This window comes from Bacillus sp. FSL M8-0277, from assembly GCF_037975305.1.
GTDB lineage: Bacteria > Bacillota > Bacilli > Bacillales > Bacillaceae > Bacillus > Bacillus pumilus.
The window spans coordinates 2,415,725-2,473,395 of sequence record NZ_CP150255.1; the positions used below are offsets into that span (position 1 = coordinate 2,415,725).

Here is a 57,671-nt window from a genome sequence, read left to right on the forward strand (position 1 = left end):
TTTTGACGGATGTCTTTTTGCTTACATCATTCTCATAACGCGTTTTCTTAGCTTTTTCATATCCCGCTTTGATGGCATATCATATCGGCTTGCAAAGTGATATGCGAGTGCACCTGCACCAAGCGTTAATAGTGAAGAAGTCATTTTGCCCATTCGAAATTCCCCCTTAACACTTATAGTTGAATTGAACGTTCATCATCACTAAACAGATCATCTAAGCTGCTTAGTGTTCCGTCTTCTTCCACTTGGTGTGTAGATATTTTGCCTTTTGACAGCGTCAATTCAATAAAACAGCCCCAGCAATAATATTGATTGACCCCAATTTTTCCGATGTCTTTACATTTGCAATTTGGGCAAATGAGCATAATCAGCACCTCTTTACGTTCGGTTTAGAACAAGTGCTTCCTTTTGAACGTTGATCAAGGTTCCGGCAGCCTGAAGCTGTTTTCGAATCCCTGATAGCTCTGTAAAGAAGCCGTCCGAGAGTTCATATGCTACGATTGTGCCCGAATTTGTGCAAAAGTATACATCTTCCAAAATGCCTAAATTTTCACCATCAGGCGACTGCATCATTTTCTTTTTCAATTTCGAAAATAAGAAGGATGGGGCGGAGGAATCCATGCCTATTCCCTCCTGGCAGCTCACATATAAGCCTTTGTCTGTCAGCTGATCCCCAGCCGAGAATGGAACGAGTGCACAGTCTTTCTTTTTCCCATCTAACACATATCCTCCGCAGCTGCCTCCGGCTAATAAGTAAATATCTTTTATCGAACCAAGTGAATGAGACGTTTCACCTGTATAGATTGACATTCCTTCAAGCTCTCGACATGTTCTCAAAATGTGCTCAACCACCTTTTGCGGAACAGTCTTATCGTGTGCGTTTACTGCAAGACTCATACGAAGAAATGGCTTCCATGAACGAAATATGAGGATTTCTTTTCATGCTAAAAAAGGCTCCCATCTGGAAGCCTTTTATTCATGCATAAAATCAAATGGAGTGATTCCCTCCATACCGATATTTGCATCATGCACGCTAAACGGCAGTTCTTTTTGAAGTGCTGCAAGCTCCGCATCCATAACCTCTTCGGTTTGCACGAGCCGCATCGTTAAGGACGTTTGTCTGAGCGAATCCTCATTGTTTTTCACGCCCCACTCCAGTGCTGATTCCTCGCCGCACAGAATTAAAAACTTTTTACTTCGTGTAATGGCTGTGTACAGCAGATTTCGCCGAAGCATTCTGTAGTAGCTTCTCACGACTGGAAGCACAACGATGGGGAATTCACTGCCTTGTGATTTGTGGATGGAGCAGCAATAGGCATGTGTAAATTGATGAAAATCCTTTTTTGTAAAGGTAATTTCATTCCCATCAAAGGAGATCACAGCCATGTCTTCTTTTTCCGTGTTTTCTTTCGCATAAAAAATCGAGACAATTTCGCCAATATCACCGTTAAAAATATTGTTCTCCGGCTGATTCACAAGCTGAAGCACTTTATCACCGGTCCGGTACACCACATCACCAAACGGGATTTCTCTGCCTTTTGGTTTTTTAGGATTTAAAATGTGCTGCAGCATTTTATTGAGCTCATTAATGCCTGCTTTTCCTTTATACATGGGCGCAAGCACTTGAATGTCTTTAGCTGAATAGCCTTTTTGAGCAGCATTGCTGACGACTTTCTCAATCACTTCTTTCATTTGATCAACTGAGCATTTTATGAAAGATCGATCCTTTGAACGTGCGGTAATATCCTTTGGCAGGACGCCATTTTTCATATCATGTGCAAGCTCAACAATGCTGGAGCCGTCTGCCTGACGGTAAATATCTGTCAGGGTAACAGCTGGCACAGCTTGTGATGCAAGCAAGTCTCTTAACACTTGGCCTGGTCCGACAGACGGAAGCTGATGTTCATCCCCCACCATGATCACTTGGATATGATCAGGAATGGCCTTAAACAAGTGATTCGCAAGCCAAATATCTAGCATGCTTGATTCATCAATAATGACAAGCTTTCCTTCAATCGGCTGTTCTTCATCATGCGAGAATCCCTCTGACCCATTCCAACCAAGCAGCCGGTGAATCGTCACAGCTGGAAGCCCTGTTGATTCTGTCATTCGTTTAGCTGCTCGTCCAGTTGGCGCCGCAAGCACAAATGGAAAGGATTCATCTTTTTTGTAATCACTCGGATCAAGAGATACACCGTGAAGATCGCTGTAAAGCTCAACAATCCCTTTAATGACTGTTGTCTTCCCAGTCCCAGGTCCGCCTGTTAAAAGCAGCATTGGGGACATGAGCGCCTTTTGAATCGCTTCTTTTTGTGTCGGTGCATACTGGACGCCCAGCCGTTCCTCTAGCTCACCAAGGGCTAGAAGGAATTCTGATTCAGGGAATTGGTCTGCATATTCCGTTTGGGAGACGATTTTTTGTATACGTTTGGCGACACTTTGCTCGGCATAAAATAAGGACGGATGATAGCAGCGCTCATCTTCAATGATCATCTCTTTCCCTTCGCCAAGTGCAATGATCTGATTGGCGACGTCCATTTCCGTCACTTTGTACTCATTGCCTGTCTGATTGAGCAGTTTTCGGGTTTCGACGATCAAATCCTTTGTTTGTATGTACGTATGACCGTCCTGAAGGCTGGCTGTCTCCACTGTATAAAGCAAGGCTGCACGGATTCGCTCTGGGTCATTTCCTGAGATACCGGTTCTAGCGCCAAGTTCATCCGCCTTAATAAATCCGATTCCTTCGACATCCTTGACGAGCTGATAAGGGTTTTCTTCAATCTTCTGCAGCGTCTCACTCTCGTACACTTGATATATCTTCATGCTGAGCTGTGGACCAAAGCCATATTGATTCAGGCTGATCATAATTTGTTCCAATCCTTGATGCTCCTGGAGCGCTGCGGCCAGCTTATCTGCCTTCTTTTTTGATAAACGCGGAACGTCATACAAAACCGCTGGGTCACGCATAATTTTATGAAGCGTCTGATTGCCAAGCTGCCCCACAATTTCTTCCGCCGTCTTTTTCCCTATCCCTTCGAATAAATCACTTGAGAGATAATGAATGATTCCTTGCTTTGTTGTCGGTACTTCCTTTTGAAAATGAGTCGCCTGAAACTGTTCACCAAATTTCGGGTGGCTTGTGACTTTGCCATAGAAGGTGTAAGTTTCTTCCTCATGAAGTGCTGGGAAGTAGCCTGTGACAGATGCTGTTTTTTCCTCTAAGTTTTCCGATGTTTCAATGACTTTCACCTTTAACACCGAGTATAAATTACTTTCATTATGGAAAATAACGGCTTGAACTGTCCCCTTTAAAAACGGTTCGTCCTCAAGCTTCATTTGATCTGGATGTTCCTGCACAGGTCTTCCCTCCTTCCGTCTATTCTGCCTCTTGAATTAGCTTTTGTGCATGTAGTGCCAGCATATGGTCAGGCTGCACGTCAATCGCTTTTCCTAGCATCTCAAGTGCTTCGTCTTTTTTCTCTAAGTATGCATACGCAACCCCTAAATTATAAAAGGCATCTGCATGCTGCGGATCACGCGCGATCACCTCGGTAAAGGTCGTCACCGCTTCTTCCAGCAATTGTTCATTGGCTAAGCACATGCCAAATTGGAACCTTGCTTCATTATCATCTTCATTCAGTTCGATGGCACGCTGAAGATAAGGCATCGCAAGCTTCGGCTGCTCTAATTTGATGAGCGTTTGCCCCAGCATATAAAATAAATCACTATTTTCCATCCCAGCTTGAAGTGCTTGTTCAAAATAGTCTTTTGCTTTCATAAAGTCTTCTTTTAATGTGTAGACATTTCCTGCCCCGTAATAGGCTGCAGCTGCGGCGTGATCAAGTTCTATTGCTTTTTGAAAGAAGTTTAACGCACGTTCAAATTCATTGATGCTTGAAAGCAAGTTCGCAAAGTTAATATATGGAACCGGGTCTTTCGGGCTTTCTTCAATGGCTTTCGTAAAAGCTTCTGCTGCTTTTTCGATGTTCCCTTGATTTAAGGCTTCTATGCCGATTTCGTTATGATTCATTCGCTCTCTCATCCTTTCATTAAAAAACCTCAACAGCGACGTTGAGGTTTTGAAAACATGTTACACATACGACAGCTTTTGGCCGTCCTTAAAGACATCGTCAATTGTTCCGCCACCGAGACATTCGTCGCCATCATAAAAGACAACCGCTTGTCCTGGTGTGACAGCACGAACAGGTTCATCAAAGATGACCATCGCTTCTTGCTCACCAGTCATTTTCACCTTCACATGGTGATCTTCTTGACGGTATCTGAATTTAGCTGTGCAGATTAATTCACCGTTTTCACCGACAATATGAGGACGAGTCCAGCTAATATTGACGGCTGAAATGCTTTCAGAATATAAAAGTGGATTGTGGAAACCTTGTTCGACAAACAGAATATTTTGTTCCAAGTCTTTTCCAACGACAAACCAAGGATCACCGCTGCCGCCAATGCCTAGACCTTGGCGCTGACCGATCGTGTAATACATCAGTCCATCGTGCTCCCCTTTGACTTCTCCGTCCATCGTCTGCATCACGCCAGGCTGTGCAGGCAAATATTGACTGAGGAACGTTTTAAAGTTTCTTTCTCCAATAAAGCAAATACCCGTTGAATCTTTTTTCGTTGCTGTTGCGAGCTCTGCTTCTTTTGCCAATTCACGAACCCTTTTTTTCTCTAGATCACCGATTGGGAACATGACTTTATCAAGCTGTTCCTGAGTCAGCTGATTTAAGAAATACGTTTGGTCTTTGTTGGCATCAAGACCTCTTAGCATTTTGACTTCATCGCCAGTTCTGTCGACGCGCGCATAGTGACCTGTTGCTAAATAATCCGCACCGAGTGACAATGCGTGCTCAAGGAACGCTTTGAACTTAATTTCTTTGTTGCACATGACATCAGGGTTTGGCGTTCTGCCCGCTTTATATTCATCAAGGAAATATTGAAACACTTTGTCCCAATATTGCTTCTCGAAATTCACTGCATAATAAGGGATTCCAATTTGGTTGCATACGCGGATGACATCCTCATAGTCCTCCGTTGCTGTACATACACCATTTTCATCTGTGTCATCCCAGTTTTTCATAAATATGCCGATTACATCATAGCCTTGCTCCTTTAACATAAGAGCAGCAACTGATGAATCGACTCCTCCGGACATACCGACCACAACTCTTGTGTCTTCTGGTCTTTTTGTCATCTTCATCAACTCCATTTTCAATGAAACAGCATGTGCGTTTCGTTCTTCAGGTGCCTGGCTGTTTCATTTTTCACACACGAACAAAAGAGGAACGTTTATTTGGCTAAGCGTTTGACAACAGCTACTATCTTGCGCGCCGCCTGCTTCACATGATCCTCTTCATTCCCAAGACCGAAGCTTATTCTGACTGAGGACGTCAGCTTGTCTGCTTCTTCGCCATACATGGCGCTTAACACGTGTGAAGGAAGGACGGATCCAGCCGTACATGCAGACCCACTTGAAACAGCAATTCCTTCCATATCTAAATTCACAAGTAACGATTCGATAGAAACGCCCGGGAAATGAACATTTAAAATGTGCGGCAATGTCTCTTCCGGGTGCCCATTGATAGAGAAGTCGAGTGATTCCTCTTCGAATACTTGTAGCATGATTTCTTTGAGCTTACCATAATGCATGGCTTTTTCTCTTCTATTTTGCTTCGTTAATTGAACAGCTTCTGCAAGTCCGACGATCCCTGCCACATTTTCAGTGCCAGCACGGCGTTTTCTTTCTTGTTCTCCTCCGAAAATTTGCGGAGAAAGTTTCACGCCTTCATTTACATATAAAAAGCCCGTTCCCATTGGACCATTTAGCTTATGGCCAGAAGCAGATAAGAGATCAATATGAAGGTCTGCTACATCGATTGGCATTGTTCCAAACGCCTGCACGGCGTCTGTATGAAAATGAGCAGTGTGATTGTGTAAAAGCTCGCCAATGTCTTTGATTGGCTGAATCACACCTGTTTCATTATTGCCGTACATGATGGTCACAAGAATCGTATCATCTCTTAGTGCTTGTTTTAGTTGTTCAAGATGAATCAATCCAGTTTCATCCACATCTAAATATGTCACGTCAAATCCTAGCTTCTCTAGGCGTTCACATGTGTGCAGCACCGCATGATGCTCTGTTTTTGCTGTGATGATATGTTTTCCTTCATGCTGTCTTGCCATTGCCACACCTGTAATCGCCAGGTTGTCCGCCTCTGTTCCTCCACTTGTTAGGATGATCTCCTGTGGTTTACAGTGTAATTCTCCTGCAATCACTTCTCTTGCTTCATCGAGCCACTTTCTTGCCTCGCGCCCATATGAATGAATGCTAGAGGGATTGCCAAATATCTCTGTAAAGTAAGGCATCATCTTGTCCACAATACGCTGATCCATCGGCGTTGTGGCTGCATGATCTAAATAGATACGTTCCATTCCCGGTACACCTCTGATCTAAATATAGAACATATACGCCTCTTGATCCTCGTCATCTTTATAGCTTGCCAAGTCTTCAAGAGTTGTATTGTCCAGTACGTCTTTTACTGCATCACGAATCCGAATCCAAAGTGCACGCTTTGCTGGTTCTTCGTTTTCAATGACTTCGACAGGACTAATCGGTCCTTCTAATACACGAATAATATCACCGGCTGTGATCTCGTTTGGTTCATGTGCAAGAACATAGCCGCCATATGCACCGCGAATACTTTTCACCAGACGGGCATTCCGAAGTGGTGATACAAGCTGCTCTAAATAATGCTCAGACAAATTATTGTTTTGAGCGATTGATTTTAATGATGTAGGGCCTTCGCCATGTTTTTTGGCTAATTCGATCATGATCGTCAGACCATATCTGCCTTTAGTAGAAATTTTCAAGTTAAACACCTCTGCGTTTTCTATTTCTATGTCATCAATTATTTTTCTGATTTCATATACGCTTATATAGACCAAAAGCAATTATATCATACTTTTAGCCAACTTTCATTTGCCGGTTCTGAGCGCTTTAGGAGGACGCATCCCTTTTCTATTTGAAGAAATTTCGGTACTCTATACAAACAAGACATTGCTTTAGGAGAGATAATCATGAAACCTTTAGCGTACCGGATGCGCCCAAGTCATATTGAAGACATCATTGGGCAGGAGCATCTCGTTGGAGAAGGTCAAATTATTAGACGAATGGTCGAGGCAAAACATTTATCCTCGATGATTTTATACGGACCGCCGGGCATCGGAAAAACATCGATTGCGACGGCGATCGCTGGCAGTACAAGCATTGCGTTTCGGACGTTGAATGCGGTCATTCATAACAAAAAGGATATGGAAGCTGTCGCTGCTGAAGCGAAAATGAGCGGCCAGGTCATCCTCATTTTAGATGAGGTTCACAGGCTTGATAAAGGAAAGCAGGATTTTCTTCTTCCTTATTTAGAAAATGGCATGATCATTTTAATTGGCGCAACGACAGCTAACCCCTATCATGCGATCAACCCTGCCATCCGAAGCCGGGCACAAATATTTGAGCTAAAACCGCTTGAAACAGAGCAAATCAAGGCTGCATTAACAAGAGCGTTACAGGATGAACATCGCGGACTTGGCGGTTATGAGGTGACAGTGGACGATGAAGCGATGAATCATTTTGCCAATGGATGCGGCGGGGACGTACGCTCTGCTTTAAATGCGTTAGAACTAGCTGTTTTATCGACAAAAGCAGATGATGCTGGGCATATTATGATCACTCTTGCCGCAGCAGAAGAATGTTTACAAAAAAAGAGCTTCTCACATGATAAGAATGGTGATGCTCATTATGATGTCCTCTCGGCTTTTCAAAAATCCATTAGAGGCTCTGACGCAGATGCGGCACTGCATTACCTTGCCAGACTGATTGAAGCAGGGGACCTCGAAAGCATTTCAAGGAGATTACTCGTGATGGCTTACGAAGATATTGGCTTAGCTAGTCCGCAGGCAGGCCCTCGTGTGTTAAGCGCTGTTCAAACAGCAGAAAGAATCGGCTTCCCGGAAGCACGAATTCCGCTGGCTAACGCAGTCATTGAACTGTGTCTTTCTCCTAAATCCAACTCAGCATATAAGGCGATCGATGCGGCACTTGGTGACATTCGTTCAGGGAAAATTGGTGAAATCCCTGTTCATTTAAAGGATGCTCACTACAAAGGAGCCACAGCACTTGGCAGAGGCGTCGATTACTTATACCCACACGATTATGAAAACGGCTGGGTGAAGCAGCAATACTTACCTGATCCGCTGAAAAACAAGCAATACTATGAACCAAAGCAAACAGGTAAATTTGAAGGCGCACTAAAACAGGTATATGAGAATTTAAAACGCCAAAAATAAAAAAGCCCACCTGCCTATTAGCAGGTGGGCTGTCAGATTGTTGACAAAGGGCTAAAATGATCTTGATTTTAGCCCTTTGTCTTCTTTTCAGCGTAATAGAAAACCTTTGCAGTCTAGGAAGGACGAGCATCGGAGCGGAGCGAATTTAACATTCGTGAGCACCGAAGCGCAGATCTGACACCGAATGCAAGGGTTTGTCTACACGCTGGCCCCTGCCTATTAGCAGGTGGGCTGTTTATTTATCCTTCACACGTGTAATTGGAATATCTTTTAAAAGCTGCATAATGACATGACCACCCATGATCAGTCCTGCAACAGATGGGACAAATGCGTTGGATGATGGCGGCATTTGTGCCTTGCGAATCTTCGCTTCATCATTTCCAACTTCTTTTCTAACATCTTCGCGGATGACAATCGGACTTTCATCAGAGAAGATGACTTCAATCCCTTTACGAATCCCTTCTTTGCGTAGACGCGTTCTCACGACTTTTGCAATTGGGTCGGTATGTGTTTTTGAAATGTCATCAATTTTGAAGCGGGTCGGATCTGTTTTGTTTGCAGCTCCCATACTCGAAATGATGTTCACATTGCGTTTCAGACACTCTTTCATTAAATGAATTTTATAGTGAATCGTATCTGACGCATCGATGACATAATCAAGTGGATATTCAAAAAATTGTTCATATGTTTCCTCTGTATAAAACATTTTGAGTGCAACAACTTCACATTCTGGATTAATATCAGCGATTCTCGCCTGCATTAAGTCAACCTTTGGCTGACCAACTGTTGAAAGCAATGCTGGTAGCTGACGATTTACATTTGTAATATCAATATCATCTTTATCAACAAGAACAATACGGCCAACGCCTGAACGAGCGAGTGCCTCAACTGCAAATGAACCAACGCCGCCCACACCAAGCACTGCAACTGTACTGTTTTTTAATATATCTAAGCCTTCCTTGCCAATGGCAAGCTCGTTTCTTGAAAACTGATGTAACAAGTGCCTCACTCCACCTTTATTTAAAATGAATCGAAAGAATCATATCATATTCAGACTTCTTCGTCATCCTTCTGAAAAAGAAAAAAACACAAAAAAGTCCCGACAACGCCGCCAGCTTTTCCTTCGTTTTGAACCCCGCACCATGCAGGTGGGTGCTTTCTTCCTGACTTTATAAGTCCTCTAAAGAGGCATTTATGCAGAAAGGAAAGGCAAGCTCCCGTATAAAAAAATGTTCGGTCAAAACTAGGTAACCACCGTACGTATCAGGACTTTATTTATTGATTGAAGAAAGCATATCATAGGCATGCCGCTTTTTCAAGCGTTTACATGCCTATATCCATGCGTCTATTTTACTGTTTTGCTTTTGTTTTAATCGCTAAACTTAACTCATCCAGCTGCGCTTCGCTCACATGACCTGGAGCATCTGTTAGCACGCAGCTCGCGCTTGCCGTTTTCGGGAATGCAATCGTGTCTCTTAGGTTAGAGCGGCCGGCAAGCAGCATTACTAAGCGGTCAAGACCAAGCGCAATTCCGCCGTGCGGAGGAACACCGTGCTCAAAAGCATCTAGAAGGAAGCCGAATTGTTCATAAGCCTCTTCTTTTGAAAACCCAAGTAAGCTAAACATTTTTTCTTGAATGTCCTTTTCAAAAATACGAATCGAACCTCCGCCAAGCTCATAGCCATTCAGGACAAGATCGTATGCCTGTGCCTTCATGTCTTCTGGGCTTGTCTCAATTAATTCAAGATCGTCGCGTACTGGCATTGTGAAAGGATGATGGGCAGCATAGAAGCGTCCTTCTTCTTCATCTTTTTCAAGCAGCGGCCAATCAACGACCCATAAGAAGTTGAATACAGACTCATCGATGAGTTCAAGCTCTTTGCCGAGTTTTAAGCGAAGGGCACCAAGTGCGTCATGGACAACAGACGTCTTATCTGCAACAAAGAGTAAAAGGTCGCCTTCTTCGACTTGAAGCTGCTCTTTTAATTCTGCTTGCTTTGCTTCGTCAAAGAATTTAGCAATCGGCCCTTTTAATTCTGTGCCTTCTGCTTTAAGCCAAGCTAGACCTTTTGCACCGTAGTTCGCAGCAAATGCACCAAGGGCATCAATGTCTTTTCTTGAGTAATTCGCTGCAGCCCCTTTGACATTGATGGCTTTCACAGCTCCACCATTTTTCACAGCTCCGCTAAAGACTTTGAAATCAGAGTCTTTTACCGTGTCTGAAATGTTGACAAGCTTCATCTCAAAACGTGTATCTGGTTTATCAGAACCATAAGAATTCATCGCTTCATCATAAGTCATACGAGGTAATGGCAATGTCAGCTCTACGCCTTTGACATCTTTCATCACCTTTGCCATCATCTCTTCAGCAAGCGTCATAATGTCCTCCTGACTCATAAAGGACATTTCGATATCGACTTGTGTGAATTCCGGCTGACGGTCAGCACGCAAGTCTTCATCTCTAAAGCAGCGGGCAATTTGATAGTAACGATCCATTCCTGAGACCATCAGCAATTGTTTAAATAATTGCGGGGACTGAGGCAAGGCATAGAACTCTCCTTCGTGTACACGGCTTGGAACAAGATAGTCACGTGCACCCTCTGGCGTACTTTTTGTTAAAATTGGTGTTTCAATATCTAGAAAGCCGTTGTCATCTAAGAAATGGCGGAATGCTCTTGTAACCTCGTGTCGCATTTTCATCGTTTCAAACATAGCAGGACGGCGAAGGTCTAAGTAACGGTATTTAAGGCGCACATCTTCTGATACCTCGTCCGCTTGATCTGAAATCACAAAAGGAGGGGTCTTCGCTTCATTTAACACGCTGACCGTTTCGACTTGTATTTCAATTTTCCCTGTTTTTAGATTTGGATTAATTGTTGCTTCTTCTCTTGCGACAACCGTTCCTTTAATATCAAGGACATATTCATTACGAATCGATTCTGCTGTCTCAAGTGCCTCTTTTGAAAGGTCTGGATTGAAGACAGCTTGTACAATTCCTGTACGGTCACGCAGATCAATAAAGATTAATCCGCCAAGGTCACGTCTTTTTTGAACCCATCCTTTTAATACAACGGTTTGACCGATTTGGTCTTCTGTTACTTCTCCACAATAAAAAGTTCTACCAAACACAAACATTCCACTCCTTCTTTACGCCTTCTTGTGGGCCTTCATCATTTGAATCAGCTCATCAAGCTTCACTTCAATTTGTTCACCCGTTGTCGTATCTTTTACATTCACAATGTGCTGCGCCAGCTCATCTTCACCAAGGACAGCAATAAACTTGGCTTTTAATCGATCAGCCGCTTTAAATTGTCCTTTTAATTTCTTCCCTGTATAGTCCATTTCACTTGAAATGCCTTCTTTTCTCAGACGATTTAATAATGAAACAGCGTAATCTTTCGCATCATCACCGAGTGCAGCAATGTATAGATCAATGCCATCTTGCAATGGAAGATCAATCCCTTCAGCATCGATTGCTGATAGGAAACGCTCAATACTCATAGCAAAACCGATTCCTGGTGATTCAGGACCGCCAATTCCTTCAACAAGTCCATCATATCGGCCTCCGCCGGCTAATGTGGTAATCGCACCAAAGCCTTCAGCATTACTCATGATCTCAAATGCCGTGTGATTGTAGTAATCAAGGCCGCGCACTAAGTTCGGATCGACGACATATTCAACGCCTATATCTGTTAAGTATTGTTTGACCTTTTCAAAATAAGTCCGTGATTCATCATTTAAGTAATCTTGAATGGATGGAGCCGTTGCCATCAATTCGTGGTCACGATCCTTTTTGCAATCAAGAATTCGCAGCGGATTTTGATGTAAACGGGTTTGACAGTCATGACAGAATTCATCGATTCTTGGCTCAAAGTGCTCAACAAGTGCCTTGCGGTAGTCTGCACGGCTCTCTTTGTCACCAAGGCTGTTAATGACGAGCTTTAAGTTTGAAAGACCTGCTTTCTCATAAACACTCATCGCAAGGGAAATAACTTCTGCATCAATGGCTGGATCCTTTGAACCGATCGCTTCAATCCCAAACTGATAAAATTGACGATATCTTCCCGTTTGCGGACGTTCATAGCGGAACATTGGTCCGATGTAATACAGCTTTGTTGGCTGCGCCGGCTGTGCAAATAATTTATTTTCAACATAAGAACGTACGGTTGATGCCGTTCCCTCTGGACGAAGGGTGATGCTGCGTCCCTTTTTATCTTCAAATGTATACATCTCTTTTTGAACGATATCGGTTGATTCGCCTACTCCCCGTGCAAACAGCTCTGTATGCTCAAAAATCGGTGTGCGGATTTCTTTGTATTGAAAGGCCGCACATGTATCTCTTGCAATTTGTTCAACATACTGCCAGCATTCTGACTCTCCAGGTAAAATATCCTGTGTGCCTCTTGGAATATTAAAACTCATTTTTCGTCCTCCTACGACCATCATTCATTTTTTATGTGGACATATAAAAAACCCCCGCCTCTACTATGTGTATAGTAGGGACGAGAGTTATACCCGTGGTGCCACCCTAGTTGGAACATGATCTAGCCATGTCCCCGCTCAAATCCTTAACGCAGATTCACGTTCTCCGCCTATTGACTCATTTTTAGAGCGTTCAGCAGGAAACCTACAGAGTGTTCTTTCGTGATAAATGCCATGCGGATTCGCTTTCAGCCTAAGGCGATTCCTCTCTGCTCACGCAATTTACCCTACTATTCTCTATCATCAGTTCCACATTTTAAATTTTCAAGTGTGTTGATTTATATTATAATAAGGTCGGTGCTGCCACTCTGTCAACCCTTGCCGTGCCTCTTTTTCTTTTCCAGCTCTTCTTTTGACGTACATCCGTATTCAGATGCGGTTTCTTCAAGGAAGCCTGGTTGATCCATTTCGTCGTGCTGCCAGCGATCGATATCACGATGTCCATTATATTGCACTCGTCCTAATTTTCTGCTTAATCTCATGTTTGTACATCCTTTTATCACGTTTTTATTTAGTATAAACAGATTGATTCAATTTTATTAGGGAAACTGCAAGGAATTAGTCCATTACATAACGAATTTACATTCATCGGTTTTACAAGGGAGGGGAAAACACCGTTTTGAATCTAAAAAAACACAATCAAATGATGATGCTTCTTACCTGTTTTGTTCTTATCGCAAGTACTTTGCCTATGGCACATGCTACAGCACAAACAGATCAAGCTGTGGTCGCTACAGATGAAATCAATGTGAGAACGGGTCCTGGTTTAAGCTATGGAATCGCAGCTGTTGTGAAGCGCGGAGAAAGCTATCCCATTCTCACGAAACAAGGAGAATGGGTGCAGATCGGGCTATCGAACGGTCAAAAAGGCTGGGTCGTCTCATGGCTGATTACAACATCATCTGGCAGCCAAAAGTCTGCTAACCCGAAGACACAAAATCAAAGCTCAGCAGAGAGCAGTTCCATTACATCGACAGCCTCTGATCTTCGCATACGGACGGGCCCAGGGACTTCCTATCAAGTCGTCGGAACTTTCCCGCAAGGCGCTTCGGCAAAAAAGCTGCAGACAAGCGGCGAATGGACAAAAATTTCGTATAAACAAGCAGCAGGCTGGGTTCACTCTGATTATGTGTCAGGCAGCCAAAAAGCTTCTCAATCAAGCGCTGGCGAGTCCTCTCGCTCTAAACAGACAGGCACAGTTGGCGTATCGAGCTTGAATGTAAGGCAATCGGCGGCACCTAATGCACAAGTCGTCGCTTCACTTGCCCGCAACACACAGATCACCATTTTGCGCGAGCAGAACGGCTGGTATGAAATTGAGGCAAAAGGCGTGAAAGGCTGGGCAGCAAGCTATTACATCGTCACTAGCAATGGAGCGAGTTCGGCGGGTGAAAAGAATTCATCTTCATCGGCTTCCCAAAAGAAAGCGTACATTGTCTACGATGGCACCAACATTCGAAAAAGTGCTTCTACTTCTGCTCAGATTGCAGAAAGAGCCACAAAAGGCGCTGCCTATCAAATTGTTCGCACGCAAGGTGACTGGTACGAGGTGACATTATCAAACGGCGGAACTGGTTATGTGGCAAGCTGGGTCGTTCAAACGAATAAAAATAGCAGCGAGGCACCAAGACCACAGCAGGATTCATCGTCAGGAACTGGTTCTTTAAAAGGAAAAACGATTGTTCTTGATCCAGGTCATGGCGGAAAAGACAGCGGTACGATTGGCGCAGATGGTGCGTTTGAGAAGAACATTACCATCAAAACCGCCAATTTACTGGCAGGCAAATTAAGGGCTTCTGGAGCAAATGTTTATTTAACTAGAAGTGAAGATACTTTTATCAGCCTTCAATCGAGGGTCGCGACATCTCATTACAGAAATGCAGATGCATTTATTAGTCTTCATTATGATAGTTTTATGGACCCAAGTGTCAGAGGAAGTACAGCGTATTATTATCAAGCAGCAAAAGACCAGCAATTAGCGACAAACGTTCATACAGAAGTTGCTAAACGCTCTCAAATCCCTGATAAGGGTGTCAAATTCGGAGATTATTTTGTGTTAAGAGAAAACAAACGTCCTTCTCTTTTATATGAACTCGGCTATTTAAGCAATCCTCAGGAGGAAGCCATCATTTATAGCGCCTCTTACCAAGAACGAGTCACAGAAGGAATGACAGAAGGATTAAAACAATATTTCCGCTAGAAAAAAGAGGCCACTGCGCCTCTTTTTTGTTTGGTCGCAAAAGAAAAAGACTCTAAACAAACTCCTGCATGAGTTTATCTACAGTCTAAAGTGAATCTATTCTTTGCTATCCATCCAGATGGTGACAGGTCCTGAATTGGTCAATGACACATCCATCATCGCGCCAAAACGGCCAGTTTCTACATGAATGCCTTTTTCTCTAAGGGCTTTATTGAAACATTCGTAAAGGGCGTTCGCCGCATCTGGCTTGGCTGCTTTCATAAAATTTGGCCTTCTGCCCTTTCTCGTATCACCATAAAGGGTAAACTGAGACACAGACAGCACGCTTCCTTTTACATCCAATAACGAATGATTCATTTTCCCGTTTTCATCCTCAAAAATACGTAAATGTGCAAGCTTATCAGCTAAATAATGCACATCTTCTTCTGTATCTTCGTGTGTGACACCAACGAGTACCATATATCCTTCATTGATGGCTCCTGTGATCTCTTCTTCTACCTTCACAGATGCACTTGTCACACGCTGCACAACAAGCCTCATAGACGATATACTTCCTTTCTAATTCATGAATCGGCGAACAGAGTAAATGTCTTTGATTTGTTTAATGCGTTCTACCACTTTGTGTAAATGGTTAATATTTTGAATAAAGATCGCCATATGGATCGTCGCCACTTTGTTACGATCAGACTTACCAGAAACCGACGAGATGTTCGTTTTGGTTTCGTTGACTGCTTGAAGCACCTCATTGAGTAATCCGCGTCTGTCATATCCTAATATTTCAATTTCCACATTGTATTCTTTACGGTTTCGAGCAGGCTGTTCATGCTCCCACTCAACCGGGATTAACCGTTCCTGCGCTTCTCCTGTCTTCACGTTCGGACAGTCATCACGGTGAACAGATACGCCTCGGCCTTTCGTAATAAAACCAACAATGCTATCACCTGGAACAGGATTACAGCACTTAGATAAGCGGACAAGCAGGTTATCTATCCCTTTGACTCTTACACCTGCTTCTCGTTTCTTCCCGTGATACGTCTTTGGCTCTACAGTCACTTCTTGAACTGTTTTTTCTTGTTCTTCTTGATCTCTTTGTTTTCTTTCTTTTTCAGTTAAACGATTGGCGACTTGGAGTGCAGTAATTCCGTTATAACCAACCGCTGCATACATGTCCTCTTCGTTTGAGAAATTAAATTTGTCAGCCACTTTTTGCAGGTTTTCAGCTGTCAGGATGTCTTTGACATCAAACTCAAGGTTTTTGATTTCTTTCTCCACGAGTTCTCGGCCTTTTTCGACATTTTCTTCACGGCGCTGTTTTTTGAAAAACTGTCTGATCTTGTGCTTGGCTTGGGAGGTTTGGGCAAGTTTGACCCAATCCTGACTTGGTCCATAGCTGTGCTTTGATGTCAGAATTTCAATAATGTCACCTGTTTTCAATTTATGATCGAGCGTGACCATCTTTCCGTTGACCTTCGCACCGATCGTTTTGTTCCCAATTTCCGAGTGAATCCGGTAAGAGAAGTCAATCGGCACGGAACCCGATGGCAGTTCAATGACGTCTCCTTTTGGAGTAAAGACAAACACCATATCAGAGAAGAGATCGATCTTTAATGATTCCATAAATTCTTCTGCATCTGTCGATTCATTTTGGAATTCAAGGATTTCTCTAAACCAAGAGAGCTTCTTCTGGAAGACAGCTTCCTCCGTTGATTCTGCTGACTCTTTTCCTTCTTTGTATGCCCAGTGCGCAGCAATTCCGTACTCTGCAATTTCATGCATTTCCACTGTTCGGATTTGAACTTCAAGCGGGTCACCTTTTGGCCCAATCACTGTTGTATGAAGCGATTGGTACATGTTCGGCTTTGGCATTGCAATATAATCCTTAAACCTGCCTGGCATCGGCTTCCAGCATGTATGGATAATCCCGAGCACGGCATAGCAGTCTTTAATGCTGTCAACCAAAATACGAACGGCCAGCAGATCATAAATTTCATTAAACTGCTTATTTTGCAGGACCATTTTGCGATAAATACTATAAATATGCTTTGGTCTTCCGGAAAATTCAGCCTTGATGTTTACCTCTGACACCCGATCTTTTACTTCATTGACAACCTCGTCCAAGTATTCCTCACGTTCCGCTCGTTTGCGCTTCATGAGGTTCACGATCCGGTAATATTGCTGCGGATTTAAGTAACGGAGCGCTGTATCTTCAAGCTCCCACTTAATCTTTGAAATCCCTAATCTGTGCGCAAGCGGTGCAAAGATTTCAAGGGTTTCATTTGAAATTCTACGCTGCTTTTCCTGAGGAAGGTGTTTGAGCGTTCTCATATTGTGCAGACGGTCTGCCAGTTTAATCAAGATGACGCGTATATCCTGCGCCATTGCCACAAACATTTTTCGATGGTTTTCGGCCTGCTGTTCTTCTTGTGATTTATATTTAATCTTCCCGAGCTTTGTTACACCATCAACAAGCATCGCAACTTCTTCGTTAAAATGCTCTTTTAAATCCTGTAATGTCACATCTGTATCCTCGACAACATCGTGCAGGAAACCTCCTGCAATGGTCGATGGGTCCATTTCAAGGTCAACAAGAATCCCCGCCACTTGAATTGGATGGATAATATAAGGCTCACCAGACTTCCGGTATTGCTCCTTATGTGCATTTTCAGCATATTCATATGCTCGCTCTATAAATTGAATATGTTCAGCGGACAGGTATTCTCTTGCCTTGTCAATGACCTGCTGCGCCGTTAAAACTTGTTCGTTCGCCATGGAATCACCTTTTTAAATGAAAACTGTATTGTAGTTTATTATCAAGAAAAATTCGATAGATGTAAAGAGAAGAAGTCCGCTAAAAGATTTTTGATAGGAAAAAAGCACCCTTCTTACCGAGTGCTTTTTTCGTAAAACTCCATTAGTATTGCATTAACGTCAAGATATCGTAACCGTCAAGCTTCTTTCTGCCGTCCAGATACGTCAGCTCAATCAAGAATGCAATTCCTGCCACAACGCCGCCCAATTCCTCTACAAGCTTGATGGACGCTTCAATTGTTCCACCAGTCGCAAGTAAGTCATCTGTAATCAATACACGTTGACCAGGACGAATCGCATCTTTATGAATCGTTAATACATCTTTCCCATATTCTAAGCCGTATTCGACTTTAACGACTTCACGAGGAAGCTTTCCTTCTTTACGAACCGGTGCAAAACCTACACCAAGTGCGTAAGCTACAGGGCAGCCAATAATGAATCCACGCGCTTCAGGTCCAACAATGAGATCAATGTCTCTTTCCTTCGCGTATTCAACGATTTGATCCGTTGCATAACGGTACACTTCGCCTTTATCCATTAACGTTGTAATATCTTTAAATTGTACACCTTCCTTTGGGTAGTCAGGTACAACTGTCACATATTGTTTTAAATCCATCTTTTCCTTTTCCTCCTCGTACGTCAAAGCACAGGTGAGACTTCGCTCATCATGCTATTCAGCCATTCCTTCAGCTCTTTGGCTGAGGAATATGTTAGTGTTTGATCGAGTTCCATCAATCGTTGTTTTGCTGTATAGGATGCTGATGCCGTTAAATCTTTTTTAGGGGCATCACGTACTATTGACAGCACACCATTCTCTATTTTAACAAAACCGAGTTCAAAAAACACCTTTGTCATAAAAATCATTGTATCTTTTGTCCAGCCTCTATGTTTCGCAAGCTCCATTCCTTGCTCCTTGAGAGGGAAACTTCCTCGCTTTAACAAGAATCCATAAAACCATTTGAATTGATCACGGCTAGGGAAAGAGGACATGAAATGATCTTCTTTTCTTTGGAAAACCGTATAAACTCTAGCTGGCTTTTGGTTTTCTAACAGCTGCCTTAGTAAGTGTTCATCTGCTGGAACATCTGCAAAGACAACATACTTGCCTTCTACATCGAATGTTGAAACATTTTCTGCATGGACATGATGAATCGGGATTTTGACTTCCTGTTTTGTTTCTTCGTCAAAACAGACCACCACATATTTTTCTGGGTCAAGCGTGGAGATTGTCTTTTCCCAATCCTTTTTGCCGCGCAAATCAAACAGCTGCCACTCATCTACTCGGGCATCTTTTAGCATGAGCTGTGGTTTCTTCCGGTTATTCCATTCATTGATGGACATTTCACCAATGACGGAAATGCGGCTACCTGTGACAACTTCTTCTTTTAATTGACCTTGATGAAAACCGACACAGTCAAGCAGCTGGTCTTCGTCTTTCAGAGACATTTTAATATGATTCTGATTTGCTCCAATTGTTCGGATTTCTTCAAGTCTCACATCTTCAATCATGATGAACGGCTTTGGATTCTGCATGCCAAATGGTGACAGCATCCCCACTTCTTCAATTGCTTCAACCGTCAACTCGTCTACCTTGCATACAGCATCAACCCGCTGAATCGGAATAAAGTCTTCTTCTGTCAACGTTTCATTCGCATATTGATTTAATCTTTCCCTTAGTAAAGGAACATCATCCGCTCGAAGTGTCATACCCGCAGCCATCGGGTGCCCGCCAAAATGCGGCAGAATGTCACGGCATTTGCTTAAATGGAAAAATAGATCGAAGCCAGGAATACTCCGCGCTGATCCTTTTGCCATTTGCGTCTCTTCATCTATTCCAAGCACAATCGCCGGACGAGAAAATGTATCCGTCAATTTAGAGGCAACAATTCCGACAACACCCGGATTCCAGCCAGCTTTCGCTACAACGATTGCAGACTGGTCATCACCTGTCCCTTCCACCATTTGAATGGCTTCTTCTGTGATCATACTCACAATTTTTTGACGTTCTTTATTCAGTTCTTGTACAAAACGAGCGAGTTCTTCTGCTTCATCCTTATCCTCTGTCATGAGAAGATGAACAGCTGGATCGGCCTGTTCAATTCGTCCTACAGCATTCAGCCTTGGCGCAATTTGAAAGCCGACCGTTTCCTCATTTGCTTCTTCAAGAGTAGCACCTGCTTCTTTCAATAACGCCTTCAGCCCTGGTCTATTCGACTGCCTAAGCTGCATAAGCCCTTTTTTAGCGAGCCATCTATTCTCATCATGAAGCGGCACAAGATCCGCTATTGTCCCAATTGCCGCAAGATCTAACAGCTGAGTTGGCAGCTTTCCAAGAAGTGCATGCGCCACTTTAAATGCTACGCCTACACCGGCAAGTTCTTTAAAGGGATACTCACAGCCTGGCTGCTTAGGATGAACAATCGCAAGTGCCTCAGGCAGCTCCTCACTTGGTTCATGGTGATCTGTAATGATCAGGTCTAACCCTATTTCTTTTGCAATACGTGCTTCATTTACAGCTGCAATGCCTGTATCGACGGTGATGACAAGCGATGCGCCTTGCTCTTTGATATATCGGAAAGCCTGTTCATTAGGCCCATAGCCTTCTTTAAATCGATCTGGAATATAAAAGTCTACTTTCGCAGACAACTCTTTTAATGTATGTAAAAGCACAGACGTACTTGTCACACCATCCGCATCATAGTCTCCGAAGATCACAATCGATTCCTGCTCTTCGATCGCTTTGTTGATGCGCTCTACTGCCTCTTTCATTCCTTTTAATAGAAATGGATCATGAAATTCGGCTTTTTGATCAAATAAAAAAGACCTCGCTTCTTCTACTTCTTCAAGTCCTCTTTTTACAAGAAGCGATGCAGTCAGCGCTGAAATATTCAGATTTTCAGAGAGTGATTTCACTTTTTCTTCGCTTGGATGTTCATATTCCCAGCGCATTTTGGATAATAACATAAATTCACCCCTCAACCACACTATTATACTAGAGTGGCCTGAGGGGTTTCAATTTTTATTTTATGAAATTGTGCTGGAAGATTATTTTTCCTTCCGGTTAAATGATGCTGGCTGTTCTTTTAAAGGCGTCTCATTCGGTTTCTTTTGAACGTCTTTGTCGATCTTTTTATTCGAAACAGCAGGTGCAGGTGCGGCTGCACGCTCAGCTTTTAATGCCTTTAGTTCACGTTTCAGTTTCATAATTTGGAAAATCCCTGCAAAAGCCACAATGAGTCCGCCCATGAGCACAGAACCAATAATGACAAGGATCAGCGGCCATTCAGCCGATCCAAATAAGTAGTCAACTTGCACCGGCCGCACATTGATTACGGCAAATACTGAGACAATTAATACGAAAATAAATGCGAGTATGATGGTCCATTGTTGTTTGTTCATCTACATATCCCCCAAGCTTTTTCTTTTATTCTTCCCTTTTCATAGTCCTTTTTAAACACAGAAAGAAAAGCGCGGAAGAAAATCTAACAGTATAGGCATGATACTTCTACAGTTTCAAGCGCTTTCGGCTTATATACCATGCCGCCTAAGATTGCTGCAATTTGTCTTGCTTCTTCATCGTTTAGCAAGATACCAGAAATAGATTCTTCATGATCGTCCTCTTGAAAATGATACATTTCTCTCCTGCCGTCATCGTGAGTAATGATGGCAAGCTTCTCATTATTTCTTGTGATCATTTCGGCTTTGTGACCGATACCTGGCAGTTCAGTTTCCCGAACCTTCATAACAGCCCCTCCAAAGCCAAATGCCTCAAACGGACACTTGCTTTCTATACTTGTCTAAACGTATGTCATTATAGCAAAAGACCATTTCAAGATCAATGATACCCGGAATGTTTTTTCGAATCGTCTTATTTTCGGAAAAACTAAAGAAAAAAGACTGCCATTTAGGCAGTCTCACTCAATTAAATATCTTGCTCAGTATCAATCTTCGCCGGTTTTTTCATCTCACGGCCCTTCCACATGAGCCAAATTTGCGCTGCGATATATAGAGATGAGTACACCCCTGTTAACAGACCGACAAGTAAGGCGATGGAGAAGTTCGTAATTGACGCTGATCCAAAGATAAGCAGTGCGATTACAACGACAAGTACGGTTAATACCGTGTTGACAGATCGCGTAAAGGTTTGCTGTAAACTTAAGTTCACAATGTACGATAGATCTTCAATGGTTTTTGGTTTGCGCTTCTTCATTTGTTCACGAACCCTGTCAAAGGTGACGATCGTGTCGTTGATCGAATATCCGATGACTGTGAGGATCGCCGCAATGAAGGTGACATCCACCTCTAAACGCGTAATACTAAAGAAGGCCACGATAAAGAACGCGTCATACAGCAGTGAAATAATCGCTGCAATGGCCATTTTATATTCAAATCGAACGGATACATATAAAATGATCCCGATTGAAGCAATGATGACAGCATATAATGCATTTCGGGCAAGTTCTTTCCCGACAGTCGGAGACACTGTACTTACGTTCGGCTCCGTTCCGTATTTATCTTTGAAGTAATCTTTCACTTCAGCAATCTTTTCTTTGTTCGGCACACCGACAAATCTCGCTGCTGCCTGATTTTCTTTTTGACCCGATAACACGACACTGTCTGTCTCAAGGTCCAGCTTTTTAAAGTCTTGCTCGACTTGTTCAGTTGACAGCTTGTGATCACTTTGGATATCAATTCTAGTTCCACTTGTAAAGTCAATTCCCGCATTCAGCTTGAAGATGGAAAGAACGATGATTCCCGCAATGGTGATAGTAGCTGAGAAAATCATAAATCCTTTACGTTTGCTGACGAAATCCCACTTATCAAACGGTGTTTTTGGCTCGGTGGTTTCTGTTGTTTCATGAATGTTCATAATGTCTTTTTGACGAACACCAAACCAGCCTTTTCTCCGGTCAAGATAGCGGCTTTCAACAAGAAGACCAAGAAGGAATCTTGATAGGAAGACAGCTGTGATAAAGCTAGTTAAAATCGATAGGATGAGCATCGTTGCAAATCCTTTTACCGAGCTTGTCCCGAAGAAGAACAGCACGCCGCCGGCAATAATACTTGTTAAGTTTGCATCAAAGATGGTTGCAAATGATCGGCGGTTCCCTGATCTGAAAGCAGAACGGACTGATTTGCCGAGCTTGAGCTCTTCTTTGATCCGCTCATAAGTAATAATATTGGCATCAACAGCCATCCCTACCCCTAGAATCAATGCCGCAATTCCGGGCAGCGTCATGACTGCACCCATCCAATCAAACACTTGAAGCGTAATGTAAATATAAGCTGAAAGTGTGATGACAGCGATAAGACCAGGTAATCGGTAATAAAGCAGCATGAATAAGAAGATAAATGCGATTCCTACAATTCCTGCGAACACTGTTTCGTCCAGTGCTTGTTCACCAAACTGTGCACTCACAGATGTTGAATATTTTTCTGTTAATTTCACTGGCAATGCCCCGGCATTTAAAATACTTGCAAGGTCCTTTGCCTCTTGGACAGTAAATTTCCCTTCAATTTGCACGTCACTGCTGTTAATTTCTTGATTCACATTCGGCGCAGAGACATACTTATGGTTTGATTTTGAGACTTCTTTTTTGAAGGAATCTCCTTTGTGGTAATCAAGCCAAATGACAAGCTGGTTATTCGGCGCCATCGCCGCTACTTTTCTTGTGACGTCACCAAATTTTTTCGCATCCTTTAGTTTAACCGTCACAATTGGCTCATTCGTTTGACTGAATGTTTGTTTTGCACTGTTTTCGACCAGGTCAGCCCCGTTAAGGAGTTCTTTATCATTCGTATCTCTGAAGGATAGCTGTGCTTCAGTGGAAAGAATCTCCCTAGCTCTGTTTTGATCTTTTACTCCCGCAAGCTGCACACGGATACGATTGTTGCCTTCAATCGAGATGTTCGGCTCACTTACACCTAGCACATTGGCTCTTCGGTTTAAAGCCTCCACTGTACTGACGAGGACACTATTTGTGATTTTATCCTCTTTTTTCACTGGATGTACATCATACAGGACCTCAAATCCACCCTGTAAATCCAGCCCTAGCGTCATATCTTTCGCAACAGGCTTTGTTAGTAAGCCTACGCCAGTTCCGATTAACAGAACCACTAAGAAAAACGCAAGAATGCGCCCTTTTTTCATTATGTATTTCCTCCTTAAACACCTGAATCCATTAAGATGGCTTATTTCAACAGTTCATCTAGCATATTCTTGCCATCTTCACTGTCCAAAAAAGCAGACGTTTTAAACGACTGAACGGTTGCATAGTTCATAAATTCGCCAATTTTCACAGATAAAATATCTGCAACCATTTCATGAATCGGATACTCTTGTTTTTTCTTCCACTTCTTATTCTCTAAGTATGACCATAATTCCTCTAAATCTACATCTTTATAGCCCAAAACGATGAATTCTTCAAGCTTACTGAACAGAAAAGGCTTTAAATGGTCTTTGTAAATTGCAGCCGGATGTTGTGTCAATGGGACGCTCCCCCTTTTCAGTTTTTATCGAGAGACTTGTCATGCTTGGACGATATACACGCATATCTTATTGTATATGATTCTATGTCGTTTGAGAAGGCAGGTGATCTTTGATTTGACGAAGCAAACGTTTTTAAAGGGCACGATTATTTTAATTTTAGCAGGTTTTATCACGAGAATATTGGGTTTTGTCAATCGAATTGTCATTGCAAGGTTCATTGGCGAAGAAGGAGTCGGGCTTTATATGATGGCTGCTCCTACCTTTTTTCTCGCTGTGACGCTAACACAATTCGGACTGCCTGTCGCTATCAGCAAGCTTGTCGCAGAAGCAGAAGCCCGGGGTGACAAACAGAAAACAAAACGAATTCTTGTCATGTCTCTTGCGATAACAGGGACTCTCAGCCTGATATTCACGCCGCTCTTTTTATGGTTTGCACCCATCATGGCAGAAAATATGCTGACAGATCCTAGAACGGTCTATCCACTGCTTGCCATTACGCCCGTTGTCCCAGTCATCGCCATTTCCAGTGTGCTAAGAGGGTATTTTCAAGGCAGACAGCAAATGAGCCCGCTTGCCATATCTCAAGTACTGGAACAGGTTGCAAGAATTTCTCTAGTGGCAGTATGTACAACGGCTTTCCTTCCTTATGGGATTGAATATGCGGCAGCAGGTGCGATGATTTCATCTGTTATTGGAGAGATGATTTCACTTGCTTATTTACTGATTGCCTTTCGTTATAAAAAGACCATTCGTATTCGAAAACGATTTTTTAAGGCGATTCATGACGGTAAGGACACGTTTAAGCAGCTGATGAGTATTGCCCTGCCAACAACAGGCAGCCGTTTTATCGGGAATATTTCGTGGTTTTTAGAGCCGATAGTTGTCGCGCAAAGTCTTGCCATTGCTGGATATGCGGCCGTCGAGGCGACAAGACAATACGGGGAATTGACTGGTCTTGCGCTGACCCTTTTGACACTGCCTAGCTTTATTACGTATTCTCTCTCCACTGCACTGGTCCCAGCAATCAGTGAAGGAATGGAGCAGAACAAACGCAAAACGGTCGAATACAGGCTGAAGCAGGCGATGCGTCTTTGTCTACTCAGCGGAGGTATTTCCTGTATTATTCTTTTCGTTTACGCAGAAGATTTAACGCTCTTTATGTATGGTTCATCGCATGCGGCTATTTATGTAAAATTCATGGCACCATTTTTTCTTCTATATTATTTTCAAGGGCCGCTTCAAGCCGTCTTGCAAGCACTCAATTTAGCTGGTGCGGCGATGACGAATAGTCTGATAGGTGCTGTTGTGAAAACAGGAATGATTTTTGTCCTTGCTTCACAGCCGGGCTTTGGCATTATGGGGGCAGCACTTGCAATATTAATCGGCATCGTCCTTGTCACGCTACTTCATGCGGCAACTGTTGGTAAAGTACTGCCTATTCATTTACCAATGAAGGAATATGGGATATGCGTTCTTGTGATCATTGGCACTGGGGCCGTGAGCCTTTGGCTGAAATCTCAAGTAAACGGGCTCTTTTCTGCCCCGATTGAGCTTGTGATGCTGATCTTTGTTACGTGCGCGCTGTATGTCATTCTATTAATCTGTCTAGGGCTAGTGAAGCGTGAAGAGCTTCGCCGTATCCCGTTTATAGGGAAACTGCTTTAGCTCATTTCTTCTTGATCACTTCATCTTTCAAATCAATATAAAATGTCTTTTGATTAAAGCTGCAGTAGGAAATCTGATCAATTTCATGATAGCCCCTTTTGGCAAGCTCATCTTTCAGCCACTGTTCATTTTGATTAATTTGCTTCAAATGATCGTGCTGTACAACGCCATCAGCAATAAGTGGCAGCTCAAGCGCTCCGTGTGTGTGCTTGTTTTCTTTTTCGACAACCGCAAGCTTTCCGGATGGCTCTAAAATGGCGTAAGACACATCCTGAATGCTATCGATGTTGTTTTCTCTTAATTGAATGAGCAGGTCATCAAAATTGTATCGCTGTTTTCTCATCGCACCCTCGTCAATTTTCCCATTAATGATGAGCAGGACCGGTTTGCCGTCAAGAAAGCGCCGGACACCTTGGAATTTCAATGAGAGATAGGCAAGTGTGATTTGAATGAAGGTTAACAGCAGGATCGGCCATACCGTATGTAACATGTGATCCTCGACTTCTTCTATAGCGAGAACCGCAATTTCTGCGATCATCATAAAAATGACAAGATCTAAAATACTCAATTCGCCAATTTCTCTCTTGCCCATTAACCGAAAAATAAACCAAATAAGAAAATATAAAATGATTGTTCTCATGGAGATAATCAAGATGTCCTGCATGTGATGTAAACCCTCCTTCTCCACCATAGCTTGTGTCAAAACCCTTTATTTATGTAGAAAAGAAAGCCTCTGTTTTTATCGTGAGAAACATGTCTATTTTTTCTTCTATGTGAATACATTTTAGTAAAAGACAAGCTTCGGTCAATTGGAGAGGAGACGAATCACATGCAGGAAACGAAACAAATCGGAAAAGGGATTTTATCCGGCTTAATGGCCATTTTTATCGTCATGATTGTCACAAGCTTACTTGTATCGCTCATGCTTACCTTCACAAGTATGCAGGAATCATCGTTTAAATGGATGATTATGATTTTGTCCTTTGTGGCACTTTTATTAGGGGGGATCATTTCTGGAGGAAAGGCAAAGGAGCGCGGCTGGTTCATTGGTGCGATTACTTCGCTGATCTTTTCCCTCACTGTATTTTTGTTTCAATATTTAGGGTTTGGAGAAACCTTTTCACCAGAGCAGTTCATCTATCATGGGGCATTTCTAGGGATTTGTATGCTCGGCGGAATGATTGGCGTCAATCTTCGAGGGAAATAAAAAAAGAGCGGATCTATATCGCTCTTTTTTTTTATGGCTATGTATCGGAGGATTAGCCTTTGTCAGCTAATTCTCTAATAGCACGACGATCGAAAGTTAAACGGTTGTTTTCGCTTGTTTTGATGACCACTTTTGATTCATCAATGTAGTCGATTTCACCGTGTAAACCACCGATTGTGACGATTTTATCGCCTTTTGATAAAGATTGCTGCATCTGACGCACAGCTTTTTGTTGCTTTTGCTGTGGACGGATTAATAAGAAGTAAAGCACAGCAAACATGACAACAATCATAATGATTGAACCCATACCACCATCCATTCTATTTCACCCCTTTCTAAAGCATTGTAAAGCCTTTTCGTTTATGCGTTAAAAGTTTTTCGCATTCGGTTCGTTAAAGCCGTAACGCTCAAAAAACTCTTCTTTAAAATCACCTAAACGATCCTCACGGATAGCTTCTCTCACTTGCTCCATTAATTTTAACAGAAAATGAAGATTATGATAAGTTGTTAATCGAATTCCGAACGTTTCATTTGTTTTGATCAAATGTCTAATATAAGCGCGTGTGTAGTTTTTACATGTGTAGCAGTCACAATTTTCATCGATTGGTCTGAAATCACGCTCATATTTTGCATTTTTCACAACTAGACGTCCTTCGCTTGTCATCAACGTACCGTTTCTAGCAATTCGTGTTGGCAGCACGCAGTCAAACATATCTACACCGCGAATGGCGCCGTCAATTAAGGAATCTGGTGAGCCGACACCCATTAAGTACCTTGGCTTGTCTGCTGGTAACAATGGCGTTGTGAACTCGAGTACACGGTTCATCACATCTTTTGGTTCCCCAACAGATAAGCCTCCGATGGCGTAGCCTGGGAAATCAAGTGACACGAGATCTTTTGCACTTTGTTTACGAAGCTCTTCGTATTCTCCGCCTTGGATGATTCCAAACAGCCCTTGATCCTCTGGACGCTGATGTGCTTCTAGACAGCGTTCTGCCCATCTGCTTGTCCGCTCTACAGAACGTTTCATGTAATCGAATTCTGCTGGATATGGCGGGCATTCATCAAATGCCATCATAATATCTGAGCCAAGCGCATTTTGAATGTCCATGGCCTTCTCAGGAGAAAGGAACAACTTATCTCCATTTAAGTGATTACGGAAGTGGACGCCTTCTTCTTCAATTTTTCTAAATTCACTCAAAGAGAAGACTTGGAATCCGCCTGAGTCGGTCAAAATCGCTCGATCCCAGTTCATAAATTTATGCAGGCCGCCTGCTTCTTTCACAATGTCATGACCCGGACGGAGCCATAGGTGGTACGTATTGCTTAAGATGATGCCTGCTTCCATTGCCTTTAGTTCTTCAGGCGCCATCGTTTTGACTGTAGCCAGTGTACCTACCGGCATAAATACAGGTGTGTCAAAGGAGCCGTGCGGTGTATGAACACGTCCTAGTCGTGCACCTGTTTGTTTGCATGATTTAATGAACTCATAACGTATCGGTAATTGCGACAAAAATGAGCCCTCCTGTCTTTGTTGTATGATGTTATTGAATCAGCATGGCATCGCCAAAGCTGAAGAATCGGTATTCCTCTTTTACAGCCTCATTGTACGCTTTTAGGACATGCTCTCGTCCAGCTAATGCGCTGACAAGCATGATTAACGAGGATTTTGGCAGATGGAAATTCGTGATCATGCCATCAATTGCCTTGAATGTGTAGCCGGGGTAAATAAAGATTGACGTCCAGCCGCTTGACGCTTTGAATTCACCGTCATGCGCACTTGCAATGGTTTCTAGCGTTCTCGTTGACGTTGTCCCCACTGAAATAATCCGCCCGCCTTCTTTGCGAACGCGATTAAGCTCTGCCGCTGTTTCTTCATTCATTTCGTAAAATTCCGCGTGCATTTCGTGTTCTTCAATACGATCTGCACTGACCGGACGAAAAGTACCAAGCCCCACGTGCAGTGTAATGAATGCGATGTGCACACCCTTTGCTTTCAGCGCATCCAGCAGCTCGTTTGTAAAGTGAAGACCAGCAGTCGGAGCAGCAGCGGAGCCGACCTCTTTCGAATACACCGTTTGATAGCGTTCACGATCGTCAAGCTGCTCTTTAATATAAGGAGGCAGCGGCATTTCACCAAGGGATTCAAGTACTTCATAAAAAATGCCGGTATACTGAAACTCAACTTTTCTTCCGCCATGTTCTAATTCTTCTGTACATACCGCTTGAAGCCTTCCATCACCAAATGTGATCACTGTTCCTTTTTTCACCCGTTTGGCTGGTTTTACAAGTGTCTCCCATTTGTCGCCTTCCTCTTGTTTTAAGAGAAGAAGTTCAACTTTTGCACCTGTATCCTCTTTCATTCCAAACAACCGTGCCGGCAGAACGCGTGTATTATTTAAAACGAGACAATCACCCGTTTGAAAATAATCGGTGATTTGTGAGAATGTATCGTGTTTGATTGCACCCGTTTGTTTATTTAAGACCATCAGTCTTGATGCGTCTCGTTTTTCAAGCGGTACTTGTGCAATCAATCTTTCTGGTAAATCAAAATCAAATAGTTCTAGCTTCATTTCCTTCACCTATTCTGTAGTTAACTAGTTAACGTTATTTCATCCGTCCAAAGATATTCAGTAATATGGTTAGCACGATGCTAATGACAATGCATGTGATCACAGGAAAAAAGAACGTCACATTTCCTTTTTTTACAAAAATATCACCTGGAAGCTTACCAACCAATTGAAAACCTAATCCTGCGGCAAAAAGGACACCACCTAAAATCATCAATATTTTAGGGAATTCAGTCACGAATCGGAACCTCCATTTGAAAATGTTCATACGCTTCTCTTGTGACGACCCGTCCTCTTGGTGTTCTTTGCAGGAAACCAATTTGCAGTAAATACGGTTCGTACACATCTTCAATCGTATGTGATTCTTCTCCAATTGTCGCTGAGATTGTATCAAGCCCTACAGGACCGCCTCTAAATTTTTCAATCATACTTAAAAGCAGCTTATGGTCGATATGATCAAGACCAAGCTTGTCGACTTGAAGGCGCTCAAGGGCATCTTCCGCAATGTCCTCGGTAATCGCATGATTCCCAAGCACCTGCGCAAAATCTCTTACTCTTCTGAGCAGACGATTGGCAACCCTCGGCGTACCGCGGGAACGTCTTGCGATCTCTTCGGCTGAGCGAAGTTCGATCCCAATATCGAACAGCTCGGCTGTTCTTGAAACAATGTGAGCCAAATCTCTTTGCTCATAGTATTCCAATCTTGCATGTACCCCAAACCTGTCACGAAGCGGCGCTGTTAAAAGCCCGACACGGGTCGTGGCACCTACAAGTGTAAATGGCGGTAAATCAAGCCGTACAGAGCGCGCTGTATCTCCTTTACCAATGACGATATCTAAACAAAAATCCTCCATTGCTGGATAAAGCACTTCCTCAATTGAGCGCTGCAAGCGATGAATTTCATCTATAAACAACACATCACCTGGCTCAAGAGAAGTCAAGATCGCCGCCAAATCGCCAGGACGTTCAATCGCTGGTCCAGATGTTGTCCGCAGCTGAACATTCATTTCATTGGCAATAATCGACGCGAGCGTTGTTTTCCCGAGTCCGGGCGGTCCGTATAAAAGGACATGATCGAGTGTTTCCTGCCTCATCCGGGCAGCTTCAATAAACACGCTGAGGTTATCCTTTACTTTTTGCTGACCGATATATTGGCTAAGTGTCTGAGGCCGCAGACTTTGCTCAATGGCTGATTCATGGTTGTCTGCTTCAGTTGAGACGAGCCGTTCATCCATGAGACATCACCCTATTTCAACATTTTTTGTAAAGCTTTTTTCACATATTGATCGGTTGTGAGATTCTTTTCTTCTTTTAATAATGGAAGAACCTTTTTAATTTCGCGATCACCGTATCCGAGAACACTTAAGGCTTCAAGCGCTTCGTCTAATGCCGTTTGCTGCGTTTCGACCTGAATATGGTCCTCGTGATTAAATAGATTGCCAATCATTTCCGGAACAACATCAGCTAGCTTTCCTTTTAGGTCGAGAATGATTTGGCGAGCTGTCTTTTTGCCAACACCAGGGAATTTAATCAGGAACGCTTCATCTTCACGTTCTATCGCTGAAATGACCGCGCCTGGATCACCGGAAGCAAGAATCGCTAGAGCCCCCTTCGGCCCAATCCCTGTGACATTTAACAGTTTTGTGAACAGCGCTTTTTCTTCTCGTGTTTGAAATCCATATAACGAAAAAGCGTCTTCCTTTATGTAATGATACGTATAAATCGTTTCTTGTTTATTGATTTGATAGATAAACGGGTTTGGGCTATAGACTTGATATCCCACTCCGCCGTTTTCTATGACAACATATTGCGGGCACACATAATCAATGGTCCCTTTTACAAACTCTATCACCGTTTTCACCTCTTTGACTGTTCTTCATTGTAACATAAATCGAGAAGAAAACCGCAATAAAAGTTAACATACGTTCGCTCAATGCATTTTTACGATGACACTACGAAAAACAGCTTGCGGCCTTCACACCAGCAAGCTGTTATACGCTTTAAAACGATATTTCATTTCGGTAAGGCTTCATGACTTCAAGCACATGCTCAAATTCATCCTTTGTTCGAAAAGGAATGCCTTGCTCAAGCTGCTCCTCCACATGACTTTCTAAACGGGACGTATCAATTTGAAAAAAGAGATGAATGGGCTCCGCCCAGCCGTCAGGCCTTCCATGAAACGTAGAAATCACACCGTCCTCTGATAATCCGATATATCCATTTGCTTTACTTAATGGAGAGATATCATCAATTTGCTTTCTAAAAAGCGCAAAATCCTCTTTCTGCTCTACTAGCGTCCAGCCTTTATACTGCGACCAGAATGTGTCTTTGTCTTCTAATGATGCCCGGTGTCTTTCAATACTCACATCTCCGTCTAGATAAACTTTTTCAAGCTGTACGGTGATCGAGTTTGACTGCTTTTGCAAGTGTTCTTTTCCTTCCATATCCGTAGCGAAAAAAAGCACACTTGTCATGATAAGTCCTGTAACGAAACATTTCATCTTCACTTTCACTATTTACACCTCTTTAAAACATGAGATCGATGCATGACATATGTAGTTTGACCCATTTTTCTAAACATTAACCAAATCGATGACATGAATATATGGGAAGAGTCTTTCGTTGTATCCTTCATTCGTAAATGGTATGTTTTATACAATCCATTGCTTTATCGAATGCTCGGTTTTTTCATCATTCGTTTTTCAGCCGCATAAACTGAAACCAAAGAAGGTGAAGTCAATGTCAGAAGTCAAAAGATTAGCCGAATCGATTCAGTATCATGAGGATAAACGTCTTCATAAGCTTGCCTTTAAACCGGCAGAGCTTGAGCTGTGCGGCAAAGGAAGAAGTGCCTATGTCTTTTCATACAAAAAAAACGGCAAGAAAATGGCGCTTAAAGTCTTTTTCCCTTCTTATCAGCATATTGCCCGCAAAGAAGCCGCCATTTATGAAAAACTTTCTGGTTCGTCTTACTACCCTGAGATTTATGAATCTGGGGATCAGTATATTTTAATGGAATATATTAAAGGACATACATTCTATGAATGCCTCACAAAGGGGATTCCTATTAAAAAACAAATGATTGAACAAGTCGATGATGCGCTAGAAGAAGCACGCGAGAAAGGATTGAATCCTTCTGATATCCATCTGAGGAATCTGATCTTAACAAAGGAAGGACAGGTCAGGGTCATCGACGTTGCCCGTTTCACACAAACAAAAGCATGCCACCAATGGGATGACTTAAAAGCCGCTTACGCTTATTATCAAAAACCTTTTTTCCCGAAAAAAGCACCGCGTCTATGGCTTGAAGTGATTGCTTATTTATATAAAAAGAACTGGCTGTCCCGCGGTCAGCTTAATAATCGGAATGATTTCTCTGCATAATGAAAGCCGCTCTCACTGAGCGGCTTTTCTGTGTCAATCTGTTTCAACATGGATGCTATTCACATTTAATAAGTTAATGATTTCATTATTCAGCTTAAACCAATGATTGGCTTCTTCAATTTTCTTATACACATCATAGGTAGCTGGACGTTTTAGCTCGAAATCAAGCACTTCCCCATTGTTCATATGAAATGTTACCTTAAATACTTTCATCATAAGATCACCTTCCACTCTCTCTTGTTAGCTGGCCAAATAGATCGGCTCTTTTCATTCATTCTCTACTCAACTCGTTTCCCCTCCTTCTTTCCTTTCAAACACAAGAAGTTTAAATTTTGTTTAAATTCAAACAATATCTCTATCCCTCTTCTTTGCAAAGAAGTATAGTATTTTAAAAAGGAGGTTTTCTTTATGAAACGGAAAAAGAAACGAACATCTCCTGAAAGACAAACAGTCGTGTTTCATTTAACAGATGCCCTCATTCCGAGTCTGGACATGATAGGGGTTGCATTAAAGGCATTTTTCCACCTCTTAAGAAAAGCCTTATCCGCGATCTGATAAAACCCCGCACAACATGCGTGCGAGGTTCTTTTTTAGGATGAATATATTTGACTTCCTTGGCTGATAAACTCCTTCGCCTTCTTCTCCATCTCTTTTTTTACTTCTTCTGATTGATTGCGAATATCATGGGAAATTTTCATGCTGCAAAACTTCGGTCCGCACATTGAGCAAAAATGGGCAGTCTTAGCGCCTTCGGCAGGCAATGTTTCATCATGGAACGCCATCGCTCTTTCTGGATCAAGTGACAGGTTGAATTGGTCCCGCCATCTAAATTCAAACCTTGCTTTCGATAAAGCATCATCGCGCTTTTGAGCAGCAGGATGTCCTTTTGCTAGATCAGCAGCATGTGCAGCAATTTTATAGGCGATCACACCTTCTCTTACATCTTCTTTGTTCGGCAGCCCTAAATGCTCTTTTGGCGTCACATAGCATAGCATCGCTGTTCCATACCAGCCGATCATAGCTGCGCCGATGGCAGATGTAATATGATCATATCCCGGAGCAATATCTGTTGTAAGAGGTCCTAATGTATAAAATGGTGCCTCTTTGCAAATCTCCATTTGTTTGTCTACATTCTCTTTGATTTTATCCATTGGAACATGCCCAGGTCCTTCAATCATCACCTGAACATCATGTTTCCAAGCGATCTCTGTCAATTCACCTAACGTTTCCAGCTCTGCAAACTGCGCTTCATCATTGGCATCAGCTATTGATCCTGGTCTAAGCCCATCTCCAAGTGAAAAGGCAATATCATACGTTTTCATAATCTCACAAATATCTTCGAAGTGGGTATAAAGGAAATTCTCTTGATGATGAGCAAGACACCATCTTGCCATAATGGCACCGCCTCTTGAAACAATACCGGTTACCCGATCGACTGTCAGCGGAATATACCTTAATCGCACGCCCGCATGAATCGTGAAGTAGTCTACTCCTTGCTCTGCTTGTTCAATTAACGTGTCTCTGTACACGTCCCACGTCAAATCTTCTGCCACGCCATTCACCTTTTCAAGCGCCTGATAAATGGGAACGGTGCCTACTGGGACTGGGCAATTGCGTATGATCCATTCTCTCGTTGTATGAATGTCCTTTCCTGTAGACAGATCCATCATAGTGTCTGCACCCCATCTGATTGCCCAAGTCATTTTTTCAACTTCTTCATCAATGGATGATGTCACAGCTGAATTGCCAATGTTCGCATTGATTTTGACATGAAAATGCCTTCCGATAATCATCGGTTCACTTTCAGGATGGTTAATATTCGCTGGAATGACGGCTCTTCCGCTGGCTACTTCCTCTCTCACGAACTCAGGGCTTAGCTCTTCTCTTAACGCGATGAACTCCATTTCAGGCGTCACAATACCTTTTTTTGCATAATGCATTTGCGTCACACAGGCACCTTGTTTTGCGCGAAGCGGCTCATGATGAAAATCAGTAAGAACATGCTGATGTGACGATTTCTCTTTGGAGCGATATCCGTTATCTTCAGGTTTTACATGACGTCCTTCATAGCTTTCTGTATCCCCTCTTTCTTCGATCCATGCCGCTCTCAGACGATGAAGCCCCTTTGTAACATCGATATGGGCACGCTCATCGGTGTAAGGTCCACTCGTATCGTACACACGAATCGGTTCATTTTGAATGTTTCCTGCCTGCGTCACCGTTTGTGAGAGGGCAATCTCTCTTTTTGGCACTAAAATGTCAGGTCTTGACCCTTTCTCATACACCTTTCGGCTGCCATCAAAGCTTGATAATAACGATTGAGTTGTTAGGGTATTTTTCTTTTCTTTCATTTGCTGTTCTCTCCTTCTCTTCTTGTCACCGGACAGGATGGAATCAGCACCAGCAAAAAAACCAGGCTCTATGAACAGAACCTGGTTTCGTCGTTAGAAATAAACATGAATCTCATTTATAAGACACATGTATCATCTTCAACTTCCCCACGCTGGTACGAGCCAGATCAGGTCCAAAGGGTTAAGAAGCATACACTTCTCTCTCAGCCCAGCCGCGGGCACCCCTAGTCACATTTATTCATTTCCACAACAGTGTAGCATAGAGATGCCATGAAAAAAAGAAGTTTTAGGAAAATAGTTCCTTTTCACTACAAAAGAGATAAAGCCAGCTTGATATACACCTTTATATACATCATCCTCCTCAAACATTTAGATAAAATCTGAAATAATCATTGATCCTTTTATCCTATTATGTATAATTAATCTAAACGGAGAATTTTTATACAGATTTTTTTAAAGGAAGTTCTAGTCGATTGCAAACATTTCTCACATTTATCGTCATAGGATTCTCAATTGCTCTACCAGTTGGAGCGATCACGGTTGAAATGACAAAACAAGGATTAAAAAACGGCTTCTTTCATGGTTTAACTGTAGGAGCAGGCGGCATGACCATCGATCTCTTACTAATCTTGGCTTTGTATGCTGGATTTGCTCAGTTTTTATCACTGCCATTTGTCCAAATCCCGCTCTGGCTGATCGGAGCTATCTTCTTAATGATTCTCGCATACGATTCCATTAAACATGCGGATCAAGACATCCATTTAGCTGGCGAAATAGTCAATAAATCTTTCGCAAAAACGTACAGAAACGGCTTGCTTGTCGCGGTGTCTCCTGGAAACCTTGTGTTCTGGGTTTCTGTATTCGGAGCTGTACTGGCAGATGCATATACAAAAACAGATTCATCTGAATTTATGCTGGCATCAGGCGGTATTTTGGCAGGGATTCTCCTTCATGACATCAGTCTTCTCACCCTTGTATCCTTAACAAGAAAAGTGATGAATCGAACGATGATCAAATGGACATCCATTATTGCTGGTATTTTATTACTTGGATTTGGCTGTTATTTCTTTTACGAATTCTATATAGGCATTAAGGTTTATTTTTAAGAAAAGGCTAAAGTTCTTGAGGAACTTTAGCCTTTTCTATGCTTCAACTTATCGAGTCATGCCTGTTTGACCTGTTTCAAATTGTGTTCTTCTCATATCTCTAAAGCGTGTGAAAGCTCCCTCGTCTTTAATGACTTGGACAGCTCTTCCATCCGCATAACGAGTCGCTGCTTCTTCCACTTGTGATACGCCCTCTGACGTCAGACGTCCATCTGATTTAATGGCAATATACACATTTTCATCTGTTACCATCACCTGTGAGTCTGCAACGTGGTTCATTTTATTGACGCGATTGGCAATTTTTCTTGAACGCTGCACGTTCTCTTGTTTATCGTAGCCAGAGAACGACATTTGGTTATGATAGTTCATATCTCCATGACTGTAGCGTCCATCACCACCTGCGAGAGGCGTTCGATCATCTGCTTGAGGGCGGGTGCGATAATCAACATTCGTTGTATTCCCACCGTTCATTCCCTCCATGAGTTCAGAAACTGGCCCTTGATGATCTTGGTTATTGTCATCCGCACGGTTATTCGAATGATATCCGACTGGCTGACCTGATTGATTATGACGTGTATCTACACCTGCATTGTCATTTGTACCACATGCCGTTAACCCAATAGGAAGAAGCACTAATGCGATCGTTTTTTGCCATTTTTGTCTCAAACGAAAAACCCCCTGTACAAATTCAATCTCATGAGCGCGAAACAGGCTCTGTTTTAGCATGTACAGTTTGGAGAAAAATCAAGCTGTCAGTTATAAACAAAAAAAGGAACGATTGAGATCGTTCCCTCCAGTTTGCTAAAATGATCTTTATTTTAGCCCTTTTTCTTCTTTTCAGCGTGATAGAAAACCTTTGCAGTCTAGGAAGGGTGAGCACAGTAGCGGAGCGAATTTGACATTCGTGAGCACCGGAGCACAGCCCTGACAAAGAATGCGAGGGTTTGTCTACACGCTGAAAGGAACGATTGAGATCGCTCCTTCTGTTATTACTCTTCTTCGTCTTCCTCTGGTCTTGCAAAAACAGATTGACCTGGATATGGCTGCATATAAGGCTGAGCTGGATAAGCTCCCATTTGGCCATAAGGTACAGGATTCGGGTAATGTCCTGGCCACGGCTGATGCTGCTTCATGCCATCATCACATCCGCAGTCTTCCTTGCCATAAGCTTCATTTGAAACATTTGGATAAAAGCCTTGATTCACGTTCGCATTGACATTTGCGTTGGCATTGGCATTTGGATGCATATGGTGGTGCCAGTGATGCCCATCGTTTGCATGATGTTCATAATGTTCTCCGTAATAAGCTGGCGCTTGATACGCAGGATAATACGGCTGCGCTGGGTATGGATATGGCATCATGTGATGGTGATAATATGGCTGGACAGGATAGCAAAGACCTGACCCTGGTAAAATTGGCGATGCTGGCACCATTTGCTGCGGATATGGATACATTGCCGGCATGTAATGACCATGACCATAATAAGGATCATATGCGTCATGATGCTGGTGATGGTGATGATGTTCCTTATTCTCAGCCATTCCCCCTACCGCTGCGCCTCCTACATTCGGCATTTGCGGGAAATTAGGAAGGTTTGGGTAATTGCTGTGCTCCATATCTTTTCCCTCCTCCTTTTGATGCGGAATATGAATAAACGGATCATACCCCTTTGCCACTTCATCTTTTAAATGACCTTTATTTTCATGATGGAAATGGTCCTTGTTGTCTTTATGCTCCTTATTCTCATAATGAACATGATCTTTATGATCCTTTTTGTCATGAACATGATCTTTCTTTTCATGAACGTGATCTTTTTTCTCATGATGTTCTTTTTTCTCATGATGTTCTTTTTTCTCATGATGTTCTTTTTTCTCATGATGTTCTTTTTTGGGAGGAGGCGTGAATGGCTGGTAGAGATTGGTCTGATAATAATTCACATCGACTTGTGGAAAAGCTGGCTGCTCGATCTTTGGCACTGGCGGTACATAAGGTACAGGTTCGTTTGGCTTTTCTTTCGGCTTCGTATCTTGCACTTGCACGACATCTTTTGGCTTTTCTTTCACATACGGATGTTCTTTCGGCTTTGGCATTTCTTTTGCTTTCTGATGATCTGTTTTTACAGGAACACCACTAGATGGAATCTTGATCTTCATACCCGGCATGATCAAATCTGGGTTACTGAGCTGTGAATTTAGTTTTTTCAATTCTTGAAAGTCGACTCCGTATTTCTTTGAAATTTTCCAAAGGGAGTCTCCTTTTTGCACAATATGAATTTTCAACGTTTTCCCCTCCTATGCAAAACGTGAACGTAACGGTTATGTCAGAAGTACAATATGTTTCACCATAAATTTATGCTTATTTACAAGCCGATATGATAAAAACTTGTTTTCTGATAGGAGGGGCTGATTCATTATTTAATGGCGAGCATTTTATTCAGTGCAAGTAAAGCGTCTTTTGTCGTGTCTTCATTGACTTGAATCAAACCGACCGGATCACCTTTCTCTATGCTTTCTAGTGACCATAACAAATGAGGGAGATCGATCCGATTCATCGTCAAACATGGACACATATCCGGATTGAGGGATTCGATTTGTTTATTTGGATGCTGATCTATGATCCGCTTGACCAAATTCATCTCTGTTCCAATCGCCCACTTGCTTCCTGCTGGTGCTTCCTTGATCGTATCAATAATAAATTTCGTTGAACCGGCAAGATCAGAAGCCGTGACGACTTCATGCGTGCACTCTGGATGGACAAGAATTTGAATGGCACGGTCTCTTTTTCTCGTTTCTTCAATATTCCGCACCGTAAATTTCTCATGGACAGAGCAATGGCCTTTCCATAAAATCATCTTGATGCGGGAAAGCGGCTGATCGGTGATGAGCCTTTCTTCTATTTGATCCCAGACAGCCATTTCTTCAAGTGAAATGCCTAAATCAAAGGCCGTATTACGCCCTAAATGCTGATCAGGGAGAAACAGAATGCGCTCTTTTTGTGTGAGCGCCCACTCCAGCACTTTTTTAGCGTTTGATGATGTCACAGTGGCCCCGCCATGCTTTCCGACAAATGCTTTAATATCAGCTGTTGAGTTGACATACGTAAGGGGAAGAATTGTCTCCCCAAACAGATCAGTGAGCTGCTCCCATGCTCTATCCGTTTGTTTCATGTTTGCCATATCTGCCATTGAACAGCCTGCTCTCATATCTGGCAATAGAACCTTTTGATTCTTGTTTGACAGCATGTCTGCCGTTTCAGCCATGAAGTGAACACCGCAGAACACAATGTACTCCGCTTCCTTGTTGTCCGCGGCTATTTGTGCGAGCTGCAATGAATCCCCTGTTGCATCTGCGAATTGGATGACTTCATCCTTTTGATAATGATGCCCCGGTATAAAAAGCTTTGATCCAAAGGCTCGTTTAATGTCTAACACACGCTGCTTCATCTCCTCAACAGAGCGGTGTTTATAGTCTTCTGGCATCATGGCTGTATGTTGATTCGCAAGTACATCAAGCAGTGACATGAGTTGTTCCCCCTTTATGACTGAATTCCATATTCATACTAAAATCAAATGCTGGGGCAGAATGTGTCAGAAAACCGAGTGAAATAAGATCGACACCTGTCCCTCTGTAACTTGGCAATGTCTCTAGCGTGATACCTCCTGAAGCCTCTGTCAAAATTGTCTCAGGCGTCATTTGTTTAAAACGTTTTACCTCGTCCGGAGAGCAGTTGTCAAACATGATGACATCGGCCTTTGCATCAATGGCTTCCTTTAGCTGCGTTTCTGATTCAATTTCCACTTCAATTTTCACCATATGACCGGCATATGCTCTTGCTTTCTCTACTGCTTCATGAATAGAGCCGCATGCAGCGATATGATTATCTTTAATCATTACCCCATCTGATAAGCCGAAGCGATGATTCTTTCCCCCACCTGTCTTCACAGCGTATTTCTCTAACATACGCAAGCCGGGCGTCGTTTTTCTCGTATCACAAATCGTAATCGACGGGTCCGCTAATCGCTGCACTGCTTCATGTGTTAAAGTGGCGATACCTGTCATGCGCTGCAAGACGTTCAAAATGACCCGTTCTCCTTTTAATAAGTCGCTGACTGGTCCCTTTATTTTCGCCAGCACTGCCCCTGAATGAATCCAATCACCTTCTTCAAAGAACAACTCAGTCTGAATCTGTTCATTCAGCAGGCGGTACCCTATGTCAATGACTTGAGAACCTGCCAATACACCCGATTGTTTTGCGATGATATAGGCTGTTCCTTTCTTTTCTCCAAAAATGCCATCAGCTGATACATCTCCAAAACCAATATCTTCTGTGAAAAAATGAGTCAGCATTTGTTTTAACTGTAAACGTTCCATTTGGCACCGATCCTTTCATTTTTCATCATGTGAATGTGGCCTTTTTCATGGACAATTTGCACACCCCGCCATAATGCATCATTCCGATTTGGATAATCCATCCGATAATGACCACCTCTGCTTTCTGTACGAAGTAATGCAGACTTCACAAGGCAAATCGCTAATGCCCATTGATTGCTTAATTCGATCTGTTCACTTGTGATATCCTTCACATTCATTTGCTGATAAGGGACTTCCTGTAATGTTTGCAGTAAGGTCTTTAGCCCTTTTTCGTCTCTTACAATTGCGGCATATGTTGTCATCCATTGTCTCAACTGATCCTCTGAAACCTCTGGCACAGGCCATATTTCTTGAATTGAGAAAGAGGAGATTGTTTTTTTCTGTTTAGGTATTTCTTCAATTCTCCGTGCCGCTTTGTTTCCTAAAACGAGACCTTCCAAGAGAGAATTACTCGCCAATCGGTTCGCTCCGTGTAAGCCTGTACAGGCCGCTTCTCCGATAGCAAAAAGAGATGGAACCGTCGTTTCTCCATATTCATTCACGCAGATTCCGCCCATTAAAAAATGCATACCAGGGGAAACTGGGAGCCTGCCGCTTGCTATATCGACACCTGCACGCTCACACATTGCAGCAATGGCTGGAAAACGAACTGAGAAATGTGGAATTTCGCTGATATTGAGATACAGATCATGACCTAATTGCTGCTCATGAAAAATAGCTCTAGAGACGATATCTCTAGGCGCTAAATCAGCTTGTGGGTGAATGCCTTTCATGATCCTCCTGCGTGTTTCATCTTCTAAATAGGCTCCCTCTCCTCGGACTGCCTCTGAAACGAGACCGACTGCTTTTCCAGCGATCGTCAAGAGGGTGGGATGGAATTGAACAAATTCGAGATCAGCTAATTGTGCTCCGGCTCGATAAGCCATCATCAGTCCGTCTCCTGTTACAGAAGGGTCATTTGTGTTTGTTTCATATAGGGAGCCGCAGCCGCCCGTGGATAAAACAACGGCATCTGCGGTCATGGTATGTACGCGATCTTTCTCATCTTTCCAGACCACTCCTATGCAGGTTCCTTCGTGAACGAGCAGATCAACGACATGGGAATTTTCATATAAATGAATATGTGAGCCAAGCTGATTTTTTAAATACTGCACGAGGGTTTTACCTGTTTGGTCTCCTCCTGCATGCAAAATGCGATGAGTCGTATGCGCCCCCTCTTTACCTAATTGCGGCACGCCCGTCTCCGTTTGATCAAATGGACAGCCTTCTTCTACGAGCTGCTCCACCATATGCTTTCCAAGACGTACGATCTCTTGTACCGCCCTTTCATCATTGTGATCACAGCCGGCGGCTAATGTGTCTTGTACATGCTGATGAACAGAATCCTGTGCTGAAAAGGCAGCAGCGATTCCTCCTTGTGCAAGCATGGAATTACTAGAGGAAAATTGTTTTTTTGTCATCATGATGACTTCGCAGCTTGCTGAAATGGTTTTTGCAAAGGAAAGCGCTGCAATGCCTGATCCCACCACAATGATTTTTTTGATTGATGACACCATCGCCCCTCCTGTCATTTACACCTGTCTTGACACATATCATTACACAACACTACAATAAATACAAGAAAAAATTTTCTCATAGGAGATGGATGGATTGGTTTATTTAGATTACGCAGCTTCTACACCTGTTTCGGAGGAGGCACTGCATGTTTTTCATCAGCTAAGTAAAGATTGCTACGGGAATGCAAGCAGTCTACATGATGCAGGCGGAAGAGCAAATGACATACTGACTTACAGCAGACAATCAATCGCTGCCATTCTTGAGGGCGAACCAGAGGGCATCTACTTTACAAGCGGCGGAACGGAATCCAATCTTCTTGCGATTCAATCGATGGCAAATGGTCTGCCAGCAGACAGGCAGCATGTCATCACAACTTCTGTAGAGCATCCTTCTGTTCATCATGCGTTTAAGAGCTTAGAGCGTCTTGGCGCGAAGGTTACGATCATTGAACCGAATCAAGATGGGATCATCACTCAGGACATTCTCAAAGATGCATTATTGCCTGAAACAGGATTAGTATCTATCCAGCATGCTAATTCAGAAACAGGGATTATCCAGCCGCTCGCTGAATTAGCACCCATTTTAAAAGAAAGGCACATTCTTTTTCATACAGATGCCGTGCAAACATTCGGAAAGGTTCGTGTGTCCATCAAGGAGCTTGGGGTTGATGCCGTATCCATCTCTAGCCATAAAGTGTATGCACCTAAGGGCGCTGGTGCTGTCTATATGGGCGCTCACGTTCCTTGGAAGCCTTTATATTCAGGTGCAGTTCAGGAAAATGGCTTCCGCCCTGGAACAGTGAACGTTCCATGCATCGGTGCTTTTGCTGCTGCGAGCGAACAATTAATGCTTAAGCTAGATGAGCAAAAACGGCAAAATGAGCAGCTTCGTGATTATTTTCTTCAGCAGCTGAAAATGAGACAGCTTCCTGTTCGTACACTTCAGAACAATGGCAATCGCCTTATGCTGCCTCATATTATTGGTTGTTTTTTTGAAGGGTTTGAAGGACAATATGTAATGTTAGCATGTAACCGGCATGGGATTTGTATATCGACTGGAAGCGCATGCGCTTCTGGTTATCATCATCCTTCCCCGGCTGTGAAGGCATTGCACGTATCAGACCGTGATGCTCTTCAATTCATTCGACTATCATTTGGATCGAAGTCGTCAAAAGAGGACATCGATCAGCTTTTGCATACATTTGAACAATTGCAAAAGGAGAAGAAAGGAGCATAAGACGTGGAGCAAGAGAGGAAACTCATTGGCGAAGAGAGAAGAAACGCCATTTTAGAGTGGCTGAAAGAAACAGATTCACCGCTCACCGGGAGCTTTTTGGCTAAAAAGGCAGCTGTCTCTCGACAAGTCATTGTACAAGATATCTCACTATTGAAAGCAAAAAACGAACCCATTATTGCCACAAGTCAAGGCTATGTGTATATGGCATCTCAGCATGCGCCAGAAAGAGAAATTGAACAAATCATCGCCTGCAAGCATGATCCTGTTCGTACAGAAGAGGAACTGACCTTAATTGTAGATTTTGGGGTGACGGTAAAAGATGTGATTATAGAGCACCCTGTTTACGGTGAACTAACGGCCTCGATTCGCGTCAGCACTCGCAAGCAAGTAGCTGATTTCGTTCATCATATTTCTAACACGGGCGCCTCCTACTTGTCAGAACTAACAGACGGTGTGCATTTACATACACTCACTTCTTACAGTCAAAAGCAGCTTGACCAAGCCATCCAAGCGCTCGATGATGCTGGCTTTTTAATTAAAGACTAAAAAAATAGTGTCCTATAAGGGACACTATTTTTCATTCGTTAGTTCATATGTTTGGTAGCTGCCGAGCAATTTGACTTCACAGCCAATTGCTTCTAATTCCTGAATCGCACCAGGGACAAGGACATCATCCATTTCTTTTTCTATATCTATAATAAATAAATAGTGTCCAAGACCAGTTTTTGTTGGACGAGATTCAATTTTTGACAAGTTGAGATTTCGCCAAGAAAAGGCAGATAACACGCGGTGCAATGCACCTGATTGGTCATCCTTTGGCAGACTGACGACAATGGTCGTTTTTGGCTTCGATGAGAACCCTGCATTCATTGGGAACGATGCTTTAGGATCTTTATGTAAAATAACAAAGCGTGTATGATTGTGCGGATAATCATGAATGTCTTTTTTTGCAATTGTTAAACCATACGTTTGTGCGGCAATTTCATTCGCAATGGCCCCAGCAGCCTCATCCGGATGCTCACTGATATATTTCGCTGCATAACCTGTTGATTCAACTGGACGATGCGGAATATCTGGGTACTGCTTTTTCAGAAATTGATGACACTGGGCAATCGCGTGCGGATGTGATTGGATCACATCTAATGTCTCCCAGCTTTCCGCTCTTGATGGGTGGACAAGCAAATGCTGCCGAATCGGTGCTGTCATTTCACCAACAATGGACAGCGCTTCTTCATGAATTAAATAATCAATCGTTAAGTTTACAGATCCTTCGAGTGCATTTTCAAGTGGAACGACCGCCAAATCGACTTCGCCTTTTGACACAGCATCCATACATTGCGGAATCGTTGCATAGGCACGCTGCATTGCATCTGCTGGAAAGCAAGAGCATACGGCCAAATGAGTAAATGTTGCCTCTGGTCCAAAATAACCTACAGTTAATTGCTTCATCTGCTATGATCTCTCCTTTTACGCCCCAGAACCTAGAATTTCAACTTTTTCGACAAATTCAAGTTTTCTTAATTGATTCATGACTGTATTGATATCATCTGCCATACCAGCCGTACTAATGGATAGCGTGACATTCGCTCTTCCTTGCAGCGGAATCGTTTGGTGAATGGATAACACATTACAGCCAGAGTCAGCCACAATTTGAAGCAGTCTTGACAAAGCCCCAGACCGATCCTCAAGGTGGAAAAACAATGTGATGATCTGCTCTTTCACCATCGTATAAAATGGAAAAACAGCATCTCTGTATTTATAAAAAGCACTGCGGCTTAAATCCGCTTGTTGAACAGCATCGGCAACTGAATCCGCTTTTTTGCGATCGAGAAGCTTTTTGACTTCAAGCGTTTTTCGCATCGCATCTGGAAGGACATCCTCTCTTACTAAATAGAACGTTTCTTCTTTCACCTGTTTTCTCCCCTTTTAAAAACGGGAGAGCCCATGGACTGGACCCTCCTTTTGATCAATCAATAAATTCAAATTCAAATTCAAGCAGACGAATGATGTCGCCGTCTTGTGCACCACGCTCACGCAAGGCATCATCGACACCCATTCCGCGCAATTGTCTAGAGAATCGTTTCACGGACTCATCTCTTGAGAAATCTGTCATCTTAAACAGTCGCTCAAGTGCTTTACCCGTTATGACAAATGTACCGTCAGGATCTCTTGTGATCTCAAATGGTGCATCTCCCTCATCAAACCTGTACATTACGCGGTTATCAGACAGTTCCTCTTCATTATAAAGCGGGAATTCCGGTGTTGTTTCAAGCTGATTGGCGATTTCAAATAAAAGCTCACGAAGCCCTTCTCTTGTGATCGCACTAATTGGGAACACTTTATAGTCATCCGTTAATTTTTCTTTAAATGCCGCTAGATTGTCAGCAGCATCTGGCATGTCCATTTTGTTCGCTACAATGATTTGTGGACGCTCAGTCAATCTCATATTGTATTGCTCAAGCTCTTCATTAATCGTCACATAATCTTCGTACGGGTCACGTCCTTCAAGTGCTGACATATCAATGACATGGACAATGACGCGTGTCCGCTCAATGTGGCGTAAAAATTGATGACCTAAGCCAACACCTTCGTGCGCGCCTTCGATCAGTCCTGGCAGATCCGCCATGACGAAGCTTCGGTTATCATCTGTTTCGACAACTCCTAGGTTCGGCACAAGCGTTGTGAAATGATAATCTGCAATTTTCGGTTTCGCAGAAGAGACTATTGAAAGCAGTGTCGACTTCCCGACACTTGGGAAACCAACAAGTCCAACATCTGCAAGTACTTTTAATTCTAAGATGACGTCACGTTCTTTACCTGGCTCGCCATTTTCAGAAAGCTGTGGTGCAGGGTTTGCCGGTGTTGCGAAACGTGAATTTCCACGTCCGCCTCGTCCGCCTTTTGCAATGACTGCCCGCTGTCCATGCTCTGTTAAGTCTGCGAGTACTTGTTCTGTCTCTGCATCCGTCACAACCGTACCGGGCGGAACTTTGACAACCATTTCTTCCGCATTTCGGCCGTGCTGGTTTTTACTCATTCCGTGCTCGCCGCGATCCGCCTTAAAATGGCGCTTATAACGAAAGTCCATCAATGTTCTGAGTCCTTCGTCTACTTCAAATACAACATCTGCACCATTTCCACCATCGCCGCCAGCCGGTCCGCCTTTTGGCACATATTTTTCACGACGAAACGCCACCATACCGTTTCCGCCGTCACCGCCTTTAACATACACTTTAACCTGATCTACAAACATAACTTCCTCCGTTTCTCTGCATCACATATCTCATTCTTGCCTCAAACAAAGCTCGATCATGGACTCATGACTTGTCACATGAAATTGAACTACACTCATACATGGATAGTTTGCGTCATGAAACGCATTTAACGCATCCAAACTTGTTAATTTTCCTTTGAAATCAAAATATAAGATCACATCATTCTCTTCATGATCTGTTTGGAACGTGACCGTTAAATGATTTTCAGTTTTCTGGCAAACTGATTGATCGAATATCGAAAACAACTCCTGTGATACCGTTAGCAGCTGCGATTCATATGCTGATAAGTCTCGGGTTTCACCAAGCACTTCGTATTCTAAGGTGATAAAATGCGACTCCCAATTAAATGTTAGAAAGTAATAGGCCAATTGGGGAATTTTTAAATTTGAGAGTTTGGATTCATGCTGTGCTTCAATGACCATTTCTTCTATAATTTCAAACACACGGTCATATTTTTCTAATGTCAAGTTGCCCTTGATCAGCTGCAATTTATTCATCCAGTCATGTCTTGAACGACTGAGCAGATAGATCAATTCATTTGTTAATGCAACGTGAGTTAATTTTTCGTTTTGTTTACTTGATATCTCTTCCATTATCGCACTCCCAATCGTTTGGTCTCTCTTTTAGGAGTCTTATCATCAATATGTCTCCCTGAATTATAACAGAGAAGACAGCATAGAAAAACACTAGTTATGTGAGGAAAGGTTGTTTTTTCTGATCTATAGGAGAAAATGAGGCAAAGTCAGCAAACGTTCTTTGATATTGATGGAGTGCATCTCTTTTTCATCTTCGATACTACTTGTAAAAAGTGAAAAAAACTCCAGTCAATGACCGGAGTTTTTAGCAATTATTGTGCCGCAGGATATACGCTCACTTTTTTACGGTCACGACCGAAACGTTCGAATTTAACTGTTCCGTCGATTTTAGCGAAAAGAGTGTCGTCGCCTCCGCGTCCAACGTTTTCACCTGGATAGATTTTTGTTCCACGTTGACGATAAAGGATAGAACCACCAGTTACGAATTGACCATCAGCACGTTTAGCGCCTAAACGTTTAGACTCAGAGTCACGTCCGTTCTTTGTAGAACCTACCCCTTTTTTAGATGCGAAAAATTGAAGATCTAATCTAAGCATGAAGTTCACCTCCTATTTTTTTGTAGATATTCTCACATAATCGTGATAATCTCGTTCGATTGTTTCTAAGGAAACGACCATGCCTTCTAAAAGCAGCTGGGCTTTTTCAAAGGATACTGGATCTGTATCAGCCGGCAATTCAAAAGAGAAATAGCCGCCTTCCTCGCCAATATCAAGCAGAGGGTCCAATCCTGTCAGTGCAATAATTGAATTGACTGAACCGAAAACAACAGCAGATACTCCTGCACAAACGAGATCCTGACCTTTTTCAGCAAACTCGGCATGTCCAGTCATCTGAAAAGACGTAATGCTTTCATCTGCTGCCGACCGAGTAATGGTTGCTTTGATCATATCACTCACACGCCTTAAGCGTTGATTTTTTCGATAACAACTTTAGTGTAAGGTTGACGATGACCTTGTTTCTTGTGGTTGTTTTTCTTCGGTTTGTACTTGAACACAGTAATTTTCTTACCGCGACCTTGTTTTTCAACTTTAGCCGTTACTGTTGCTCCAGCAACTGAAGGGTTACCCACTTTGACAGTGTCTCCGCCGACAAACAATACGTTTTCAAAAGTTACTGTTTCACCTGCTTCAGCAGCTAGTTTTTCAACATAAACAGTTTGACCTTCTTCAACTTTTACTTGTTTACCACCAGTTTCGATAATTGCGTACATCTCTGCACCTCCTAATAAACTCAGACTCGCCGAATACAGGGGGCCTTAGGCTCTTTACACCTGCTTCGCGCGGTTGTAGCACGGGTGCTACATATCCATAACATTAAAAAATATATCAAATTAGACGCAGAATGTCAATGTATTTTCATCACTAGTACGGCAAAAGAAGCTCTTCCATTGAGGAGGTGGTTCTTCGATCTGAAAAATACGCATGAAGCAGTTCATTTTCGTCAAGCTGGCTCATTTTCACGCCATCTCTTTCAATAATAATCGGATGCTTACAGCCTCTTTGGAATCGCGCCATGACTTCATATACTTTTTCCTCAGCGCTCGCTCTCAGCGGAATCAGCTTTTCTACCTTTTGCTCTTTTTTACCGTAATAACGTTCTAGTAAAAAACGAACCCTGACATAATGCCGCTGCCGGTACTCCATCACGAGTGAATAGGCTAAAAAGGTGAGCAGCACCCAGCCGTTGAATTGAAGCGGCGCAAACAAAAGTAATCCGCCTGTCAACAGACTAAAAAAAACAAGGGAGCCTTTTATGGCAAGGGCATGTGCACGTTGGAAAGGGTAATATGCTGATAAGAGCAAAAAGAATAATTTCCCGCCATCTAGCGGCCAAATCGGCAAAAGATTCACAAGGAAAATCGCCATATTATAAAAAGTGAACATCGTAAAAATGTCGTGTGAAATAAGAGAAGCTTCCATGAAAAACCACGCCATTAGCTGGAGCGGTACATGCTGGAGTGGCCCGCATAAAATGACCGCCAGCTCTTCCTTTAGCGGGCGGTTCCCATGCTCTTCTACTTCTACCGCTCCGCCAAACGGGAGTAGAAAAATCCGCCGAATGCGCCAATGATAATAGCAAGCAGCCGCTGCATGTCCAAGCTCATGGACAAAGACGATAATGAGCAGACAAAGCAGCGGCTTGATTTGACCAGAGAGGATCGCAAACGCCATCACAATCCACAGCAGCGGATGAATGTGAATTTTCGTCAGCATGACCAGCCATCTATTCAAAGGTCATCACCTGAATAGGATCGATAAACTGTTCATTTTGCTTAATGGCAAAGTAATATGTGCCCTTTCCTTGATCATCAAGTGAGATCTGGCCAATTTTCTCACCCTTGTCGACAAAATCGTATAAGGCCACATTGGCTTCCTTTAATTGACCGTACCAGCTATAGCTGTTATCCGCATGCTGCACGACCACTGTCAGCCCTGTGTCACTTTTCTTTTTCACTTCTACTACATAGCCTTCCTTCATACTGTCAATCGCTTCAGCCGCTGTTTCGATTTTGACACCTGCTCCGTTTTGCGTAAAGGATTCCTGTACTTTTCCAGAAGCAGGTACGGCCAGTTCTTGGTTCGCTTGTACATCTTTTTGGTCTTCCTTTTTGTCTGTTAAAAAGGCAAGGGGGTTTCCAACTGTTTTCTCAAACCAGCGATTGGCAGCAGCAAATTGAAAATCTTGCTCAAAGGTCTGCGTAATGATTGGCTTCAGCTGCTGAAACGGCCCTGCCTGACCTTTAAATGAAATGGCTGCAAATAACACAAGAGACGCAGATAATAAACATTTCAGCACAAAGGCATTGGGATTAAATAGCGGATGCTGATATTTCTTCGGCTGATGAGACGACAATTCAAAGGAAGACGACCCTGAATGCTTTTCTTCCTCTGTCAGCATGACCCATGGAGGGATATCCTCTTTTTTCTTGAAAGTCGTCTTCTTAGATGGAGCAGCTGACTGCTTCGTTTTGCGGCGCTGCGCGATTTTCTTTCGGTACTCGTCCACACTTTTCATGAGATCACCCTTTACATACAAACAGTTTGTACATTTTATGTGGTGACCTCATCTGATATGCAACAAAAAGACCGATTCTGATCGAATCGGTCTCATCTTACCTGAATGCTTATTAAGCTCTTACACCAAAAAATGCTTTCAGCTTAGCAAACATTCCTTTGTTTTCATCTTCAAATGATTGAAGTGGAACAGATTCGCCTAGTACGCGGCGGGCGATATTACGATACGCAATCGAGACTTTATTTTTAGCATCCATGACAATCGGTTCACCATTGTTTGAAGCCTTAATCACGTCATCATCATCAGCGACAATGCCAAGAAGATCAATCGATAAGTGATGGACAACTTCATCCACATCCATTGAATCGCCACTTTTCGCCATGTGTGTACGAATACGGTTGACAATCAAACGAGGTGGTTCGATATCTTCTTGTTCTAACAAGCCGATGATACGGTCGGCATCTCTTACAGCTGAGATCTCAGGCGTCGTCACGACAATTGCCTTATCTGCACCAGATACAGCATTTTTAAAGCCTTGCTCAATTCCAGCAGGGCAATCAATGACGACATAATCAAAGTCTTGTTTCAATGATTGAATTAATTCTTTGATCTGCTCTGGTTCTACAGCCGTTTTATCGCTTGTTTGAGCAGCGGGTAAAAGATACAAAAGATCCTCGAAACGCTTATCTTTTACAAGCGCTTGGTGAATTTTACATCTTCCTTCTACTACATCGACTAGATCATAAATAATGCGGTTCTCAAGCCCCATCACGACATCTAAATTCCGAAGGCCAATATCGGTATCAACTAGACACACCTTTTTCCCTTGAATTGCTAGTGCTGTGCCTAAGTTTGCAGATGTTGTTGTTTTGCCAACGCCGCCTTTTCCTGAGGTAATCACAATAGCCTCGCCCAATTTCACATTCCTCCCTCAAGCCTTGTCAGATTAGGTCTTATATGAGCCAATTGCTGCAGGCGTTCAATGATCATGTTGCCATCTATATCTAAATAAGCACATTCCATTTCATTTCCATCTTCTTTTTGATCTGGTGCACGGTTAAACACTTGTGCGATGCGAAGCTGTGTTGGAATCATACGAGATGCCGCAATGACAGCTTGTTTATTCCCATTACATCCAGCATGTGCCACGCCTTTTAAAGCACCGAGCACAAAAATATTTCCCCCTGCACGAATCGTTCCGCCAGGATTGACATCTCCTACTAATAAGAGATCTCCTTCGACATACAGTACCTGTCCAGAGCGCACAATTTTGGCTACAGAGGTAATGTCAGCCTCTGCTTTTAATCGTCTCGCCTCTTCAGTTGACATGACGTCACTTTCAATAGAGTGAATGACGAGATGTTCATTTTCAGAGACTGCTTCAGTCAAACGCATTTCCTGATCCTCTGTTAAATACCGAAAACCAAGCTTAATATGCACATTAACCTTATGACCTTCTCTTCCATCTGTATATTGCTCAAGTAAAAGAACCTCTCGCAAGCCAGAAAGAAGGTCATCAAACGAACAGTCATCATTTAACTGTAATGTTAATCCGTTTTTTGTACCTTTTATTGTCACATATTGCTGTTTTTGAGTTTTCAAGATGCTCACCTCAACAACATACTCATTTCGCCGTATTTGGACAAACTCCTGCTTTTATTCGTCGATCAGTCCTTGTTTCATGTTGATGAAAAAGAGCCTAAGCGGCACAACAAGTATGAGAGACGCAGCAGTATTTAAAAGAATCGTTGGAATAAAGCGTTCGATGACATACGTATTAAACGGCATAATCCCTGGTTGAATTGTCGCTTGAACGCCGTACACATAAAACTCCATCACGGAAACAGCAATAATCGACAGAAAGACGACCACTAACATATTCGTTTGCAAAACTTTAAAGGCTTTCGCTAGCAAATAGCAGAGCGCTCCAAAGCCAAACATATGAACACCAAGTATGCCTGTATACGAAATATCATATAAAAGTCCAAAGATAAAACCGAAAATCACACCATATTTTTGATTCACAAACGCCGTCATAAATACAAGTGCGAGTAAGATGAAATGAGGAGCTAAAATTTGATTGTCTGAAACAAATGGGAGCTTCACTAGATCGACAAAAATACTGTCAAATACGAAGATAAACAACATGACGAAAGCAAGAAGGACACGTCTCACGAGCCTTCCTCCTTCGTCAATTCAGATGCATCTGCCGTACTTGAGCTGCGATTCACCACAATCACACGGTCTAAATTGTTAAGTTCAGCCGCTGGTTCTACATAAATGATTTTTGTCAGGCCGTAATGATCTGGCTCGATTTCACTCACCTTACCAATCGTCAAGCCTTGAGGGAATACGCCCCCTGCTCCAGATGTTTCAACAAGATCTCCTTTTTTGACATCTCCATCTGCATCAGATTTCAGAATATTCATTGTCAGCAATTTTTTCTTACTGTCATAGCCGTTAATAATTCCGTTGAGTTCTTCTTTGCCCTTTTTCGCAAAAATTTTCGTTGAAATTCTATTATTTTGGTCAGTAGAGCTTAGCAACCTTACAGTCGAAGTAAAATTGTTGAGCTTATCACTTTCAATTTTCCCAATTAACGCACCACTCTCATTTGTGACCGCCATATCTTTGTCAACGCCTTGTTTTTTCCCTTTATCAATCATGATAAAGCTATCCCAAAGGGACGGGTTTCTCGCGATAACCGTTGATAGAATTGGCGTATAATCACGAATAGAGTTCACATAACCGAGCTGCTTGCGTAGCTTTTTGTTTTCATCTTCTAGTTCTTGTAGTTTCGCCTCATATTGGGTTTGTCCATCAAGTTTTTTTCGAAGACGTTCGTTTTCATCGTATGTGTTCTTTAAATCTTGTACATTCCCATAAATACCGGCAATAAATTGTGATGGTTTATGAAAGACACCTTGAAAAAAGCCTGTCGTATCCCCCACTAATTTTTCCGGCCATGAAGCACCTCTGCCGCTTTTCACTGAAAAACCAATCATGGCCACCAGTACGATGACACAGACAAGGAGCAACATTAATCTTTTATTCATAAAAAACTGCGGCATGTCTTACACCTCTTTATTTACGCCCGATTATCGATTATCTTTTGATTTTCCTTTGAACAAATGAATATGCTCTAGTGCTTTTCCTGTTCCGATCGCCACACAGTCAAGCGGATCTTCAGCAATAATAACTGGCATCTTCGTTTCATCACTAATAACTTTGTCAAGATTACGAAGCAATGCACCGCCGCCAGTTAAGACGATTCCACGGTCCATAATATCTGCTGCCAGCTCAGGCGGAGTTTTTTCAAGTGTCATTTTCACCGCATCAACAATTGTTTCCACTGTATCACGAAGCGCTTTTGCAATCTCATCTGCTGTAATCGAGATTGTTTTTGGCAGACCAGTTAAAAGGTCACGGCCCCGAATATCCATTTCATCATGCACATCAGGCTGCGCAGATCCAATTTCCATTTTAATAGCTTCTGACGTACGATCACCGATCATCAGGTTATACGTTTTACGGATGTAGCTGCTGATCGCATCATCCATTTCATCTCCTGCCACGCGGATTGATTGTGATGTCACAATACCGCCAAGAGAAATAATGGCTACCTCTGTTGTACCGCCGCCAATGTCAACAACCATACTTCCTGTTGGCTCCCATACAGGCAGGTTAGCACCGATCGCCGCAGCAAATGGCTCTTCAATCGGGTATGCGTCACGTGCACCAGCTTGTCTTGTTGCATCAATAACTGCACGCTCTTCTACAGCTGTAATACCAGATGGTACACATACCATCACGTAAGGTTTACGAGCAAAAAGCCCTTTGCCTTTTAATGCTTGATTAATGTAATATTTCATCATTGTTGCTGTCGTCTCGTAATCTGCAATGACTCCGTCTTTCATTGGGCGAAGTGCCACAATATTACCAGGTGTACGGCCAATCATGTTTCTCGCGTCATTTCCAACCGCCACTATAGACTTCGTATCAGTTTCCAAAGCTACGACCGAAGGTTCTCTTACAACAATGCCTTTTCCTTTAATAAAAACAAGCGTGTTCGCTGTTCCAAGATCTATTCCAAGGTCTTTTGTACCAATTCCAAACATATGTATGTATCTTCCTTTCTTAAACCAAAATTCCCTTTAGGGAAAAACTCATAAACTCTATTATATCGTAAAACATTGAAAAAAAAAGTGTTACAAATACCCTTTTTCCTTCAAACTCACAAATTTTTGATCACCTATGACCAGATGATCAAGCAGCTGTATTCCAATCAGCTTTCCACATTCAAAAAGTCGCTGTGTAACTTCAATATCTTCCCTGCTGGGCGTCGGATCTCCAGATGGATGGTTGTGCACACATATAAATGAAGCGGCCGATCGTTTAAAGGCTTCTTTGAAAATTTCACGCGGGTGAACGATCGATGAATTCAGGCTTCCAATAAACACGGTATGTTTATGAAGAACTTGATTTTTTGTATTGAGATAAAGACAAACGAAATTTTCCTGTGTCAAAAATCTCATATCTTCCATCACAAAGTTCGCTCCGTCTTCTGGTGTGCGGATCACATAGCGGTTATCCGTCGTTTGATGGTGTAACCTAGTGCCGAGTTCTAAAGCAGCTAAAAGAGAAATCGCCTTCGCCTTTCCAACTCCTCTAATCTTCGACATTTCTTCAATTGAGGCTTCTTTTACAGAGCGAAGACCGCCAAATGTTTGCAGAAGTCTTGCAGAAATTTGGAGAACTGATTCTTTTTTCGTGCCTGTTCTTAGAAGGATCGCAACAAGTTCATGATTTGACAAACTGCTGGGCCCGTATTTGATAAATCGTTCTCTCGGTTTTTCATCATGAGGGAGATGCTTTAGCAGCATAGGGAAATCGTTCAGGATGACCACTCCTTTTAGAATTCCTTCCTGTCTTCAAAAAGGGGTGATTCCAAAGGTTTCAAGCACTCTGACTGTTTTCGCAATAGGTAGACCGACAACGGAAAAATAATCACCATCTATTTTTTGAACAAACAGTGCGCCTTTCCCTTGAATGCCATAGCTTCCCGCTTTATCAAGGGGTTCGCCCGTATCGATATAGCGGTCTATTTCATTTTGAGTAAGCGTCCAAAATGTCACTTCTGTCTGTTCATAAAATGTTTCTTTTCTATTCTCTGACTGAACCGTGACACCCGTCAAGACTTGATGTGTCTTTCCTGATAATAATTGAAGCATAAAAGCCGCTTCTTTCTTATCTTTTGGTTTCCCAAGACATTTGCCGTCAATTGCAACAATTGTATCTGCACCAATGACCACAGCTTTGGGATTTAATCTTTGAATATCATTTGCTTTTTGTTCTGCCAACCATTGGACGTTCTCAGCAGGGGAAAGGTTTCGATTTATTTCTTCTTTTAAATGACTTGCTTGAATGTCATAAGAAAACCCTGCTAGATCAAGCAATTCTTTTCTTCTAGGTGATTGCGATGCGAGAATCAATTGGTTCATGTTTGTTCATCCTTTCAGGGTTTAGCCTAAGAAGTAAGATACCCATTCATCCTAGCAAATGTACATCTTACCGACAATTTACGAAAATTCATTTTTCATGTACCTTCATCATTATGTTGGATGCAAAAGAAAAAAACTAGTCATTTTTTGACTAGTTTCGTTTCTTAAAAAATGATTTTACGTATTTAATTGATCAAGCAATGCCTGCTGAGATTTCCATCCATTTTCAGCAGTTGGGTCATTTAAGAGCTGCACAGCTTTTAGCAAACTGCTTTTAGCCGGTGCATCCTCTGTTTTGGCACTTTCAAGCTCAGAAATTAGCTGCGTGACTTCCTTTTGATCCACTTCATCGCCTGCAATCACTTTGGATGATAATACAGATGCCTTTTCTATTAAACTAGTCAGCTCATCCGGCACTTGAAATGAGAGCTCCTTTCCTCCCCACGCCTCAAAGTGCTGATCAATCAATTTCTTCCCTACAGCGCTTGTCATCCCCTGCTCTGTCGCAAGCCCGGCAATGACATAATATCCATCATCCATGGAAACCTTTTTCCCAGCATATCCTGCATCTTTTAAACTGCCAACTAAGTCATCTGCTCCTTTTTCAGAAGAGAATTTCCCAGCCTGTACAACAAAGGTTGATAAACTGCCAGAGGCACTTTTTTCATCTTTGTTCTCTTTTGATTCATCTGTAGTACCTGCATTCGGCGCATCCCCACCAGCTTTCATCGATGATTGATTTTCAGAACCAGATGCCGAGACACTGATATCTCCACCTGAAGGATTTGATGTACCATCTTGACTTAAACTAAGCGCAAACACCCCAAGGCCTGTCCCAAGAACGACCGCAAACACAATCGTTGTCATCACTCTCTTGAAGGGACCGCGATTTTTACTGAACTTCTGATCAAAGGAGCTTTTTTTCTTTTGATAAGGTGTGACGACTTTTGGATCAGAATGATAAATATGATCAGCAGCATCATCCCACTGGAAATCCTCTTCTTTCGGTTTAGCCGAATCTTCCTGAGAAGCCGCTGTCTCCTGTTCCGAATGTCTCTTTTCCTCCCAATTCGAAAACGTCACTTGATCCTCTTGCTGTTTTGGCGGCTGATGATCATCTTCATGCACCATTTCTTCCTTGCCATTAATATTGACCTTTAGCCCTTGTTTTTTTGCCTGCCTCTTTTTCACTGTCATTCCCCGCTTTCTGACATGTTTGTAAGAAAGACCTTTCTGTCCAATGAATCAGTGCGAATTTAACCCGTCCTTCTTTCTGTTTCACACTTTACCATAGCAGTAAAAAAAAAGAACAAGACTTTTGTCGGCAGGGCAAAAAAGTGTTCGCCAATTTTTTCACCCCTTCGACTATCCAAATAGAAACAAGACAGGAGCACCACAGAGATACAGCAAAAAAGAAATAGCGATCGAAGGAACAAAAGGGAATGGCTCGTTTACTCGAAAGGAAAAGACCTTTGCATAAACCATTCCAGCGATACATGA

The 57,671-nt window shown here is 42.6% G+C and carries 61 protein-coding genes, 1 other RNA gene, 1 pseudogene, 1 riboswitch and 2 other annotated features (1 of these 66 cut by a window edge); of the genes and pseudogenes, 9 read left to right on the forward strand and 54 right to left on the reverse strand.

The genetic code is table 11. The features are described from left to right. Positions 1-21: 21 nt before the first annotated feature. The 8 genes from MKZ05_RS12185 to MKZ05_RS12220 all read right to left on the reverse strand — a co-directional run bounded on the left by MKZ05_RS12185 (position 22) and on the right by MKZ05_RS12220 (position 6,885). Positions 22-153: a YrzQ family protein gene (locus MKZ05_RS12185; RefSeq protein WP_003216198.1), complete on the reverse strand. Its 132-nt coding sequence runs from the start codon at positions 151-153 to the stop codon at positions 22-24. A gap of 20 nt (positions 154-173) precedes the next feature. After that, positions 174-365, reverse strand: a complete 192-nt coding sequence (locus MKZ05_RS12190) for a hypothetical protein (RefSeq protein WP_003216308.1) — start codon at positions 363-365, stop codon at positions 174-176. Between the two features lie 13 nt (positions 366-378). Next, positions 379-897 carry a prc-barrel domain-containing protein gene (locus MKZ05_RS12195; protein WP_339160270.1) on the reverse strand — a complete coding sequence of 173 codons (519 nt, stop codon included), beginning with the start codon at positions 895-897 and terminating at the stop codon, positions 379-381. A gap of 75 nt (positions 898-972) precedes the next feature. Next, positions 973-3,357 (reverse strand): ATP-dependent RecD-like DNA helicase, encoded by a 2,385-nt coding sequence (locus MKZ05_RS12200; protein ID WP_310024352.1) that lies wholly within the window; start codon positions 3,355-3,357, stop codon positions 973-975. Between the two features lie 19 nt (positions 3,358-3,376). Beyond that, positions 3,377-4,030 carry a tetratricopeptide repeat protein gene (locus MKZ05_RS12205; RefSeq protein WP_003216571.1) on the reverse strand — a complete coding sequence of 218 codons (654 nt, stop codon included), beginning with the start codon at positions 4,028-4,030 and terminating at the stop codon, positions 3,377-3,379. A 60-nt stretch (positions 4,031-4,090) separates the two neighbouring features. Next, complete coding sequence (gene mnmA / locus MKZ05_RS12210) at positions 4,091-5,209, reverse strand: tRNA 2-thiouridine(34) synthase MnmA (protein WP_050943674.1); 1,119 nt, start codon at positions 5,207-5,209, stop codon at positions 4,091-4,093. Between the two features lie 95 nt (positions 5,210-5,304). Beyond that, complete coding sequence (locus MKZ05_RS12215; RefSeq protein WP_003216474.1) at positions 5,305-6,447, reverse strand: cysteine desulfurase family protein; 1,143 nt, start codon at positions 6,445-6,447, stop codon at positions 5,305-5,307. An 18-nt stretch (positions 6,448-6,465) separates the two neighbouring features. After that, on the reverse strand, positions 6,466-6,885 hold the full coding sequence (locus MKZ05_RS12220; protein ID WP_034620651.1) for an Rrf2 family transcriptional regulator: 420 nt from the start codon (positions 6,883-6,885) through the stop codon (positions 6,466-6,468). A gap of 207 nt (positions 6,886-7,092) precedes the next feature. Between MKZ05_RS12220 and MKZ05_RS12225 the strand changes: the two genes are divergently transcribed. Further along, positions 7,093-8,358 carry a replication-associated recombination protein A gene (locus tag MKZ05_RS12225; RefSeq protein WP_212046165.1) on the forward strand — a complete coding sequence of 422 codons (1,266 nt, stop codon included), beginning with the start codon at positions 7,093-7,095 and terminating at the stop codon, positions 8,356-8,358. Between the two features lie 235 nt (positions 8,359-8,593). Here the strand turns inward: MKZ05_RS12225 and MKZ05_RS12230 are convergent, their stop codons facing one another. The 5 genes from MKZ05_RS12230 to MKZ05_RS12250 form a co-directional block, all read right to left on the reverse strand. Next, positions 8,594-9,358 carry a tRNA threonylcarbamoyladenosine dehydratase gene (locus MKZ05_RS12230; RefSeq protein ID WP_044140034.1) on the reverse strand — a complete coding sequence of 255 codons (765 nt, stop codon included), beginning with the start codon at positions 9,356-9,358 and terminating at the stop codon, positions 8,594-8,596. 92 nt (positions 9,359-9,450) lie between these two features. Then, positions 9,451-9,631, reverse strand: a non-coding RNA gene (gene ssrS, locus MKZ05_RS12235) — 6S RNA. A 77-nt stretch (positions 9,632-9,708) separates the two neighbouring features. Beyond that, on the reverse strand, positions 9,709-11,487 hold the full coding sequence (gene aspS, locus MKZ05_RS12240) for an aspartate--tRNA ligase (RefSeq protein WP_212046166.1): 1,779 nt from the start codon (positions 11,485-11,487) through the stop codon (positions 9,709-9,711). A gap of 18 nt (positions 11,488-11,505) precedes the next feature. Further along, positions 11,506-12,780: a histidine--tRNA ligase gene (gene hisS, locus MKZ05_RS12245; RefSeq protein WP_339160274.1), complete on the reverse strand. Its 1,275-nt coding sequence runs from the start codon at positions 12,778-12,780 to the stop codon at positions 11,506-11,508. Positions 12,781-12,853: 73 nt separating this feature from the next. Then, positions 12,854-13,093 (reverse strand) — a binding site (T-box leader). Between the two features lie 58 nt (positions 13,094-13,151). After that, entirely contained in the window at positions 13,152-13,322 is a 171-nt protein-coding gene (locus tag MKZ05_RS12250) for a YrzK family protein (RefSeq protein WP_003216250.1), read from the reverse strand. 137 nt (positions 13,323-13,459) lie between these two features. Between MKZ05_RS12250 and MKZ05_RS12255 the strand changes: the two genes are divergently transcribed. Further along, positions 13,460-15,040, forward strand: coding sequence for an N-acetylmuramoyl-L-alanine amidase (locus tag MKZ05_RS12255; RefSeq protein ID WP_339160276.1), 1,581 nt, complete (start codon positions 13,460-13,462; stop codon positions 15,038-15,040). A 96-nt stretch (positions 15,041-15,136) separates the two neighbouring features. Here MKZ05_RS12255 and dtd read toward each other — a convergent pair whose 3' ends face one another. The 8 genes and pseudogenes from dtd to MKZ05_RS12295 all read right to left on the reverse strand — a co-directional run bounded on the left by dtd (position 15,137) and on the right by MKZ05_RS12295 (position 24,337). Beyond that, complete coding sequence (gene dtd / locus MKZ05_RS12260; RefSeq protein WP_003216527.1) at positions 15,137-15,580, reverse strand: D-aminoacyl-tRNA deacylase; 444 nt, start codon at positions 15,578-15,580, stop codon at positions 15,137-15,139. Between the two features lie 18 nt (positions 15,581-15,598). Beyond that, the gene (locus MKZ05_RS12265; RefSeq protein ID WP_012010732.1) at positions 15,599-17,809 is read right to left on the reverse strand and encodes a bifunctional (p)ppGpp synthetase/guanosine-3',5'-bis(diphosphate) 3'-pyrophosphohydrolase; all 2,211 of its coding nucleotides are present in this window, start codon (positions 17,807-17,809) and stop codon (positions 15,599-15,601) included. 142 nt (positions 17,810-17,951) lie between these two features. Next, positions 17,952-18,464, reverse strand: a complete 513-nt coding sequence (locus MKZ05_RS12270) for an adenine phosphoribosyltransferase (protein ID WP_003216770.1) — start codon at positions 18,462-18,464, stop codon at positions 17,952-17,954. Positions 18,465-18,487: 23 nt separating this feature from the next. Beyond that, on the reverse strand, positions 18,488-20,812 hold the full coding sequence (gene recJ / locus MKZ05_RS12275; RefSeq protein ID WP_339160279.1) for a single-stranded-DNA-specific exonuclease RecJ: 2,325 nt from the start codon (positions 20,810-20,812) through the stop codon (positions 18,488-18,490). An 81-nt stretch (positions 20,813-20,893) separates the two neighbouring features. Next, the gene (locus MKZ05_RS12280) at positions 20,894-21,247 is read right to left on the reverse strand and encodes a lipopolysaccharide assembly LapA domain-containing protein (RefSeq protein WP_251190258.1); all 354 of its coding nucleotides are present in this window, start codon (positions 21,245-21,247) and stop codon (positions 20,894-20,896) included. Positions 21,248-21,345: 98 nt separating this feature from the next. Then, a pseudogene (locus MKZ05_RS12285) lies at positions 21,346-21,591 on the reverse strand (hypothetical protein); the annotation flags it as partial. A 179-nt stretch (positions 21,592-21,770) separates the two neighbouring features. Further along, positions 21,771-23,999: a protein translocase subunit SecDF gene (gene secDF, locus MKZ05_RS12290; protein ID WP_003216337.1), complete on the reverse strand. Its 2,229-nt coding sequence runs from the start codon at positions 23,997-23,999 to the stop codon at positions 21,771-21,773. 41 nt (positions 24,000-24,040) lie between these two features. Further along, the gene (locus tag MKZ05_RS12295) at positions 24,041-24,337 is read right to left on the reverse strand and encodes a post-transcriptional regulator (protein ID WP_003216788.1); all 297 of its coding nucleotides are present in this window, start codon (positions 24,335-24,337) and stop codon (positions 24,041-24,043) included. Between the two features lie 115 nt (positions 24,338-24,452). Between MKZ05_RS12295 and spoVB the strand changes: the two genes are divergently transcribed. Next, a complete protein-coding gene (spoVB, locus tag MKZ05_RS12300) occupies positions 24,453-26,003 on the forward strand; it encodes a stage V sporulation protein B (RefSeq protein WP_034620578.1) in 1,551 nt (516 codons plus the stop codon). Position 26,004: 1 nt separating this feature from the next. Here the strand turns inward: spoVB and MKZ05_RS12305 are convergent, their stop codons facing one another. Next, positions 26,005-26,667 carry a DUF421 domain-containing protein gene (locus tag MKZ05_RS12305; RefSeq protein WP_003216185.1) on the reverse strand — a complete coding sequence of 221 codons (663 nt, stop codon included), beginning with the start codon at positions 26,665-26,667 and terminating at the stop codon, positions 26,005-26,007. A gap of 165 nt (positions 26,668-26,832) precedes the next feature. On the opposite strand from MKZ05_RS12305, the gene MKZ05_RS12310 reads away from it, so the two are divergent. Beyond that, positions 26,833-27,210, forward strand: a complete 378-nt coding sequence (locus tag MKZ05_RS12310) for a TIGR04086 family membrane protein (protein ID WP_003216839.1) — start codon at positions 26,833-26,835, stop codon at positions 27,208-27,210. Positions 27,211-27,262: 52 nt separating this feature from the next. Here MKZ05_RS12310 and yajC read toward each other — a convergent pair whose 3' ends face one another. The 7 genes from yajC to MKZ05_RS12345 form a co-directional block, all read right to left on the reverse strand. Further along, complete coding sequence (gene yajC / locus MKZ05_RS12315; protein WP_003216659.1) at positions 27,263-27,529, reverse strand: preprotein translocase subunit YajC; 267 nt, start codon at positions 27,527-27,529, stop codon at positions 27,263-27,265. Between the two features lie 48 nt (positions 27,530-27,577). Next, positions 27,578-28,723, reverse strand: coding sequence for a tRNA guanosine(34) transglycosylase Tgt (gene tgt / locus MKZ05_RS12320; protein ID WP_212046169.1), 1,146 nt, complete (start codon positions 28,721-28,723; stop codon positions 27,578-27,580). 31 nt (positions 28,724-28,754) lie between these two features. After that, positions 28,755-29,783, reverse strand: coding sequence for a tRNA preQ1(34) S-adenosylmethionine ribosyltransferase-isomerase QueA (queA, locus tag MKZ05_RS12325; protein ID WP_212046170.1), 1,029 nt, complete (start codon positions 29,781-29,783; stop codon positions 28,755-28,757). A gap of 34 nt (positions 29,784-29,817) precedes the next feature. Continuing rightward, entirely contained in the window at positions 29,818-30,018 is a 201-nt protein-coding gene (locus MKZ05_RS12330; RefSeq protein ID WP_003216361.1) for a DUF2905 domain-containing protein, read from the reverse strand. Further along, complete coding sequence (ruvB, locus tag MKZ05_RS12335) at positions 30,011-31,015, reverse strand: Holliday junction branch migration DNA helicase RuvB (RefSeq protein WP_212046171.1); 1,005 nt, start codon at positions 31,013-31,015, stop codon at positions 30,011-30,013. The genes MKZ05_RS12330 and ruvB overlap by 8 nt, the downstream gene beginning before the upstream one ends. Positions 31,016-31,026: 11 nt before the next feature. Next, entirely contained in the window at positions 31,027-31,632 is a 606-nt protein-coding gene (gene ruvA, locus MKZ05_RS12340; protein ID WP_044140019.1) for a Holliday junction branch migration protein RuvA, read from the reverse strand. A gap of 148 nt (positions 31,633-31,780) precedes the next feature. Then, positions 31,781-32,281: an intercompartmental signaling factor BofC gene (locus MKZ05_RS12345; protein ID WP_170966011.1), complete on the reverse strand. Its 501-nt coding sequence runs from the start codon at positions 32,279-32,281 to the stop codon at positions 31,781-31,783. A gap of 238 nt (positions 32,282-32,519) precedes the next feature. Between MKZ05_RS12345 and MKZ05_RS12350 the strand changes: the two genes are divergently transcribed. Beyond that, on the forward strand, positions 32,520-33,164 hold the full coding sequence (locus MKZ05_RS12350) for a protein kinase family protein (RefSeq protein ID WP_137054909.1): 645 nt from the start codon (positions 32,520-32,522) through the stop codon (positions 33,162-33,164). A 33-nt stretch (positions 33,165-33,197) separates the two neighbouring features. On the opposite strand, the gene MKZ05_RS12355 is transcribed toward MKZ05_RS12350, so the two are convergent. Then, a complete protein-coding gene (locus MKZ05_RS12355) occupies positions 33,198-33,377 on the reverse strand; it encodes a hypothetical protein (RefSeq protein ID WP_034620653.1) in 180 nt (59 codons plus the stop codon). A 195-nt stretch (positions 33,378-33,572) separates the two neighbouring features. On the opposite strand from MKZ05_RS12355, the gene MKZ05_RS12360 reads away from it, so the two are divergent. Further along, entirely contained in the window at positions 33,573-33,719 is a 147-nt protein-coding gene (locus tag MKZ05_RS12360) for a hypothetical protein (RefSeq protein WP_003216600.1), read from the forward strand. Between the two features lie 35 nt (positions 33,720-33,754). On the opposite strand, the gene thiC is transcribed toward MKZ05_RS12360, so the two are convergent. Next, positions 33,755-35,515 (reverse strand): phosphomethylpyrimidine synthase ThiC, encoded by a 1,761-nt coding sequence (thiC, locus tag MKZ05_RS12365; RefSeq protein ID WP_106029083.1) that lies wholly within the window; start codon positions 35,513-35,515, stop codon positions 33,755-33,757. Between the two features lie 127 nt (positions 35,516-35,642). After that, positions 35,643-35,751, reverse strand: a riboswitch (TPP riboswitch). A 237-nt stretch (positions 35,752-35,988) separates the two neighbouring features. On the opposite strand from thiC, the gene MKZ05_RS12370 reads away from it, so the two are divergent. Then, positions 35,989-36,621, forward strand: coding sequence for a LysE family transporter (locus MKZ05_RS12370; RefSeq protein WP_339160284.1), 633 nt, complete (start codon positions 35,989-35,991; stop codon positions 36,619-36,621). 48 nt (positions 36,622-36,669) lie between these two features. Here MKZ05_RS12370 and MKZ05_RS12375 read toward each other — a convergent pair whose 3' ends face one another. From MKZ05_RS12375 to nadB, 5 genes are all read right to left on the reverse strand, one after another. After that, entirely contained in the window at positions 36,670-37,287 is a 618-nt protein-coding gene (locus MKZ05_RS12375) for a YhcN/YlaJ family sporulation lipoprotein (protein ID WP_003216228.1), read from the reverse strand. A 323-nt stretch (positions 37,288-37,610) separates the two neighbouring features. Next, positions 37,611-38,900, reverse strand: a complete 1,290-nt coding sequence (gene safA / locus MKZ05_RS12380) for a SafA/ExsA family spore coat assembly protein (RefSeq protein WP_339160286.1) — start codon at positions 38,898-38,900, stop codon at positions 37,611-37,613. Positions 38,901-39,031: 131 nt separating this feature from the next. Further along, positions 39,032-40,141: a quinolinate synthase NadA gene (gene nadA, locus MKZ05_RS12385; protein ID WP_339160287.1), complete on the reverse strand. Its 1,110-nt coding sequence runs from the start codon at positions 40,139-40,141 to the stop codon at positions 39,032-39,034. Beyond that, positions 40,128-40,991, reverse strand: coding sequence for a carboxylating nicotinate-nucleotide diphosphorylase (gene nadC, locus MKZ05_RS12390; protein ID WP_284906802.1), 864 nt, complete (start codon positions 40,989-40,991; stop codon positions 40,128-40,130). Before nadC ends, nadA begins: the two co-directional genes overlap by 14 nt. Beyond that, a complete protein-coding gene (gene nadB / locus MKZ05_RS12395) occupies positions 40,973-42,547 on the reverse strand; it encodes an L-aspartate oxidase (RefSeq protein ID WP_339160288.1) in 1,575 nt (524 codons plus the stop codon). The genes nadC and nadB overlap by 19 nt, the downstream gene beginning before the upstream one ends. A gap of 85 nt (positions 42,548-42,632) precedes the next feature. On the opposite strand from nadB, the gene MKZ05_RS12400 reads away from it, so the two are divergent. Continuing rightward, positions 42,633-43,784 (forward strand): IscS subfamily cysteine desulfurase, encoded by a 1,152-nt coding sequence (locus tag MKZ05_RS12400; RefSeq protein ID WP_276606912.1) that lies wholly within the window; start codon positions 42,633-42,635, stop codon positions 43,782-43,784. A gap of 3 nt (positions 43,785-43,787) precedes the next feature. Beyond that, positions 43,788-44,330 (forward strand): transcription repressor NadR, encoded by a 543-nt coding sequence (locus tag MKZ05_RS12405; protein ID WP_003216377.1) that lies wholly within the window; start codon positions 43,788-43,790, stop codon positions 44,328-44,330. A 24-nt stretch (positions 44,331-44,354) separates the two neighbouring features. Here the strand turns inward: MKZ05_RS12405 and pheA are convergent, their stop codons facing one another. From pheA to MKZ05_RS12495, 18 genes are all read right to left on the reverse strand, one after another. Further along, complete coding sequence (gene pheA, locus MKZ05_RS12410) at positions 44,355-45,233, reverse strand: prephenate dehydratase (RefSeq protein ID WP_003216746.1); 879 nt, start codon at positions 45,231-45,233, stop codon at positions 44,355-44,357. An 18-nt stretch (positions 45,234-45,251) separates the two neighbouring features. Continuing rightward, complete coding sequence (locus tag MKZ05_RS12415; protein ID WP_003216269.1) at positions 45,252-45,695, reverse strand: ACT domain-containing protein; 444 nt, start codon at positions 45,693-45,695, stop codon at positions 45,252-45,254. 55 nt (positions 45,696-45,750) lie between these two features. After that, positions 45,751-47,037, reverse strand: a complete 1,287-nt coding sequence (obgE, locus tag MKZ05_RS12420; protein WP_003216191.1) for a GTPase ObgE — start codon at positions 47,035-47,037, stop codon at positions 45,751-45,753. Between the two features lie 30 nt (positions 47,038-47,067). Continuing rightward, positions 47,068-47,652: a sporulation initiation phosphotransferase B gene (locus MKZ05_RS12425; protein ID WP_003216825.1), complete on the reverse strand. Its 585-nt coding sequence runs from the start codon at positions 47,650-47,652 to the stop codon at positions 47,068-47,070. Positions 47,653-47,906: 254 nt separating this feature from the next. Beyond that, on the reverse strand, positions 47,907-48,191 hold the full coding sequence (gene rpmA, locus MKZ05_RS12430) for a 50S ribosomal protein L27 (RefSeq protein ID WP_003216586.1): 285 nt from the start codon (positions 48,189-48,191) through the stop codon (positions 47,907-47,909). A 12-nt stretch (positions 48,192-48,203) separates the two neighbouring features. Beyond that, positions 48,204-48,542 (reverse strand): ribosomal-processing cysteine protease Prp, encoded by a 339-nt coding sequence (locus tag MKZ05_RS12435; RefSeq protein WP_003216478.1) that lies wholly within the window; start codon positions 48,540-48,542, stop codon positions 48,204-48,206. Positions 48,543-48,556: 14 nt separating this feature from the next. Then, complete coding sequence (gene rplU, locus MKZ05_RS12440) at positions 48,557-48,865, reverse strand: 50S ribosomal protein L21 (RefSeq protein ID WP_003216781.1); 309 nt, start codon at positions 48,863-48,865, stop codon at positions 48,557-48,559. Positions 48,866-48,877: 12 nt separating this feature from the next. Next, positions 48,878-48,950 (reverse strand) — a sequence feature (ribosomal protein L21 leader region). A gap of 66 nt (positions 48,951-49,016) precedes the next feature. Then, complete coding sequence (locus MKZ05_RS12445; RefSeq protein ID WP_034620586.1) at positions 49,017-49,886, reverse strand: M50 family metallopeptidase; 870 nt, start codon at positions 49,884-49,886, stop codon at positions 49,017-49,019. Further along, complete coding sequence (locus tag MKZ05_RS12450; RefSeq protein ID WP_339160292.1) at positions 49,879-50,670, reverse strand: M23 family metallopeptidase; 792 nt, start codon at positions 50,668-50,670, stop codon at positions 49,879-49,881. Before MKZ05_RS12450 ends, MKZ05_RS12445 begins: the two co-directional genes overlap by 8 nt. A gap of 112 nt (positions 50,671-50,782) precedes the next feature. After that, on the reverse strand, positions 50,783-51,586 hold the full coding sequence (minD, locus tag MKZ05_RS12455) for a septum site-determining protein MinD (RefSeq protein ID WP_003216504.1): 804 nt from the start codon (positions 51,584-51,586) through the stop codon (positions 50,783-50,785). 2 nt (positions 51,587-51,588) lie between these two features. Next, entirely contained in the window at positions 51,589-52,272 is a 684-nt protein-coding gene (gene minC, locus MKZ05_RS12460; RefSeq protein ID WP_050943653.1) for a septum site-determining protein MinC, read from the reverse strand. Between the two features lie 54 nt (positions 52,273-52,326). Then, complete coding sequence (gene mreD, locus MKZ05_RS12465) at positions 52,327-52,845, reverse strand: rod shape-determining protein MreD (RefSeq protein WP_034661648.1); 519 nt, start codon at positions 52,843-52,845, stop codon at positions 52,327-52,329. Further along, the gene (gene mreC, locus MKZ05_RS12470) at positions 52,842-53,741 is read right to left on the reverse strand and encodes a rod shape-determining protein MreC (RefSeq protein ID WP_339160294.1); all 900 of its coding nucleotides are present in this window, start codon (positions 53,739-53,741) and stop codon (positions 52,842-52,844) included. Before mreC ends, mreD begins: the two co-directional genes overlap by 4 nt. 27 nt (positions 53,742-53,768) lie before the next feature. Continuing rightward, positions 53,769-54,788, reverse strand: coding sequence for a rod shape-determining protein (locus tag MKZ05_RS12475; protein WP_003216532.1), 1,020 nt, complete (start codon positions 54,786-54,788; stop codon positions 53,769-53,771). 90 nt (positions 54,789-54,878) lie between these two features. Beyond that, on the reverse strand, positions 54,879-55,553 hold the full coding sequence (radC, locus tag MKZ05_RS12480; protein WP_034620589.1) for a DNA repair protein RadC: 675 nt from the start codon (positions 55,551-55,553) through the stop codon (positions 54,879-54,881). 48 nt (positions 55,554-55,601) lie between these two features. Continuing rightward, a complete protein-coding gene (locus MKZ05_RS12485; protein WP_003216355.1) occupies positions 55,602-56,171 on the reverse strand; it encodes a Maf family protein in 570 nt (189 codons plus the stop codon). Between the two features lie 177 nt (positions 56,172-56,348). Then, a complete protein-coding gene (locus MKZ05_RS12490; RefSeq protein ID WP_339160296.1) occupies positions 56,349-57,368 on the reverse strand; it encodes an SPOR domain-containing protein in 1,020 nt (339 codons plus the stop codon). Positions 57,369-57,536: 168 nt separating this feature from the next. After that, positions 57,537-57,671, reverse strand: the final stretch of a protein-coding gene (locus tag MKZ05_RS12495; protein WP_212046181.1) for an A24 family peptidase. 585 nt of this gene lie beyond the right edge of the window; 135 of the gene's 720 nt are visible here — the last part of the coding sequence; its start codon lies off the right edge, out of view; its stop codon occupies positions 57,537-57,539.

Bases quoted from the DNA above. Each gene is read 5' to 3' on its own strand.
- MKZ05_RS12485 (WP_003216355.1), bottom strand. From the start codon at position 56,171: ATGAACCAATTGATTCTCGCATCGCAATCACCTAGAAGAAAAGAATTG.
- MKZ05_RS12360 (WP_003216600.1), top strand. From the start codon at position 33,573: ATGAAACGGAAAAAGAAACGAACATCTCCTGAAAGACAAACAGTCGTG.
- obgE (WP_003216191.1), bottom strand. From the start codon at position 47,037: ATGTTTGTAGATCAGGTTAAAGTGTATGTTAAAGGCGGTGACGGCGGA.
- MKZ05_RS12355 (WP_034620653.1), bottom strand. From the start codon at position 33,377: ATGAAAGTATTTAAGGTAACATTTCATATGAACAATGGGGAAGTGCTT.
- MKZ05_RS12400 (WP_276606912.1), top strand. From the start codon at position 42,633: ATGGATGGATTGGTTTATTTAGATTACGCAGCTTCTACACCTGTTTCG.
- MKZ05_RS12185 (WP_003216198.1), bottom strand. From the start codon at position 153: ATGGGCAAAATGACTTCTTCACTATTAACGCTTGGTGCAGGTGCACTC.
- radC (WP_034620589.1), bottom strand. From the start codon at position 55,553: ATGCTGCTAAAGCATCTCCCTCATGATGAAAAACCGAGAGAACGATTT.
- MKZ05_RS12265 (WP_012010732.1), bottom strand. From the start codon at position 17,809: ATGGCGAACGAACAAGTTTTAACGGCGCAGCAGGTCATTGACAAGGCA.
- ruvB (WP_212046171.1), bottom strand. From the start codon at position 31,015: ATGGATGAACGGCTCGTCTCAACTGAAGCAGACAACCATGAATCAGCC.
- MKZ05_RS12195 (WP_339160270.1), bottom strand. From the start codon at position 897: ATGAGTCTTGCAGTAAACGCACACGATAAGACTGTTCCGCAAAAGGTG.
- mnmA (WP_050943674.1), bottom strand. From the start codon at position 5,209: ATGACAAAAAGACCAGAAGACACAAGAGTTGTGGTCGGTATGTCCGGA.
- nadA (WP_339160287.1), bottom strand. From the start codon at position 40,141: ATGTCACTGCTTGATGTACTTGCGAATCAACATACAGCCATGATGCCA.
- recJ (WP_339160279.1), bottom strand. From the start codon at position 20,812: ATGTTATTATCCAAAATGCGCTGGGAATATGAACATCCAAGCGAAGAA.
- queA (WP_212046170.1), bottom strand. From the start codon at position 29,783: ATGAAGCTAGAACTATTTGATTTTGATTTACCAGAAAGATTGATTGCA.
- yajC (WP_003216659.1), bottom strand. From the start codon at position 27,529: ATGGATGGTGGTATGGGTTCAATCATTATGATTGTTGTCATGTTTGCT.
- MKZ05_RS12435 (WP_003216478.1), bottom strand. From the start codon at position 48,542: ATGATCAAAGCAACCATTACTCGGTCGGCAGCAGATGAAAGCATTACG.
- nadB (WP_339160288.1), bottom strand. From the start codon at position 42,547: ATGGTGTCATCAATCAAAAAAATCATTGTGGTGGGATCAGGCATTGCA.
- pheA (WP_003216746.1), bottom strand. From the start codon at position 45,233: ATGAAGCAATTAACTGTAGGTTATTTTGGACCAGAGGCAACATTTACT.
- MKZ05_RS12310 (WP_003216839.1), top strand. From the start codon at position 26,833: ATGCAGGAAACGAAACAAATCGGAAAAGGGATTTTATCCGGCTTAATG.
- rplU (WP_003216781.1), bottom strand. From the start codon at position 48,865: ATGTACGCAATTATCGAAACTGGTGGTAAACAAGTAAAAGTTGAAGAA.
- MKZ05_RS12205 (WP_003216571.1), bottom strand. From the start codon at position 4,030: ATGAATCATAACGAAATCGGCATAGAAGCCTTAAATCAAGGGAACATC.
- MKZ05_RS12305 (WP_003216185.1), bottom strand. From the start codon at position 26,667: ATGCAGGACATCTTGATTATCTCCATGAGAACAATCATTTTATATTTT.
- MKZ05_RS12475 (WP_003216532.1), bottom strand. From the start codon at position 54,788: ATGTTTGGAATTGGTACAAAAGACCTTGGAATAGATCTTGGAACAGCG.
- MKZ05_RS12250 (WP_003216250.1), bottom strand. From the start codon at position 13,322: ATGAGATTAAGCAGAAAATTAGGACGAGTGCAATATAATGGACATCGT.
- MKZ05_RS12450 (WP_339160292.1), bottom strand. From the start codon at position 50,670: ATGAAAAGTGTGGACGAGTACCGAAAGAAAATCGCGCAGCGCCGCAAA.
- MKZ05_RS12350 (WP_137054909.1), top strand. From the start codon at position 32,520: ATGTCAGAAGTCAAAAGATTAGCCGAATCGATTCAGTATCATGAGGAT.
- MKZ05_RS12425 (WP_003216825.1), bottom strand. From the start codon at position 47,652: ATGGAAGAGATATCAAGTAAACAAAACGAAAAATTAACTCACGTTGCA.
- secDF (WP_003216337.1), bottom strand. From the start codon at position 23,999: ATGAAAAAAGGGCGCATTCTTGCGTTTTTCTTAGTGGTTCTGTTAATC.
- rpmA (WP_003216586.1), bottom strand. From the start codon at position 48,191: ATGCTTAGATTAGATCTTCAATTTTTCGCATCTAAAAAAGGGGTAGGT.
- thiC (WP_106029083.1), bottom strand. From the start codon at position 35,515: ATGAAAGAAAAGAAAAATACCCTAACAACTCAATCGTTATTATCAAGC.
- MKZ05_RS12215 (WP_003216474.1), bottom strand. From the start codon at position 6,447: ATGGAACGTATCTATTTAGATCATGCAGCCACAACGCCGATGGATCAG.
- MKZ05_RS12280 (WP_251190258.1), bottom strand. From the start codon at position 21,247: ATGAACAAACAACAATGGACCATCATACTCGCATTTATTTTCGTATTA.
- MKZ05_RS12190 (WP_003216308.1), bottom strand. From the start codon at position 365: ATGCTCATTTGCCCAAATTGCAAATGTAAAGACATCGGAAAAATTGGG.
- MKZ05_RS12490 (WP_339160296.1), bottom strand. From the start codon at position 57,368: ATGACAGTGAAAAAGAGGCAGGCAAAAAAACAAGGGCTAAAGGTCAAT.
- nadC (WP_284906802.1), bottom strand. From the start codon at position 40,991: ATGGAACGTTTACAGTTAAAACAAATGCTGACTCATTTTTTCACAGAA.
- hisS (WP_339160274.1), bottom strand. From the start codon at position 12,780: ATGAGTTTTAATATTCCAAGAGGCACACAGGATATTTTACCTGGAGAG.
- dtd (WP_003216527.1), bottom strand. From the start codon at position 15,580: ATGAGGCTTGTTGTGCAGCGTGTGACAAGTGCATCTGTGAAGGTAGAA.
- MKZ05_RS12270 (WP_003216770.1), bottom strand. From the start codon at position 18,464: ATGGATTTAAAACAATATGTGACAGTTGTACCTGACTACCCAAAGGAA.
- MKZ05_RS12225 (WP_212046165.1), top strand. From the start codon at position 7,093: ATGAAACCTTTAGCGTACCGGATGCGCCCAAGTCATATTGAAGACATC.
- MKZ05_RS12345 (WP_170966011.1), bottom strand. From the start codon at position 32,281: ATGAAATGTTTCGTTACAGGACTTATCATGACAAGTGTGCTTTTTTTC.
- mreC (WP_339160294.1), bottom strand. From the start codon at position 53,741: ATGCCGCAGTTTTTTATGAATAAAAGATTAATGTTGCTCCTTGTCTGT.